At 70.2% G+C, this 56321-nt stretch carries 53 protein-coding genes (2 of these 53 only partly in view); 31 read left to right on the top strand and 22 right to left on the bottom strand.

The window, feature by feature from the left end:
- The 3 genes in view from ACGFNP_RS28595 to ACGFNP_RS28585 are tightly spaced (at most 51 nt apart) and all read right to left on the bottom strand, a layout consistent with a single transcriptional unit that may run on beyond the window.
- Positions 1-2654: the 5' portion of a helix-turn-helix transcriptional regulator gene (locus ACGFNP_RS28595; protein WP_393324131.1), read on the bottom strand. It extends 355 nt beyond the left edge of the window; the window shows 2654 of its 3009 coding nt (coding positions 1-2654); it begins with the start codon at positions 2652-2654; the stop codon falls past the left edge of the window.
- 51 nt (positions 2655-2705) lie between these two features.
- A complete protein-coding gene (locus ACGFNP_RS28590) occupies positions 2706-3140 on the bottom strand; it encodes a GNAT family N-acetyltransferase (protein ID WP_358313014.1) in 435 nt (144 codons plus the stop codon).
- A 43-nt stretch (positions 3141-3183) separates the two neighbouring features.
- The gene (locus tag ACGFNP_RS28585; RefSeq protein WP_393324127.1) at positions 3184-4101 is read right to left on the bottom strand and encodes a hypothetical protein; all 918 of its coding nucleotides are present in this window, start codon (positions 4099-4101) and stop codon (positions 3184-3186) included.
- Positions 4102-4190: 89 nt separating this feature from the next.
- Between ACGFNP_RS28585 and ACGFNP_RS28580 the strand changes: the two genes are divergently transcribed.
- Genes ACGFNP_RS28580 through ACGFNP_RS28570 form a run of 3 tightly spaced genes read left to right on the top strand, consistent with a single transcriptional unit; the run spans position 4191 to position 8969 of the window.
- Positions 4191-5777: a protein kinase gene (locus ACGFNP_RS28580; RefSeq protein ID WP_393325077.1), complete on the top strand. Its 1587-nt coding sequence runs from the start codon at positions 4191-4193 to the stop codon at positions 5775-5777.
- A gap of 4 nt (positions 5778-5781) precedes the next feature.
- Positions 5782-7383: a serine/threonine-protein kinase gene (locus ACGFNP_RS28575; RefSeq protein WP_393324124.1), complete on the top strand. Its 1602-nt coding sequence runs from the start codon at positions 5782-5784 to the stop codon at positions 7381-7383.
- A 2-nt stretch (positions 7384-7385) separates the two neighbouring features.
- Complete coding sequence (locus ACGFNP_RS28570; RefSeq protein ID WP_393324122.1) at positions 7386-8969, top strand: protein kinase; 1584 nt, start codon at positions 7386-7388, stop codon at positions 8967-8969.
- Here the strand turns inward: ACGFNP_RS28570 and ACGFNP_RS28565 are convergent.
- Entirely contained in the window at positions 8952-10181 is a 1230-nt protein-coding gene (locus tag ACGFNP_RS28565) for an RNA-guided endonuclease InsQ/TnpB family protein (RefSeq protein WP_393324119.1), read from the bottom strand. The two genes, ACGFNP_RS28570 and ACGFNP_RS28565, sit on opposite strands and share 18 nt — an antisense overlap.
- An 86-nt stretch (positions 10182-10267) precedes the next feature.
- On the opposite strand from ACGFNP_RS28565, the gene ACGFNP_RS28560 reads away from it, so the two are divergent.
- Together ACGFNP_RS28560 and ACGFNP_RS28555 are read left to right on the top strand one after the other, a co-directional pair.
- A complete protein-coding gene (locus ACGFNP_RS28560) occupies positions 10268-11086 on the top strand; it encodes a hypothetical protein (protein WP_393324117.1) in 819 nt (272 codons plus the stop codon).
- 79 nt (positions 11087-11165) lie between these two features.
- The gene (locus ACGFNP_RS28555; protein ID WP_358313032.1) at positions 11166-11663 is read left to right on the top strand and encodes an RICIN domain-containing protein; all 498 of its coding nucleotides are present in this window, start codon (positions 11166-11168) and stop codon (positions 11661-11663) included.
- Here ACGFNP_RS28555 and ACGFNP_RS28550 read toward each other — a convergent pair.
- Genes ACGFNP_RS28550 through ACGFNP_RS28535 form a run of 4 tightly spaced genes read right to left on the bottom strand, consistent with a single transcriptional unit; the run spans position 11660 to position 17273 of the window.
- Complete coding sequence (locus tag ACGFNP_RS28550) at positions 11660-12796, bottom strand: acyl-CoA dehydrogenase family protein (RefSeq protein ID WP_358313035.1); 1137 nt, start codon at positions 12794-12796, stop codon at positions 11660-11662. The two genes, ACGFNP_RS28555 and ACGFNP_RS28550, sit on opposite strands and share 4 nt — an antisense overlap.
- A 6-nt stretch (positions 12797-12802) precedes the next feature.
- The gene (locus ACGFNP_RS28545) at positions 12803-13717 is read right to left on the bottom strand and encodes a hydroxymethylglutaryl-CoA lyase (protein WP_393324112.1); all 915 of its coding nucleotides are present in this window, start codon (positions 13715-13717) and stop codon (positions 12803-12805) included.
- Complete coding sequence (locus ACGFNP_RS28540) at positions 13714-15669, bottom strand: acetyl/propionyl/methylcrotonyl-CoA carboxylase subunit alpha (RefSeq protein WP_393324109.1); 1956 nt, start codon at positions 15667-15669, stop codon at positions 13714-13716. Before ACGFNP_RS28540 ends, ACGFNP_RS28545 begins: the two co-directional genes overlap by 4 nt.
- 35 nt (positions 15670-15704) lie before the next feature.
- Positions 15705-17273 carry a carboxyl transferase domain-containing protein gene (locus ACGFNP_RS28535; protein WP_393324106.1) on the bottom strand — a complete coding sequence of 523 codons (1569 nt, stop codon included), beginning with the start codon at positions 17271-17273 and terminating at the stop codon, positions 15705-15707.
- Positions 17274-17337: 64 nt separating this feature from the next.
- On the opposite strand from ACGFNP_RS28535, the gene ACGFNP_RS28530 reads away from it, so the two are divergent.
- The 5 genes from ACGFNP_RS28530 (at position 17338) to ACGFNP_RS28510 (ending at position 21045) form a co-directional block, all read left to right on the top strand.
- The gene (locus tag ACGFNP_RS28530) at positions 17338-17922 is read left to right on the top strand and encodes a TetR/AcrR family transcriptional regulator (RefSeq protein WP_393324103.1); all 585 of its coding nucleotides are present in this window, start codon (positions 17338-17340) and stop codon (positions 17920-17922) included.
- 84 nt (positions 17923-18006) lie between these two features.
- Positions 18007-18651 carry a PadR family transcriptional regulator gene (locus tag ACGFNP_RS28525; RefSeq protein WP_393324100.1) on the top strand — a complete coding sequence of 215 codons (645 nt, stop codon included), beginning with the start codon at positions 18007-18009 and terminating at the stop codon, positions 18649-18651.
- Positions 18652-18653: 2 nt separating this feature from the next.
- Entirely contained in the window at positions 18654-19634 is a 981-nt protein-coding gene (locus ACGFNP_RS28520) for an ATP-binding cassette domain-containing protein (protein WP_393324097.1), read from the top strand.
- 2 nt (positions 19635-19636) lie between these two features.
- Positions 19637-20491 carry an ABC transporter permease gene (locus ACGFNP_RS28515; protein ID WP_358313079.1) on the top strand — a complete coding sequence of 285 codons (855 nt, stop codon included), beginning with the start codon at positions 19637-19639 and terminating at the stop codon, positions 20489-20491.
- 113 nt (positions 20492-20604) lie between these two features.
- On the top strand, positions 20605-21045 hold the full coding sequence (locus tag ACGFNP_RS28510; RefSeq protein ID WP_358313081.1) for a hypothetical protein: 441 nt from the start codon (positions 20605-20607) through the stop codon (positions 21043-21045).
- A gap of 61 nt (positions 21046-21106) precedes the next feature.
- On the opposite strand, the gene ACGFNP_RS28505 is transcribed toward ACGFNP_RS28510, so the two are convergent.
- Entirely contained in the window at positions 21107-22459 is a 1353-nt protein-coding gene (locus ACGFNP_RS28505) for a hypothetical protein (protein ID WP_393324093.1), read from the bottom strand.
- Positions 22460-22655: 196 nt separating this feature from the next.
- Between ACGFNP_RS28505 and ACGFNP_RS28500 the strand changes: the two genes are divergently transcribed.
- The gene (locus tag ACGFNP_RS28500; RefSeq protein WP_358313086.1) at positions 22656-24875 is read left to right on the top strand and encodes a thiamine pyrophosphate-dependent enzyme; all 2220 of its coding nucleotides are present in this window, start codon (positions 22656-22658) and stop codon (positions 24873-24875) included.
- 443 nt (positions 24876-25318) lie between these two features.
- On the opposite strand, the gene ACGFNP_RS28495 is transcribed toward ACGFNP_RS28500, so the two are convergent.
- Positions 25319-26980, bottom strand: a complete 1662-nt coding sequence (locus tag ACGFNP_RS28495; RefSeq protein WP_393324089.1) for an LLM class flavin-dependent oxidoreductase — start codon at positions 26978-26980, stop codon at positions 25319-25321.
- Positions 26981-27121: 141 nt separating this feature from the next.
- Here ACGFNP_RS28495 and ACGFNP_RS28490 point away from each other — a divergent pair, with 141 nt between their 5' ends.
- Positions 27122-27871 carry a GNAT family N-acetyltransferase gene (locus tag ACGFNP_RS28490; protein WP_393324086.1) on the top strand — a complete coding sequence of 250 codons (750 nt, stop codon included), beginning with the start codon at positions 27122-27124 and terminating at the stop codon, positions 27869-27871.
- 27 nt (positions 27872-27898) lie between these two features.
- Here ACGFNP_RS28490 and ACGFNP_RS28485 read toward each other — a convergent pair whose 3' ends face one another.
- Positions 27899-29116, bottom strand: a complete 1218-nt coding sequence (locus ACGFNP_RS28485; protein WP_393324083.1) for an MFS transporter — start codon at positions 29114-29116, stop codon at positions 27899-27901.
- Positions 29117-29268: 152 nt separating this feature from the next.
- Between ACGFNP_RS28485 and ACGFNP_RS28480 the strand changes: the two genes are divergently transcribed.
- The 4 genes from ACGFNP_RS28480 (at position 29269) to ACGFNP_RS28465 (ending at position 33561) form a co-directional block, all read left to right on the top strand.
- Complete coding sequence (locus ACGFNP_RS28480) at positions 29269-30198, top strand: ArsR/SmtB family transcription factor (protein WP_393324081.1); 930 nt, start codon at positions 29269-29271, stop codon at positions 30196-30198.
- Positions 30199-30250: 52 nt separating this feature from the next.
- Positions 30251-30868: an RNA polymerase sigma factor gene (locus tag ACGFNP_RS28475; RefSeq protein WP_358313100.1), complete on the top strand. Its 618-nt coding sequence runs from the start codon at positions 30251-30253 to the stop codon at positions 30866-30868.
- Positions 30861-31742 (top strand): CU044_5270 family protein, encoded by an 882-nt coding sequence (locus ACGFNP_RS28470; protein WP_393324078.1) that lies wholly within the window; start codon positions 30861-30863, stop codon positions 31740-31742. The genes ACGFNP_RS28475 and ACGFNP_RS28470 overlap by 8 nt, the downstream gene beginning before the upstream one ends.
- A 244-nt stretch (positions 31743-31986) precedes the next feature.
- Entirely contained in the window at positions 31987-33561 is a 1575-nt protein-coding gene (locus ACGFNP_RS28465; RefSeq protein WP_393324075.1) for a heparinase II/III family protein, read from the top strand.
- Here the strand turns inward: ACGFNP_RS28465 and ACGFNP_RS28460 are convergent.
- A complete protein-coding gene (locus ACGFNP_RS28460) occupies positions 33539-34186 on the bottom strand; it encodes a TetR/AcrR family transcriptional regulator (protein WP_393324072.1) in 648 nt (215 codons plus the stop codon). The genes ACGFNP_RS28465 and ACGFNP_RS28460 overlap by 23 nt on opposite strands.
- A gap of 78 nt (positions 34187-34264) precedes the next feature.
- On the opposite strand from ACGFNP_RS28460, the gene ACGFNP_RS28455 reads away from it, so the two are divergent.
- From ACGFNP_RS28455 to ACGFNP_RS28445, 3 genes are read left to right on the top strand one after another with little or no spacing between them, the layout of a single operon-like run.
- Entirely contained in the window at positions 34265-35650 is a 1386-nt protein-coding gene (locus tag ACGFNP_RS28455) for a DHA2 family efflux MFS transporter permease subunit (RefSeq protein ID WP_393324069.1), read from the top strand.
- Positions 35651-35658: 8 nt separating this feature from the next.
- On the top strand, positions 35659-36426 hold the full coding sequence (locus ACGFNP_RS28450) for an SDR family NAD(P)-dependent oxidoreductase (protein ID WP_393324067.1): 768 nt from the start codon (positions 35659-35661) through the stop codon (positions 36424-36426).
- A gap of 4 nt (positions 36427-36430) precedes the next feature.
- Positions 36431-37630 (top strand): GDSL-type esterase/lipase family protein, encoded by a 1200-nt coding sequence (locus ACGFNP_RS28445; protein ID WP_393324064.1) that lies wholly within the window; start codon positions 36431-36433, stop codon positions 37628-37630.
- Here ACGFNP_RS28445 and ACGFNP_RS28440 read toward each other — a convergent pair.
- From ACGFNP_RS28440 to ACGFNP_RS28430, 3 genes are read right to left on the bottom strand one after another with little or no spacing between them, the layout of a single operon-like run.
- Positions 37572-38261 (bottom strand): maleylpyruvate isomerase family mycothiol-dependent enzyme, encoded by a 690-nt coding sequence (locus ACGFNP_RS28440; RefSeq protein WP_393324061.1) that lies wholly within the window; start codon positions 38259-38261, stop codon positions 37572-37574. The two genes, ACGFNP_RS28445 and ACGFNP_RS28440, sit on opposite strands and share 59 nt — an antisense overlap.
- Complete coding sequence (locus ACGFNP_RS28435) at positions 38254-39075, bottom strand: fumarylacetoacetate hydrolase family protein (RefSeq protein ID WP_358313123.1); 822 nt, start codon at positions 39073-39075, stop codon at positions 38254-38256. Before ACGFNP_RS28435 ends, ACGFNP_RS28440 begins: the two co-directional genes overlap by 8 nt.
- A gap of 28 nt (positions 39076-39103) precedes the next feature.
- Entirely contained in the window at positions 39104-40186 is a 1083-nt protein-coding gene (locus ACGFNP_RS28430; RefSeq protein ID WP_393324057.1) for a cupin domain-containing protein, read from the bottom strand.
- 6 nt (positions 40187-40192) lie between these two features.
- On the opposite strand from ACGFNP_RS28430, the gene ACGFNP_RS28425 reads away from it, so the two are divergent.
- Positions 40193-40942, top strand: a complete 750-nt coding sequence (locus ACGFNP_RS28425; RefSeq protein ID WP_393324054.1) for an IclR family transcriptional regulator — start codon at positions 40193-40195, stop codon at positions 40940-40942.
- A 54-nt stretch (positions 40943-40996) separates the two neighbouring features.
- Entirely contained in the window at positions 40997-41962 is a 966-nt protein-coding gene (locus ACGFNP_RS28420; protein WP_358313132.1) for an endonuclease/exonuclease/phosphatase family protein, read from the top strand.
- A gap of 5 nt (positions 41963-41967) precedes the next feature.
- On the opposite strand, the gene ACGFNP_RS28415 is transcribed toward ACGFNP_RS28420, so the two are convergent.
- The gene (locus tag ACGFNP_RS28415) at positions 41968-42792 is read right to left on the bottom strand and encodes an oxidoreductase (RefSeq protein WP_393324050.1); all 825 of its coding nucleotides are present in this window, start codon (positions 42790-42792) and stop codon (positions 41968-41970) included.
- 94 nt (positions 42793-42886) lie between these two features.
- Between ACGFNP_RS28415 and ACGFNP_RS28410 the strand changes: the two genes are divergently transcribed.
- Together ACGFNP_RS28410 and ACGFNP_RS28405 are read left to right on the top strand one after the other, a co-directional pair.
- On the top strand, positions 42887-43393 hold the full coding sequence (locus tag ACGFNP_RS28410) for a MerR family transcriptional regulator (protein WP_393324047.1): 507 nt from the start codon (positions 42887-42889) through the stop codon (positions 43391-43393).
- A gap of 6 nt (positions 43394-43399) precedes the next feature.
- Positions 43400-44479, top strand: a complete 1080-nt coding sequence (locus tag ACGFNP_RS28405) for an ABC transporter substrate-binding protein (protein WP_393324044.1) — start codon at positions 43400-43402, stop codon at positions 44477-44479.
- Between the two features lie 24 nt (positions 44480-44503).
- On the opposite strand, the gene ACGFNP_RS28400 is transcribed toward ACGFNP_RS28405, so the two are convergent.
- The gene (locus ACGFNP_RS28400) at positions 44504-45511 is read right to left on the bottom strand and encodes a hypothetical protein (RefSeq protein WP_393324041.1); all 1008 of its coding nucleotides are present in this window, start codon (positions 45509-45511) and stop codon (positions 44504-44506) included.
- Positions 45512-45967: 456 nt separating this feature from the next.
- Between ACGFNP_RS28400 and ACGFNP_RS28395 the strand changes: the two genes are divergently transcribed.
- On the top strand, positions 45968-46351 hold the full coding sequence (locus tag ACGFNP_RS28395) for a hypothetical protein (protein ID WP_358313148.1): 384 nt from the start codon (positions 45968-45970) through the stop codon (positions 46349-46351).
- 358 nt (positions 46352-46709) lie between these two features.
- Here the strand turns inward: ACGFNP_RS28395 and ACGFNP_RS28390 are convergent, their stop codons facing one another.
- Positions 46710-47138 carry a TetR-like C-terminal domain-containing protein gene (locus tag ACGFNP_RS28390; protein WP_358313151.1) on the bottom strand — a complete coding sequence of 143 codons (429 nt, stop codon included), beginning with the start codon at positions 47136-47138 and terminating at the stop codon, positions 46710-46712.
- Positions 47139-47323: 185 nt separating this feature from the next.
- Between ACGFNP_RS28390 and ACGFNP_RS28385 the strand changes: the two genes are divergently transcribed.
- The 5 genes from ACGFNP_RS28385 (at position 47324) to ACGFNP_RS28365 (ending at position 50819) form a co-directional block, all read left to right on the top strand.
- Positions 47324-47683: a CatB-related O-acetyltransferase gene (locus ACGFNP_RS28385; RefSeq protein ID WP_393324036.1), complete on the top strand. Its 360-nt coding sequence runs from the start codon at positions 47324-47326 to the stop codon at positions 47681-47683.
- A 51-nt stretch (positions 47684-47734) separates the two neighbouring features.
- Positions 47735-48202 carry an erythromycin esterase family protein gene (locus tag ACGFNP_RS28380; RefSeq protein WP_393324033.1) on the top strand — a complete coding sequence of 156 codons (468 nt, stop codon included), beginning with the start codon at positions 47735-47737 and terminating at the stop codon, positions 48200-48202.
- 46 nt (positions 48203-48248) lie between these two features.
- Entirely contained in the window at positions 48249-49208 is a 960-nt protein-coding gene (locus tag ACGFNP_RS28375; protein WP_393324030.1) for an FAD-dependent monooxygenase, read from the top strand.
- Between the two features lie 177 nt (positions 49209-49385).
- On the top strand, positions 49386-49781 hold the full coding sequence (locus ACGFNP_RS28370; RefSeq protein ID WP_358313163.1) for a hypothetical protein: 396 nt from the start codon (positions 49386-49388) through the stop codon (positions 49779-49781).
- A 216-nt stretch (positions 49782-49997) separates the two neighbouring features.
- Positions 49998-50819 (top strand): serine hydrolase domain-containing protein, encoded by an 822-nt coding sequence (locus ACGFNP_RS28365; RefSeq protein WP_393324026.1) that lies wholly within the window; start codon positions 49998-50000, stop codon positions 50817-50819.
- A gap of 37 nt (positions 50820-50856) precedes the next feature.
- On the opposite strand, the gene corA is transcribed toward ACGFNP_RS28365, so the two are convergent.
- From corA to ACGFNP_RS28350, 3 genes are read right to left on the bottom strand one after another with little or no spacing between them, the layout of a single operon-like run.
- On the bottom strand, positions 50857-51981 hold the full coding sequence (gene corA, locus ACGFNP_RS28360) for a magnesium/cobalt transporter CorA (protein WP_358313168.1): 1125 nt from the start codon (positions 51979-51981) through the stop codon (positions 50857-50859).
- Positions 51982-51990: 9 nt separating this feature from the next.
- The gene (locus ACGFNP_RS28355) at positions 51991-52470 is read right to left on the bottom strand and encodes a nuclear transport factor 2 family protein (RefSeq protein WP_358313171.1); all 480 of its coding nucleotides are present in this window, start codon (positions 52468-52470) and stop codon (positions 51991-51993) included.
- Positions 52471-52478: 8 nt separating this feature from the next.
- On the bottom strand, positions 52479-53363 hold the full coding sequence (locus tag ACGFNP_RS28350; RefSeq protein ID WP_393324022.1) for an amidohydrolase family protein: 885 nt from the start codon (positions 53361-53363) through the stop codon (positions 52479-52481).
- Positions 53364-53397: 34 nt separating this feature from the next.
- On the opposite strand from ACGFNP_RS28350, the gene ACGFNP_RS28345 reads away from it, so the two are divergent.
- Positions 53398-54096: a M50 family metallopeptidase gene (locus tag ACGFNP_RS28345; RefSeq protein ID WP_358313232.1), complete on the top strand. Its 699-nt coding sequence runs from the start codon at positions 53398-53400 to the stop codon at positions 54094-54096.
- Between the two features lie 60 nt (positions 54097-54156).
- Positions 54157-56259 carry a protein kinase gene (locus tag ACGFNP_RS28340; protein ID WP_393324019.1) on the top strand — a complete coding sequence of 701 codons (2103 nt, stop codon included), beginning with the start codon at positions 54157-54159 and terminating at the stop codon, positions 56257-56259.
- Here ACGFNP_RS28340 and ACGFNP_RS28335 read toward each other — a convergent pair.
- Positions 56256-56321, bottom strand: partial view of a hypothetical protein gene (locus tag ACGFNP_RS28335; RefSeq protein WP_393324016.1) — the 3' end only. The gene runs 66 nt beyond the window's last position; the window shows 66 of its 132 coding nt (coding positions 67-132); its start codon lies beyond the right edge, outside the window; it ends in the stop codon at positions 56256-56258. The two genes, ACGFNP_RS28340 and ACGFNP_RS28335, sit on opposite strands and share 4 nt — an antisense overlap.

The following is a 56321-nucleotide window of genomic DNA, read 5'->3' as shown; positions in this document are numbered from 1 at the left end:
TCCAGCGCCGCACGGGCGGCGCCCTCCAGCGTCTGAGCCTCGGAGTACGGCTGCCGCAGCCCCGCCCAGGCCTCCGCAGCCGCGTCCCACGCCTTGACCCGCGCGCCATCGAGACCGGCCCCAGAATCCGCCGCGGATCCGCCGCCGAAGCCGTCACCACTCCCAGGACCGGAACCCGCGCCGGGCCCAGCCCCCGAGCCAGGACTCGACCCCGCGCCGAGCCCTGCACCTGAGCTGGCGCCGGTCTCCAGGTCAGCCTCGGACAGGCCCGCCAAAGCCAGGTAGGTGAGACGCAGAGCCCGCTGGTAGTCGCCCGCGGCCTCCAGCCACCCCGCGACCGACCGCAGCTCCGCCCCGATCTCCCCGCCCAGCCGCGCGAACGTCACCAGCACCGGCCACGCGTATCGCGGACTGGCCAGCAGATCCTGCTCGCGCAGTGTCCGAGCCGCCGCCTCCCGCGCCTCGTCCAGGCGCCCCCGCGCCAGCAGCAGCTCGACCTCTCTGCAGGCGTGCGGCAGCACGTTCTGGTCACGGAACCGCCCGCGCATCAGCACGCTGCGCGAGGCCGCGAACAGCTCCTCGGCCTGATCGATCCGCCCGCGCGCGAGCGCGATGTCGGAGGCGATCCCCTGCAGGCTGGCCCGGTAGGGCGGCGGCGGCGTGAGCTCCAGGGCGTGCTCGATCACCTCCAGCGCCTCGTCCCAGCGCCCGAGCGACATCAGGGGCTCCGCCAGGTTGATCGAAAGGAACGTGCCCGAGGTGCGCGCCAAACCGTAGCGTTCGGCCTCGGCGACGCCGTCGCGGGCGACCTGGGCGGCCCGTTCGTGCCTCCCCGCGCCCTCCAGCACGTCGGACTCGGAGATGGCGCCGCGCAGCATCGCGTTGTAGGCCTCGGCCGAGGCCGCGATGCGGCGCGCTTCGGCGAACCCGCCCAGGTTGGCCTCGATGTCGGAGAACTGGCAGCGCGCCCAGGTCATGGTGATCAGCGCGTGCGCCTCGGTGTTGGCGTCGCCCACCTCGTGGCCGATCTCCATGGCCAGCCGGGCCGTGGAGATCTTCTCCTGCCAGCCGTCGTAGAGCATGCGCGCCAGGGTCTCCAGCACCTGGGCCCGCAGACCGGGCTGGTCGTCGGGCACCAGCGACGCCGCCCGGCGCAGATCGTCGACGTGTCCGGGGCGGCTGAGGTCGTAGCCGGTGAGACCGCGTTGCCGCAGCAGCCTGGCGGCCGTGGCGGGCTCGGCCGCCTCGTCGATCTCGGCGAGCCCGGCGCTGGCCAGGCCCATCGCGCGTTCGTACTCGCCCGTCAGGTGGGCGACCGTGGCCGTCTGCCGGAGCACGTTGACGCGGTCGATGCCGATGCGCTCCGCGGCGTCGGGCACCTGATCCCACAGCTCCAGCACCCGGGACAGCATCCTGTGCTGCTCGTCGTAGGCGGTGGAGCGGCGGGCGGCGGCGGCCGCGTGCCAGGCGCTGACCAGCGCCCAGGTGGTGTCGTGGGCGGCGTGCCAGTGGTGGGCCAGCTCGATCGCGCCGCGCGGGGCGGGCAGGATCGACAGGTCGTGCTCCAGCGCCTCGGCGAAGCGCGTGTGCAGGCGGGTGTGCTCGCCCGGCAGCAGGTCGTCGTGGAGCGCCTCGCGGATCAGTGCGTGCCTGAAGGAGTAGCCTTCGCCGTCCACGACGAGCACGTTGCCGGCCACGGCGGGCCGCAGCGCGTTGGACAGGGCCCCGTCGTCCATCCCGGCGACGGCGGACAGCAGGTCGTGCTCGATGCGCTGGCCGCCCGCGCTGGCCACGCGGAGCAGCTCCTGGGTGTCGTCGGGCAGCCGCTCGACGCTGGCGAGCAGCAGGTCGCGCAGCGACTCCGGCAGCGCCTCGCCGGCGCCGGACTCGTTGAGCAGCGCCTCCACGAACAGCGGGTTGCCCTCGCTGCGCGCGTAGACCAGGTCCAGGTCGAGGTCGGACAGCTCGCGCTCCAGGATGCTCGCCGCCTGCTCGACCACCTCCCTGCGGGTGAGCCTGCGCAGCTCCAGCCTGGCCACCCAGTCGACGCGGCCCAGCTCGGCAAGCAGCGGGCGCAGCGGGTGGGTGCGGTGCAGCTCGTCGGAGCGGTAGGTGACGACGATCAGCAGCCGTACGTCGGAACGCTGGTAGCGGACCAGGAACGAGAGCAGGTCGCGGGTGGAGCGGTCGGCCCAGTGGGCGTCCTCGATGACCAGGACGACCGGCCGGTCCTCCGCCAGCCGCTCCAGCAGGCCGAGCAGTTGCTCGAAGAGCCGGGCGCGGGCCTCGGGGCCGTCGCCGTCGGGCTCACCGAACTCGGGCAGCAGCCGGGCCAGGCCGCGCGTGGTGCCGCCGGGCACCAAGGCCGCCACGCCGTCGCGGCCGAGCTCGCGCACCAGGCCACGCAGCACCGCGGTGAAGGGGGCGAACGGCAGACCCTCGGTGCCCAGCTCCAGGCAGCCGCCGACGAGCACCATCGCCTCGCCGGCCCGATCGGCGAACTCCCTGATGAGGCGCGTCTTGCCGACCCCCGCCTCGCCGCCGACCAGCACGGTGGCCGCCGCGCCGGTCCGGACACCGGCCAGGGCTCCGTCGAGCACGCCCAGCTCCGCGGCGCGGCCGACGAACAGCGGACTCACCGCATGGATGCTCACGCCCCAAGAATGCCATCCGGCGGCGACAGAAAACGACCGCGGGACCTGCAGTTAGCGGAGGACCTTCCTGAACATGGTCGCCGAGGCCTCGTAGCCCAGCGCGTGGTAGAACTCGGGCGCCCGCCGCGTCGCCATGGCCACGTAACCGGCCTCCCTGGAGCGGGCCCAGGCCTCGAACTCCACCAGCAGCGCCCGGCCGATGCCCTGCCGGCGCGACCCGCTCTGCACCATCGCCTCCTCGACCCAGGCGACGGGCCCGTTCGCGAACAGCGTGAGATGCACGAACCCCAGCAGGTAACCCTGGACCCGGCCGCCCACCACGGCCGCGATCAGCATGACGTCGTCGTCGCGCAGCAGCTGCGGCAGCGCCGCGTCGAAGGCCTTGCGCTCGGGCCTGAAGGTCAGCCCGAACTCCCTGGCCAAGGCGAACAGCTCGTCCGCGTCGGCCTCCTCCGCTCTCCTGATGTGGAGATCGTCTGACGTCATGTCGTACGACCTTAAGTCGTCGCGTGGCCGCCGTCCAATCACCTCAGCGTGTCAGCGCCTTGACAGTCTGTTCGGCGACCTCCTGGGCGCCCTTCATGAGCACGTCTTCGGCGACCGGCTTGGTGTTCGCGCCCTGGGCGGTGATCTGGCCGTCCTTGTTGTCGGTGCCGAAGTAGCGGACGTTGATCGTCGTGTTGCCCATCACGATGTACGCCCAGACGTTCGTGGTGCCCTTGAGGTTCTGGGTGTACATGGCGTGGGTCTCGTCGCCGATGCCGTCGAGGTCCTTCATCTCGCCGTACGTGCTCAGGAAGCGCAGGGCGGGGTTGTCCTCCTTGGTGCCGGCCATGTCCTTCATCGAGTCGAAGTTGAAGTCGGCGTCCTCCCGCGCGTCCTCGACGCTGGGCCAGACGTTGACGGCCAGGAAGATGGTCCGCGATTCCAGGATGCCGTTCCTGATGTTCTTGGCCTTCTGCGTCCACTCGCAGCCCTTGCGCAGGGCGCCATACCCGTCCTTCTGGACGCCAGGCTCGGACTGCGACTTGGGCGCGAGCCGCGTGGTCAGGCTCGCGGGCAGCAGGTCGCACACCTCGGGCACCGCCTTCAGCGGCGGGAAGGTGGAGGTGGCCGCGGGCGTCTCCGCCGCGTCCGACGAGGGCGCCGCCGAGGGCAACCTGGACGACGAGGGGAGCGACGACGGCAGCGTGGAAGGCAACGTGGAAGGCAGGTCGGAGGGCAGGTCGAACGAGGGGGTCGGCAGCGCGACAGGAGCGGCCTCCTGACCGACGTTCCGTACCGCGATGAGCCCTCCGCCCAGCACCGCCACCGTCGCGGCCCCCGCCAGCACGGCCTTGGCCCAGCCTGGCGCCTTCGACGTGACGGGCCGCTCGCCGCCCCCATCCGGCCAGTACGAGGCCGGAGGTACGGGTGGCGCCTGCGGTGCCTGCGGGCCCTGGATCATGGCCACCCCTAAACTCGACGATCATTACAAATGGGCTGCTGTTACCGCGTACGGGACGGAAATATAGCGAACCGAAAGTGCTGAACACTATGGTCTCCAGCGTGCCTGGTCTGGGGGATTCCAAAATCGCAGGCCGCTATCGGGTGCTACGGGCGCTCGGTCAGGGTGGCATGGGCACGATCTGGCTCGCTCACGACGAGCTGCTCGATCGCCAGGTCGCCATCAAGGAAGTGCTGCTCCCGCAGTCCCTCGCACCGGCCGAGCGGGCCGAGGCACTCCAGCGGTCCATGCGCGAGGCGATGGCGGCTGCCCAGGTGCGGCATCCGGGCATCATCACCATTCACGACGTGCTGTCCGAGGACGGGCGGCCGTGGATCGTCATGGAGCTGCTCAGGGGCCGCGATCTGAAGGACGCGGTGGCCGCCGATGGGCCGTGGTCGCCGGAGCGCACCGCGGCGCTCGGGCTGCGGGTGCTGGAGGCGCTGTCCGTCGCCCACGCGCACGGCATTCAACATCGCGACGTCAAGCCCGCCAACGTGTACCTGACCGACGATGGCCGGGTGGTGCTGACCGACTTCGGCATCGCCAAGCTGGAGGACCAGGCGACGATCACCGAGTCGGGGCTGCTGATCGGGTCGCCCGGGTTCATCGCCCCGGAGCGGTTACGCGGCGAGCGCGGCGGCCCCGAGTCGGACCTGTGGTCGCTGGCCGCCACGCTCTACGCGACCGTGGAGGGCCAGGCTCCCTATGTCGGCACCTCTCCTATGTCGGTGCTGCGTGACGCACTGACCCTGCCGCCCCGGCCACCCCAGCGCGCCGGGAACCTCGGGCCGGTGCTGATGCTGATGCTGGCCCGCGAGCCGTACCAGAGACCCGTCCCGCAGGCGGCGGAGCAGTTGCTGCGGCGGGTCGCGGAGGGCGGGCCGGCGCTGGCGGCCACGCAGCCGATGGCCAGGCGCGCCGGCCGGCTGCCGATGGTCGTCGGCGGCGTGGTCGTCGCGGCGGCGGTGGCGGCGGTCGCGTTCGTGGCCCTGCGGCCCGCGGACACGCCCGCGAAACCCGTGTCGGAGCCCGTGAAGCAGCAGGCGCCGACCACGACGGCCGCCTCCACCCCCGCTCCCACCCCCACCAGGGAACCGGAGCCGGAGAAGACGCCCAAGTTCACCGCCGCCGTGAACCTGTGCACCCTGCTCACCCCCGCCCAGGTCGCCAAGCTCGCGCCCGGCGTGGGCAAGGGCAGGCGCGACGGCGACTCGTGCGAGTGGACCACCCGCGGCACGGGGCTGTCCGCCGCGGTACTGACCGGCTCCAGCGGGACCGACAGGTGGAGCGCGGTTCCGGAGGACGCCGAGGAGAACTACGTCAACCTGCGCAACCTCCGCGGCCAGGACGCGGAGATCACGTGGTCCTGGCCGGAGATCGGCCTCGCCAAGCCGATCAAACAGCAGCGCCGGAACGTCCAGGACATCAAGGGCATCGGCGACGAGGCGTTCGGCTACGAACTGGTCAGCCCCAAGGGCAACGCCGAGAACGTCACCGTGATCTTCCGGCTCAGCAACGTGAACGTCGAGATCGGTTATGTCAACGTCAACAAGATCGGCAACAACGCCGCCCTGCGCAAGGGAGCGCGCGACGCCGCGCGCCGGCTGGCCGAGGCATTGAACCGCCAGGAGTGAGGCAATGAACCAACCGCGACTCGTGGGCGGCCGCTACCAGCTGCTCGAACAGCTCGGCCGCGGCGGCATGGGCATCGTCTGGCGCGCGCACGACACGATGATCGGCCGCGAGGTGGCGGTGAAGCAGGTGCTGATCCCGCCGAACCTCTCCCCCGCCGACCAGGCCGCGCTGCGCCACCGTACGTTGCACGAGGCCCGCGCGGCGGCCGGGATCCGGCACCCCGCGGTGGTCGGCATCCACGACGTGATCGACGACGGCGGCCAGCCGTGGATCGTCATGGAGCTGGTCCGCGGGCGCTCCCTCGACCAGGCCGTCAAGACCGGCGGGCCGATGTCGGCGGCCTGGGCGGCCTCCGTCGGCCTGTTCGTGCTGTCGGCGCTGGCCTCCGCGCACACGCGCGGCCTGCTCCACCGCGACGTCAAACCGGGCAACGTGCTGCTCGCCGATGACGGCCGCATCCTGCTGTCCGACTTCGGCATCGCCGCTCCGACGGGTGCGGCCGCCCAACAGGGTGGCGTACCGGTGGGCACGGCCGGCTTCACCGCGCCCGAATGCCTGACCGAGGGCGTCGCGCCGGGGCCACCGTCCGACCTCTTCTCGCTCGGCGCGACGATCTACACGGCGGTGGAGGGCGTACAGCCGTTCCAGCGCAACACCGCGATGGCCACGCTCGGCGCGGTGATGACCGAGCCGCCGAGGCCGCCGCAGCGCGCGGGCGAACTCGCCCCGCTCCTGCTCGGCCTGCTGGCCAAGGACCCCGTCCACCGGCCCGACGTGCGGACGCTGCGCCGGGGGCTGGAGCGGGTCGCGGGCCACGCGGCGGCCACCGTCAGAACGCCCGCGCCCGCGTGGGTGGTCTCGCGCGCGGCCGCGTACGGCTCGGCGGCGGCCGTGGTCGTGGCGTTCGTCGTCGCGGTCACGCTCATCCTCACCACGGGGTCCTCCGCCACGCCGTCGCCGCAGCCCACCCCGGCGGCGGCGCGTACCACGAAACCGGCGCCCAGCAAGGCCCCGACCAGCGCGGCGCCGACCGCGTCAGCTTCGGCGTCGGCGTCGGCCAGTTCCTCCCCCGCGGCCACGCTGCCGGCCGGGAAGTTCTCCAAGATGCCCCGGCCCTGCCAGCTGCTCACCAAGGAGCAGGCGACCCGGCTCGTCGGCACGTTCCTCACCTCGTCGACCGACCCGACCTTCAGATGTACGTGGGCGACAGCGGGCTTCCCGCCGGCGGGCAAGCAGCTGAGCGTCTTCCTGACGCTCTGGCTGTACCCGCCGCAGGGCGACGGCTACGAGACCACGCTCGCGCAGGAGCACGTCGCCGGGGCGAAGAAGGAGGCCGAGGACAAGGCGGGCCGAGGCGGCACGGGTGAGAAGCAGGGCGAGGTCTTCGAGATCCCCGGCGCGGGCGAGGAGGCCATCGCGTACGAGATCTCCAGGGTGAAGTTCAGCAACAAGCACGAGGTCGAGGTGCACGTGCTCTTCCGCACCGGCAACATGGTGGGCGAGTTCCGCTTCGTGCACGACGTGGCCAAGGACGCCGCCCTGCGGGACAAGGCCGCGCAGGCCGCCAAGTTCCTCGCCGCGAACCTCGACGCCAAGGCCTCCTGACCATGCGCGTGATCGCCGGACGCTACCAGCTGCTCGCCCCGCTCGGGGCGGGTGGCGCGGGCACGGTGTGGCGGGCGCGTGACGAGCTGCTGCACCGCGAGGTCGCGGTCAAGGAGGTACGGCTGCCGCCCGGCCAGGACCAGCAGCGGGCCCTGGTCGACACGCTGCGCGAGGCCAGGGCGGCGGCGGCGCTGAACCACCCGTCGATCATCACCGTGCACGACGTGATCTCCGAGGGCGGCCAGCCCTGGATCATCATGGACCTGCTCGCGGGCAGGTCCCTGGGCGATCTGGTCAAGGAACGCGGACCGCTGCCGCCCGGCCACGTCGCCACGATCGGCCTGCGCGTGCTCGACGCGCTGGAGGCCGCCCACCGCCGCGGCATCCTGCACCGGGACGTGAAGCCGGGCAACGTGATGATCACCGACCTCGGCGAGGTCGTCCTGACCGACTTCGGCATCGCCGCGCACACGGGTGACGTCCCCGGCGCGGGTACGGCCGCCGCCGCGGCGCACGCCGGCGGCGTCGCGGGCTCCCCCGGCTACATCGCGCCCGAGCACCTGCGCGGCGAGCCGTCGGGCCCGATGGCCGACCTGTGGTCGCTCGGCGCCACCCTGTACCTGGCCGCCGAGGGCCGGGCACCGTTCGAGCGCGACTCGGCGATGGCGATCGTCGCGGCCGTGCTCACGATGCCCCCGCCGCCGCCCGTCAACGCGGGCCCGCTCGGCGGCCTGCTCCTGGCGATGCTCGACCGGAACCCGGCCGCCCGGCCGCACCCGCAGGGAATCAGGGCGCACCTGGAGTCGTTGGCGGTCCCGCTGCCCGTCCGGCCGCGTGAGACCGCGCCCGCCACGGTCCCGGTGCGGGCGCGCCCACGCCGCCGCACACCATACGTGCTGGGCGGACTGGCGGCGGGTACGGCCATCGTGGTCACGGCGGTCGTGCTCCTCAACGGCTCCGGCGGCTCTGGCGGCTCGCCCGCCGTCACGACGCCGGCCACCCACGTCGCCCAGCCCGCCTCGACCGCGGCGCCCGCTCCGACGACGAGCACGGCGCCGCCGACCAATCCGGCCAGGGGCGACGGCGCCTTCGGCCGCCCGCCGAAGGCGTGCTCGCTCCTGACCGACGAGCAGGCGCGGCGCGTCCTGCCCGGCTCTCGCTCCCGGCAGCCCCGCCTCTACGACGAGAGCGAGTGCTACTGGTCGGTCGGGCTCGGCGGGCTCCTCGAGACCACGTCCATCAACCTCAAGGTCAAGCACTCCAGCGAGGTCAAGGCCGCCGAACGCGCCTTCACGCAGGCCGTACGGGCTCGCGACGGGGCGGCCGGCAGCGAGCAGACGGTGACGACCTCGCACATCAGGAAGGTGAGCGCGGGCGACGAGGCGGCCGCCCAGGACAAGGAAGCCGGCATCACCCACACCTCGACCACCACCATATGGATGCGGATCAGCAACGTGATCATCCAGGTGGAGGTCAGCCATCCGAAGCGAACGAAGGTGACCCCGCAACTCCGGGACACCGCTCTCAAGACCGCCCGCGCGGTGGCCGACACCCTCCAGAAGGCGCGATCAACTGCCACCGGCTGAAGCTGGTGGTTTGCTCTCACGGTCCCGTCTGGGTGAAGGGAGGCCGGTAGCGTGTGGCTGGTTGATGGCAGCCCAGCCCGCAATGCCGCGTTGGGCGATGTTGCGGGCCGCGATGTGGTCGGCGTGCCCAGCGAGGCCGCACCCGGTGCAGACGAACCGGCCCCGCGCCGGCCGATTCGCCCTGCTGACATTCCCGCACTCCGGACACGCCTGCGAGGTGTAGGCGGGGTCGACCAGCAGGAAGGCGAGCCCGGCGCGGGCGGCCTTGTAGCGGGTGAACGTGATCTGCTGGGCGAAGGCCCAGCTGTGCAGGGTGCGTCGCTGGAGCCGGTGAGCCCTGACCCGACCGCGGATACCCTGCAGATCCTCCAGGGCGACACCACGGCCGGTGCGTTCGGCTTCACGCACCACGAACGTCGAGATTTGGTGGTTGAGGTCGGTCATCATCCGGTGCTCACGCCCGGACAGGCGGCGCAGCACCCGCCGCGCCGCAGAAGTGCCCTTCTTCTGCAACCGGCGACGCTGGCGATGCCGCCGCTCCCGCAGCGTGCGGACATGACCGTTGCCGCCGATCGGCCCGGCCAACGCCGGGCCAGGCAGCACCGCGCCATCGGAGGTGATCGCCAGATTCGCCACCCCTTGATCCACCCCCACAAAACCGCCGACCGGCTCACGCGCCACCGGCTTGGGCAGGGCGAGGGAGACCTGCAGCAGCCACACCCCGCGCCGGCAGACCAGATCGGCCTCACCGAGCGGCAGCGTCTCCACGGCTTTGAGGTCTTCTGGTCGGCCGGTGTAGGGGACGGTGACGCGGCCGGTGGGGGTCCACAGCGACACGGTGCGGGCGTCACGGTTGAAGCTCATCAACCGGGCGTCATAAGGAACGGCGCCCTGCGGGCGGAAGATGTGAGCGCGTTTCTTGCTGGCGCGCCGGTTGGCATACGCGCCGGCGACCCGGGCGATCGCCCGCACCGCCGCCTGCGCACCCAGCCCGGCCACCTGCGCCCGCACCTCGTAATAGGCCAGCCGATGCAACTCCACCACAGCGAAGATCCGGTGCTGCCACGCCAGCCGGGACACGACGGTGGCCGCCTGATTGCACAACAGCACCGCCGCCGCCAGCGCCTCGGCCTGATCCGGGGCGGGTGTGAGCCGCAGTTGCACGACCGTGGGCAGGCCGTGCCGTTTGGTGGCGGAGCGACGAATCGCCATCATGCACCTCCTGTCACAACACCCTCACCCACCGCACATATTACCGAACGTGACCGAGACTTTCCATACTGTTTTCGAAAGGAGGGATGGCGCTTCCTTCCGGCCCTGACGGACCGGGTCTCCGCGCCACCATTCAGATGAACGACTACCAGCAGCAGGACTTCCCGACCGCGGCCGTGCGGCACACCGCTCCCACCCAGCAGTCCCGCCCCGGGCTGCGGGTGACGCCGGCGATCCTGAGCGGGGCGTCGGCCGTGGTCGTGCTCATGCTGTTCACGGTCCTGTTCCTGCTCACCCGCCAGCCGGACAAGACGGCCGTACCCGTGGCCGTCGCGACCACGCGGACGGCCGAGCCCGCACCCACCGAGGCTTCGCCCACCGAGCAGGCCACCACGAGCGAGCCCGCGCCGACCGGGACCGCCACATTCACCAAGACCGTCGACCCCTGCGCGGTCACCGACGAGGACCTGGTCAAGAAGCTGACGCTGTTCCCGGACAAGTCGCAGATCAAGGCCGAGGAGTGCGAGTGGTCGACGCTCGCGCCCGGCGCGGGCATGCCGGGCAACATGCAGTTCCGACTCCAGGTGTACGTGAAGGTCTTCCCGGGGGATCTGACGGCGGCGCACGAGCAGTTCCTGGGACTGCGGCAGGAGGCCGTCCTGCTCGCCAGAACCTCCGCCCCCGCCGAACCGCCCATCGGCGACGCCTCCTGGACCACCCTGTACACGCTGCCCGGCGACACGGGCAAGGGACCGACCACCGCGACCGTCGGCGTCCGGGTCAGCAACGCGGTGATCCAGGTCGCCTACCAGCGGCACGTCACCGAGGACCCGGCGGGCAGGCTGGCCAAGGGCGCCCTGGACGTGGCCAGATCGGTCGCCGAGAAGATCGGCACGTCGAACTAATTGTTGGACGGCTGAAAGCACATTGCAGGCGGACCGGCCTATCACTGGGGAGGAAAAGTCCATCACCCAAGGAGCCCCAGTGAATCGCACCTTCCGCCTTCTCGGAGTCGGCACCGCCGTCGGCGTCCTCGCCCTGGGCATTTCGGCCACGAGCGCCACGGCTACGCCGACTTCCACCACCGAATCCTCGGCCTACGCCCCGTACGTGCGCGTCATCAAAAGCAACGCGACCGGCAGATGTCTCGACGACAGCTCCGGCTACGGCCTGCGGATCTTCCCGTGCAACAACCTCATTTATCAGAAATTCGACGTCTACAATAACCCAAACGGTACTCATTTCCTGGTGAACCGGTCCACCGGCCGATGCGTCGAGGACGCCGCCAAAGGCATCCGGGCCAACCGCTGCACCGGCGCCGCAAATCAGATGTGGTACTTCAGCAACTGGAAGGGTGGCGGCTGGGGCATTTCCAACAGGAGCACGAACAGATGCGTCTACGCTTACGTCAACGGCGTCTCCATACTGGGCACCGAGTCCTGTAACTGGTCGTCACGGTTACAGAGTTTCGCGCTCCTTTAGAGGTCACCCAGCCCCAGCTGGCGGGCGATCAGCATCCGCTGGACCTCGCTGGTGCCCTCGCCGATCTCCAGGATCTTGGCGTCGCGGTAGAAGCGGCCCACCGGGAACTCGTTCATGAACCCGTACCCGCCGAAGATCTGCGTCGCGTCGCGGGAGTTGTCCATGGCGGCGTTGGAGGAGACGAGCTTCGCGATCGCCGCCTCCTTCTTGAACGGCACGCCGGCCAGCATCTTCTCGGCCGCGTGGTAGTAGGCCAGGCGGGCGGTGTGGACGCGGGCCTCCATGTCGGCGATCTTGAACTGGATGGCCTGGTAGTGGCCGATCGCGTGGCCGAACGCGTGCCGGTCCCTGACGTAGCGCAGGCATTCGTCCACGCAGCCCTGGGCCAGGCCGACGCCGACGGCGGCGATGGCGATGCGGCCCTCGTCGAGCGTCTGCAGGAACTGGGCGTAGCCGCGGCCGCGCTCGCCGAGCAGGTTCGCGGCGGGGACGCGGCAGTCGGAGAAGGACAGCTCCCTGGTGTCGGAGGCGTTCCAGCCGACCTTGGAGTACTTCTTCGAGACCGTGAAGCCGGGCGTCCCCGACGGCACGAGGATGGTGGAGATCTGCCGCTCGCCGGTGAGCGCGGCGACGCCGACCACGCCGGTGATGTCGGTGCCCGAATTGGTGATGAACGCCTTGGTCCCGTTGATCACCCATTCGGCGCCGTCGAGCGTGGCCGTGGTGCGCATGCCGCCGGGCACGTCGGAGCCGCCGCCGGGCTCGGTCAGGCCGAACGCGCCGAGGGTCTCGCCCGCCGCCATCGCCGGCAGCCAGGTCGCCCGCTGCTCGGGCGTACCGAATCGGTAGATCGGCATGGCGCCGAGCGACACCGCGGCCTCCAGCGTGATCGCCACGCTGGAGTCGGCGCGGGCCAGCTCCTCCAGGGCCAGGCAGAGCGCGAAGTAGTCGCCGCCCATGCCGCCGTACTCCTCGGGGAACGGCAGGCCGAACAGGCCCATGGCGCCCATCCGGCGCACGATGTCGTACGGGAACTCCTCCCGCTCGTAGAAGTCGCCGATCACCGGCGCCACCACGTCGCGGGCGAACGCCTCGACGGTCTTGCGCAGCTCTTCGTATTCGTCGGTGAGCATGGTGGGTCAGCCTTTCGCAAGAGCCTGGACGACGCGGGACGGGCTGGGACGGCCGAGCCGTTCGGCCAGCCAGATGCTCGTGGCCACGAGCTTGTCGAGGTCGAGGCCGGTGTCGATGCCGAGCCCGTGCAGCATCCACACGAGGTCCTCGGTGGCGAGGTTGCCGGTGGCGGACTCGGCGTAGGGGCAGCCCCCGATGCCGCCGGTCGAGGCGTCGACGACGTGCACGCCCGACCGGAGCGCGGCCAGCGTGTTGGCCAGAGCCTGGCCGTAGGTGTCGTGGAAGTGCACGGCCAGCCGGTCGGGATCGCGGAACGACTCGATCAGCGCGGTCACGTGTCCGGGGGTGCCGACGCCGATCGTGTCGCCGAGCGACAGTTCGTGGCAGCCCAGGCCGAGCAGCCGCTCACCGACCGCGACGACCTGCGCGATCGGCGTCAGGCCCTCCCACGGGTCGCCGAAGCACATCGACACGTACGCGCGTACCTTGACGCCGTTGTCGAGCGCCCTGGCCACGACCGGCTCGAACATGTCGAACTGGCTCTCCAGGCCGCGGTTCAGGTTCTTGGCGGCGAACGTCTCGGTGGCGCTGGCGAAGATGGCGATCTCCTCGACGCCGTTCGCCAGCGCCCGGTCCAGCCCGCGCTCGTTCGGGACGAGCACCGGGTAGCGGACGCCCGGCCGCCGGTCGAGCCTGGTGAGCAGGTCCTGCGCGTCGGCGAGCTGCGGCACCCACTTGGGGTGGACGAAGCTGGTGGCCTCGATCACCCGGTGGCCGGCGTCGGCGAGCCGGTCGATGAACTCGGCCTTGACCTCGACCGGGACGATCGCGGACTCGTTCTGCAGGCCGTCGCGCGGGCCCACCTCGTAGACGGTGACCTGGTGCGGAAGACCTTCCATCGGGTACGGCCCGCGCATCATGACTCCCCCGCCGAGACTGCCGTGACGACGGCCAGGACGGCGTCCATGTCGACCGGCCGGCCCGCCTGTACGGGCAGCTCGGTGACCTGTCCGTCGCAGGGGGCGGTGACGGTGTGTTCCATCTTCATGGCCTCCACGATGAGGAGCGGCTGGCCCGCGCTCACCCGGTCGCCCGGCTGGACCTTGACGACCAGGACGGTGCCGGGCATGGGGCTTCTGACCACGCCGTCGCCGGCGTGCGCGGCGCCGGGGCGGTCGCCGGGGTCGCCGATGCGGTGGCGGGTCAGGGCCCAGGACTGGCCGTCCCTGCCCAGCCAGAGGGTGTCGTCGTGGCGGGCGTGGGTGTAGTGGGAGGTACGGCCGTCGAGGGTGACGGTCAGCTCGGCGTCACTGATCAGGAGCCTGGCTGGGACGGCCACACCGCCACCGCCTGGCTCATTTATGCGGATTTCTGCGGATATTTCCGGTAGGCCGCGTACCTGGACCGTGTGGACGCCGTCCCGTGACTCCAGCCGCCAGGACGTCCACGCGCGCTCGCCGACCCGCCAGCCGTCCGCGACCTCCCAGGGATCCGAACCCACCGGCGCGGCGTGGAAGGCCAGCGCGGCGGCGGCCAGCACCTCGTCGGGCGGGCCGGCGTCGGGGATCAGAGTGGGCAGGACCCGCTCGACCAGCCCGGTGTCGAGCTCGCCCGCCCGCACGGCCGGGTGCGCCGCGAGCGCCCGCAGGAACGGCACGTTCGTGATCACGCCGAGCACGGCGGTCTCGGCCAGCGCCTTGTCGAGCCGGCCGAAGGCCGCCTCCCGCGTGGGGGCCCAGGCGATGATCTTGGCCAGCATCGGGTCGAACTCGCTGCCCACGACACCACCCTCGACCAGCCCGGAGTCGATCCGGGCGCGGTCGGGCTCGGCCAGGCGCAGCACCCGGCCGCCGGTGGGCAGGAAGCCGCGCGACGGGTCCTCGGCGTAGACGCGGGCCTCGACGGCGTGGCCGCGCAGCCGTACCCCGTCCTGGGCGATGGGCAGCGTCTCGCCCGCCGCCACCCGGAGCTGGAGCTCCACCAGGTCGAGGTCGGTCACCAGCTCGGTGACCGGGTGCTCCACCTGGAGGCGGGTGTTCATCTCCATGAAGTGGTACGCGCCGGTCGTGCCGTCGACGATGAACTCGACCGTGCCCGCGCTCACATAACCCACCGCGCGGGCGGCCTCCACCGCCGCGGCGCCCATCCGCTCGCGCATCGCCGCGTCGACGAAGGGCGACGGGGCCTCTTCGATGATCTTCTGGTGGCGGCGCTGCAGGCTGCACTCGCGTTCGCCCAGGTGGACGATGTTGCCGTGGGTGTCGGCCAGGACCTGGATCTCGATGTGGCGGGGGTTCGCGACGTAGCGCTCGATCAGCAGGGTCTCGTCGCCGAACGCGGCGCGGGCCGTACGGCGGGCCGACTCCAGCGCGTCGGGCAGCTCGGCGGCCGAGCGGACCAGCACCATGCCCTTGCCGCCCCCGCCCGCCGACGGCTTGATCAGGGCGGGGAAGTCCGTCCAGGACAGCAGCGAGTCGCCGGGCTCGGCGCCGCCCGGCACCACCGGGACCCCGGCGGCCGAGACGGTGGCCTTGGCGCGGATCTTGTCGCCCATGGCGTCGATGGCCTCGGGCGGCGGGCCGATGAAGACCAGCCCGGCCGCGGCGCAGCGGCGGGCGAACTCGGCGTTCTCCGCGAGGAACCCGTATCCGGGATGGACGGCCTGCGCACCGGACGCCTCGGCCGCCGCCACAATCGCCACCATGTCCAGATATTTCGGGACCTGGAGGGCCATGTCTGCCTCGCGGACATGGCGGGCGTCCGCGTCCGAGGCGGTGTGGACGGCCACCGACATGATGCCGAGCGCACGCAGCGTACGGATGACGCGGACCGCGATCTCACCCCGGTTGGCGATGAGCACGCGACGGAACATCGCCTGCGAAGGTAGCGATGGGGCCATGAGCACAGTCACATCCGGAAGACGCCGTAGCCGACGGGGTCGAGCGGGGCGTTGGCCGCCGCGGAGAGTGCCAGGCCGAGGACCGTACGGGTGTCGAGCGGGTCGATCACGCCGTCGTCCCACAGCCGGGCCGTGGAGTAGTAGGGGTTGCCCTGGTGCTCGTACTGGGCCCTGATGGCGTCCGCGTCGGCGTTGCCGACGGTGGTGAGCACGTTCGCGGCCTGCTCGCCGCCCATGACCGAGATGCGGGCGTTCGGCCACATCCATAGGAACCTGGGCGAGTACGCCCGCCCGGCCATGGCGTAGTTGCCCGCGCCGAACGAGCCGCCGATCACCACCGTGAACTTCGGCACCCTGGCACAGGAGACCGCGGTGACCATCTTGGCGCCGTGCTTGGCGATGCCGCCCGCCTCGTAGGCCTTGCCGACCATGAAGCCGCTGATGTTCTGCAGGAAGACCAGCGGGATGCGCCTGCGGTCGCACAGCTCGATGAAGTGCGCGCCCTTCAGCGCGGACTCGCTGAACAGGATGCCGTTGTTCGCGATGATCCCGACCGGGTGCCCGTGCAGGTGGGCGAAGCCGGTGACCAGCGTCGAGCCGTACTCGGCCTTGAACTCCAGGAACCGCGAGCCGTCGACGAGCCGGGCGATGACCTCCCGCACCTCGTACGGCCGGCGGGTGTCGGCGGGCACGATGCCGTAGAGGTCGCGGGGATCGTGCCGGGGCTCCTCGGGCTCGGCCCGGTCCCAGGGCCGCTCGGCTCTCGGGGCCAGCGTGGAGACGATGTCGCGGACGATGGCCAGCGCGTGCGCGTCGTCGTCGGCCAGGTGGTCGGTGACGCCGCTGACCCGGGCGTGCAGGTCGCCGCCGCCCAGTTCCTCGGCCGTGACCTCCTCGCCGGTGGCCGCCTTCACCAGCGGCGGGCCGCCGAGGAAGATGGTGCCCTGGTCGCGCACGATGACGGCCTCGTCGCTCATGGCCGGGACGTACGCGCCGCCCGCCGTACAGGAGCCGAGGACGGCGGCGATCTGCGGGATGCCACGCGCGGACATGGTGGCCTGGTTGTAGAAGATGCGACCGAAGTGATCCCGGTCGGGGAAGACCTCGTCCTGTTTGGGGAGGAACGCGCCGCCGGAGTCGACCAGGTACACGCACGGCAGGTGGTTGTGCAGCGCCACCTCCTGCGCGCGCAGGTGCTTCTTGACGGTGATCGGGTAGTACGTGCCGCCCTTCACCGTGGCGTCGTTGGCCACGACCACGCACTCGCGCCCGGCGATCCTGCCGACGCCGGTGATGATCCCGGCGGCCGGCGCCTGGTCGTCGTAGAGGCCGTTGGCGGCCAGCGGCGACAGCTCCAGGAAGCGGGAGCCGGGGTCGAGCAGGCCGTCGACGCGGTCGCGCGGCAGCAGCTTGCCGCGTTCCACGTGACGCTGCCGCGACCGCTCGGGACCGCCCGCGGCGGCCACGGCGAGGCGCTCCAGCAGGTCGGCGGCGAGCCGCTCGTTGAGCGCGGCGTTCTGCTTGAACGCCTCGCTGCCGGGGTCCGCGGCCGAGTTCAGCACCGGCCAGTCGCTCATGTGCCCCCTTCCGTTATGAGGCAGATGTTAGTCATCATTAACGTAACCGTCTACCATGTGAGACGTGACGACGACGCGGAGCCGTGGCAGCCGGCGCCTGGAGATCCTCGGCGCGGCCGCGAACCTGTTCGCCGCGCGCGGCTTCCACGGCGTCTCGATCGAGGACATCGGCGGCGCGGTCGGCGTCTCGGGCCCGGCGCTCTACCGCCACTTCAGCGGCAAGGAGGCGCTGCTCGCCGAGATGCTCCTGGGCATCAGCTCGCGGCTGCGCGAGTCGGCCGCAGCGGCGGTCACCTCGCCCGGCGGGCCGGAGGAGACCCTCAACGCGCTGCTGAACGTGCAGATCACCTTCGCACTCGAACAGCCCGCACTGATCACCGTGCACGACAGGGAACTGGGCAACGTGCCCGAGCCGGAGCGGCGGCAGATCAGGCGGCTGCAGCGGCTGTACGTCGAGGAATGGGTGACCGTGCTGGCCGAGCTGCACCCGTCGTGCCCGCCCCCGCGGCTGCGGGCCGCCACGCACGCCGTCTTCGGGCTGCTCAACTCCACCCCGCACAGCGCCGGCGAACTGCCCGCGCAGGCCATGCGCCCCCTCCTGCACGCGATGGCCAGGGCGGCCATCGCGGCCTCGGTTAACGCTCACTAACAGAGTGCCACAACCGCAAAACATGGGCTTTTCATGCCAACTATCTAGATATATCGTCAAGGTATCTCGATAGTTGGAGGCATCATGCGTGATCCCCACCTGTGGGATGACATCCCGCAAGCGGCTCCAGAACCCCCACACCCCCACTTCCCGCCGGATCCACCGTTCCCGCCCGGCGCACCACCACCGCCCGGGATGGGCCTCAGAATGCCGCCCATCCCGGGCGGCGGGCCGGGGATGGGCGGCCTGCCCGGCGCGCCGCCGATGGGCTGGGAGGGCGGTGCTCCGCGCGTACGGCGGGGCGACGTCAGGGCCGCGCTGCTGAGCCTGCTCAGCGAAGGGCCGAAGAACGGCTACCAGATGATCCAGGACATCGAGGAGCGCAGCCGCGGAGTGTGGCGGCCCAGCCCCGGCTCGGTCTATCCGTCCCTCCAGCAACTGGAGGACGAGGCCTTGGTCGCCAGCGACGAGAGCGGCGGCTCCCGGATCTACAGCCTGACCGAGCAGGGCCGCGAGCAGGCCGAACGGCACCTCGACGGCGAGCCGCCCTGGGACGAGGTGGCGCGCTCGGTGCCCGAGGACCGGCACGAGCTGCGGCTGCTGTGGGCCCAGCTCAACGAGGCGTTCAGCCACCTGGCGCGGACGGCCAACGACCAACAGGTCTCCCAGGCCAAGAAGCTGCTCAGGCAGACACGTAAGTCCGTTTTCCAGATCCTCGCGGAGGACTGACGATGACAGCGGCGGCGGTGGCCGTACACGGCCTGAAGAAGAACTACGGCAAGGTCGAGGCCGTCAAGGGCGTCGACTTAGAGGTGGCACCCGGCGAGGTCTTCGGCTTCCTCGGCCCGAACGGCGCGGGGAAGACCACCACGATCAGCATGCTCTGCACGCTCGTCAACCCGACCGGCGGCAGCGCCACGGTCGCCGGGTACGACGTGGTGCGGGAGCGCGACGAGGTGCGCAGGAACATCGGGCTGGTCTTCCAGGACCCGACGCTCGACGGCTACCTGAGCGCCGAGCAGAACCTGCGCTTCCACGCCGAGCTGTACGGCGTGCCGAAGAGCATCGTCGGCGACCGGATCAAGCAGGTCATGGAGATGGTCGCACTCTGGGACCGCAAGGACGCCAAGGTCATGACGTTCTCCGGCGGCATGAAGCGGCGGCTGGAGATCGCCCGCGGGCTCCTGCACTCGCCCCGGGTGCTGTTCCTGGACGAGCCCACGGTCGGCCTCGACCCGCAGACCCGCTCGGCCATCTGGGGCTACATCAACCAGCTGCGGCACCTGGAGGACATCACCATCTTCATGACCACCCACTACATGGACGAGGCCGAGTACTGCGACCGGATCGCGATCATCGACCACGGCGAGCTCGTCGTCATCGACTCGCCGGAGGCGCTCAAGGCCAGCATCGGCAAGGACCGGGTGCAGATCCAGACGGGCGACGACGAGGCCGCGATCAAGGCGCTCCGCGAGAAGTTCGACCTGGACGCGGCCGTGCGCGAGGGCGCGGTGACGTTCGCCGTCGCGTCGGGCGAGGAGTTCGTGCCCCGGCTGTTCGCCGAGCTCGGCATGCCGATCAGGTCGGTGAGCGTCTCACGGCCCTCACTCGACGACGTGTTCATGAACTACACCGGTTCCACGATCCGCGACGCCGAGGAAGGCGCCGAGTCGGGCGGCAGGGCGTGGATGAGAGCGATGGCGAGGCGATAGTCATGGCGACAGAGGCGATCAGCGTCCGGGTGCCGGTGCACAGCACCGGGCACGACCTCCGGGCGATCAAGGTGGTCCTGCACCGGGAGCTGCTGCGGTTCGTCAACGACCGCACCCGCATGCTGTCGATGCTGCTGCAGCCGGTGCTGTGGCTGTTCGTGATGGGCACCGGGCTGGGCTCGCTGGTGCGCGGCACCATCCCGGGCATCGACTACCGCACCTTCATGTATCCCGGCATGATCTCGATGACCGTGATCATGACCGGTATGTTCTCGGCCGGGTCCATCGTGTGGGACCGCGAGTTCGGCTTCCTGCGCGAAATGCTCGTCGCCCCGGTCTCACGCGGGGCGATCGTGGTCGGCAAGTGCCTGGGCGGGGCCCTCGTGGCCACCGGGCAGGGCGTCGTCATCCTGGCGATGGCCGGGTTGGTCGGCGTACCGTACTCACCGGCTCTGATCGTCACGCTGCTGGCGGAGATGTTCCTCGCGGCGTTCACGATCACGGCGTTCGGGGTGATGCTGGCGGCGCGGATGCGCAACATGCAGACCTTCTTCGGGCTGATGCAGATGGCGATCATGCCGATGATGTTCCTGTCGGGGGCGATGTTCCCGCTGGCGAACCTGCCGTCGTGGCTGCACCTGCTGACGGTGGTCAACCCGATGACGTACGCGGTGGATCCGATGCGGCAGGCGGTGTTCTCCCATCTCGACGTTCCGGCGCAGGTGAACGCGGTGCTCAACCCGGGGGTTCGGTGGTTCGACTTCCAGGTGCCGGTGGGGCTGGAGCTGGGGGTGGTGGCTCTTCTGGGGGCGGTTCTGCTGGGGGTGGGGATCGCGCAGTTCAGGCGGGCGGAGTAGCTCGCACAGGTTTTCGTATCTGACTGCGACGGACTCGTTACGGAGGGTAGCTTTCCCGATGGGTTCTCAACCCATCCCCCTTCCCCAAAGGAGAACCAGCCTTGGATTTGCACTTGGCAGTCATCGACCTGCAAGAGAAGGTCTCTGCCCTCCAGACCGATACGGTGAGTGGCGTGCCTGGTACCTCGATCGAACAACGGTTCACTAGCCTGCACGACCGCGTGGACATCGTCGGGAAGAACGTCCTCGACAGGATCGACAAGCGGACAAAAGATCTCGACAAGAAGATCGAGACACGAGCGGATCAACTCGAAAAGAGGATCGACGCACGAACCGACTTTCTCTACGAGAAGGTCTTCATGCTCAGCAAGGACACGGAGAATGGCTTCGACCGGGTAAATCGGGATATAGCCAGCGTCGACCTGCGCATCGGCAAGGTCGAGGCAAGGATCGACAAGGTCGACAAGGACATAGCCGAGCTCAAGGCCGGGTTCGGTGAGCTCAAGTTGATGCTCATCAGCATCGGTGCGAAGTCTCCCGAGCCCGAGTCGTAGCACCGACGCTTGAGGCCCGGAGCGTGCAGCCCCGGGCCTCAATCGTGCCGTTCCGGCCTGGTTACCGCGTCACGCGGACATAGTCCCTACGGCTGCTGTCGCCGTAGAAATCGTCATCCCCGCCGAACACGAACTTCCACGAGCCCGACTTCCACGCCTTGACCCTGGCATACAGCTTGCCGCTGTCACCGGATGACGTGGTCTTCACGTACTGCCACTTGTGCGCGCCGACCGGCTTGAAGTACAGCGCGACCTTGCCCGCGTACCCCTCCCAGGATCCGCTGTCGTCGATCTGCAGCTTGCCCCTGAACTTCAGGTACTTACCGCGCTTGACCGGCTCCGGGTAGGCGTTGAACTTGATCACGCGGCTGACCGACTTCTCCGCCGTCGGCGGCGGGGTGGGCTCGACGACCGTGACCTGGTCGGCGTCGCTGACCGAGCCCCTGACGCCCTCGGTGCCGGCGAACGCGGCCCGCCACCAGCCCGACGACTCAGCGGTCGCACTGGCCCAGAAGCGGCCGTCGCGGTTCGTCACGTCGCTGGTGACGTACTCCCACCGGCGCGACCCATCGGCCCTGAAGAAGATCGAGACCCGCTGGCCGGGCAGCGCGCGCCAGCCTTCGGCCTGCAGGGTGCCGGTGAAGTTCAGCCGGGCGCCCTTGTCGACGGGCTCGGGTGAGGCGTCGAAGCCGGCGATCCTGCTGTCGCGATCGTGCCTGACCCGGACGTCGACCCGGTCGCTGTCGCTGACCGACGCCCTGGCTTCCTTGTTCCCGCCGAACTCGGCCCGCCAGTAGCCGGTGGCCCTGGCCCGTACCTTGGTGGCGAACCAGCCGTCGCGGCCGGTGGTGACCGTGGTGACACCGCGGTAGGCGTCGGCGCCCTTCTCACGGAAAGTGATCGCCACGGACTGCCCGGCGTATCCCTTGCCGTCGGCCAGGAGCCGGCCGGAGACCCTGATCAGGTCACCGCGGTCCACCTCGCCGGGGCTGGCGCCGAAGTCGACGATCTTGGTGACGAGGGCCTTCTGGATGTCGAAGGTGCCGCTGACGGACTTCTCGCCGTCACCGTGGGCGATGGCGAGGAAGCTCCACTTGCCGGCGTCCTTCGCCTCGAAGCTCTTCGTACCGGTCCACTTGGTCCGGAGGCCGAACGGGGCCGGCTTGAGCTCGACGGGCGTGCCGACGCTCAGGCCGGGCGGCTTGAGCTGGAGTTCGGCCGTCTTGGCGTCCGCGGTGGTGAACGTGAACGTCACCGCGACCGGCTTGTCGAAGACCACGACCGGGGAGCCCGGGCTGAGGTCCACGTCGGAGATGGAGGGGGCCTTGGCCGCGGCCGACGCCGACGGTGCCAGGGCGAGAACCCCGGCGGCCGTCGCGAGCGCGACGGCGGCGACACGGATGCGTTGTAACATGCGGGTTCCTTTCTGGATCCCTGTGTTCAACGCGGCATTGAGGGTGCCACGCATATCGTTCCCAGTAAACATTCAGGTTGGCCACAAAGTCGCTCAATCTGACAATCTGTTATAGATCGGGGTCAATCGGACCGGTCCACAACATGTCCCTCCCGACAGGCAGACGAACCCGGTATCGGGACGACATAATCGCCTTGTGGCGCGCGACACTGTTGAGACCCATTTCACCCAAGCGGTTACGACGCTGAGGACGGGCGCGGCCCGTGATCCCGGCCTGCCTGTACGCGAGGGCACGTCGCTGACCGGCGAGCAGTGCCGTACCCTCTTCCAGCGCCAGCTCGACAGCCGCCTGCTCGACATCGCGGCCCGCTGGCTGCGCGAGCAGAACGAGAGTTTCTACACGATCGGCTCGGCCGGCCACGAAGGCAACGCGGCGGTCGCCACGGCGCTGCGGGCGGACGACCCCGCGCTGCTGCACTACCGCTCCGGCGCCTTCTACCTGACCAGGTCCGAGCAGGCCGGGCGGCTGCCCGAGCAAGGCATCCGCGACGTGCTCATGGGGCTGACCGCCTCGGCGGAGGAGCCGATCGCGGGCGGCCGGCACAAGGTGTTCGGCCATCCCGACCTGGCGATCATCCCGCAGACCTCGACGATCGCCAGCCACCTGCCACGCGCGGTGGGCGTCGCCTTCGCGATCGAGCGGGCCCGCGCGCTGGACGTCCCCTCGCCGTGGCCGCGTGACGCGATCACCGTGTGCAGCTTCGGCGACGCGTCCGTCAACCACGCCACGGCGCTGACGGGGTTCAACACCGCCGCCTATGCCACGCATCAGGGGCAGGCGCTGCCGATCCTGTTCGTGTGCGAGGACAACGGCATCGGCATCAGCGTCCGCACGCCCAAGGGCTGGGTGGCGGCGAGCGCGCGGCGTCCCGGCATCGAATACTTCGCCGCCGACGGCTGTGACCTGGCCGACGCCTACGACGCGGCCACGCGGGCGGTCCAGCACGTACGGGCCAACCGCTCCCCCGCGTTCCTGCACCTCAGCACGGTCCGGCTTATGGGCCACGCCGGGTCGGACGTCGAGTCCGCGTACCGCACCCAGCGGGAGATCCGCGCCGACATGGAGCGCGACCCGCTCCTCACCACCGCCCGGCTGCTGGTCGAGGCGGGGCTGATGACGCCCGAGGAGCTGCTCACGCACTACGAGTCGTCCCGCGAGCACGTGCTGCGGATCGCCCTGGAGACCAGCCGCGGCCCGCGCCTCGGCTCGGCCAAGGAGATCATGGAGCCGCTCGCACCGCGCCGCGCCGAGATGATCGCCAGGATCAGCCCGGTGGCGGCCGAGGCCTCGGTCAGGGAACGCGCGTTCGCCGGCTCGCTGCCCGAGGCCGAGAAGCCACTGACGCTCTCCCAGGCCATCAACCGCACGCTGACCGACGCGCTGGCCGTCCACCCGGAGATGATGGTCTTCGGCGAGGACGTCGCCAAGAAGGGCGGCGTCTACGGCGTCACCCGGGGGCTGCAGAAGCGGTTCGGCGCCGGGCGGGTGTTCGACACGCACCTCGACGAGCAGTCCATCCTGGGGCTCGCGCTCGGGTCGGGGGTGTCGAAGCTGCTGCCCGTCCCCGAGATCCAGTATCTGGCGTACCTGCACAACGCGCTCGACCAGCTCAGGGGCGAGGCGTCCACGCTGTCGTTCTTCTCGCGGGGCGCCTACCTCAACCCGATGGTGGTGCGGGTGGCGGGTTACGCGTACCAGAAGGGGTTCGGCGGCCACTTCCACAACGACAACGCGGTCGGCGCGCTGCGCGACATCCCCGGCCTGGTCATCGCCTCGCCGTCGCGTCCCGACGACGCGGCGGCCATGCTGCGCACCTGCCTCGCGGCCGCGCGCACGGAGGGGTCCGTGTGCGTGTTCCTGGAGCCGATCGCGCTCTATCACACGCGCGACCTGTTCGAGGAGGGTGACGGCGGCTGGCTGGCGTCGTACGCGCCGCCGTCGCGCTGGCCCGAGACGCACGTCCCGATCGGGCGGGCGCGATCCTATGGGGACGGGCGCGATCTCACGATCGTCACGTTCGGCAACGGGCTGCGGATGAGCCTGCGGGCCGCCGTCCGTCTCACGCAGGAGGGCTTCGGCTGCCGGGTGCTGGACCTGCGGTGGCTGGCGCCGCTGCCGGTGGAGGACCTGGTACGGGCGGCTGAGCTGACGGGCAAGGTACTGATCGCCGACGAGACCCGGCACACGGGCGGGGTGTCCGAGGGGATCGTGGCCGAGCTGATGGACGCGGGATTCTCCGGGCAGGTGGCGCGGGTGACGTCGGCGGACAGCTTCATTCCGCTGGGAGACGCGGCCGGCCATGTGCTGATGTCCGAGGAGGAGATCGAACAGGCGGCGCGGAAGCTCCTAGGATGATTTTTCGTGCGGCTGCGCGGTGAGCCTGCTTTTTTCGGTCTTTTGTACGGCTAAGCACGGTGAGCCCCAAGCGCCGACCGGGGCTGGGGGCTGTCCAGGGGCACGCTCCTCTGGTGGAGGTGGCTTGGCGCCGTGACGTGCGCATGATTGGCCGTGTTCTTCGGCATTGAGCTGGGCGGCGTTGACAGGCGCCGGGTTCCGCCGTACCCGCTCTCGCCGACGCGGCGCTCGGATGGGCTCGCGGACTTCTGGAGCCCAGCCCCCGGACTCCGCCGCTCACGGACATCTCGGCTCACGGACTCCCCGAACCCCCTGCCTCCCGGTCCCCGCACCTCCTGCCTCCCGGACCTGCGGCTCCTCAGATCCCGGCCCCCGGTCTCTCGGACGCCCGGTCTCTCGGACGGCTGGGCGCTCGGGCGGCTGGGCGCTCCCCCGGGCCCCGGCTAGTACGGCGAAGGGCCGCCGAACATTTCCGCTACCCGGGAAGCCAGTGCCACGTCGCCCGTTATCTCCAGGCGGCCGGACACCAGCAGGGCGGCCGGGTTGGCCGTGCCCGCGAGGATGCGGAGGAGGTCTGCGGCCGGGAGGGTGAGCGTGAGGGACGGGGCGCGGGCCGGGCCCGGGAAGGCGCGGGCTCGGGGGCCTCGGATGGCGATGGTCCAGGTGGAGCGGGGTTGCAGGCGGAATTCGAGGGTGCCGTGGAAGCCGAACGCCTTGTCCGGCTGGAAGGAGCGGGCCATGAGGGTGAACAGGAGGCGCTGCCGGCCAGGGGTGAGCCAGCGGGCCAGGTTCTCGTCCGAGCGGCCCGCGACCAAGCGGGACAGGAGGTGCCGGGCCGTCAGGCGGGCTCGTTTGCGGGCCGTGGCGAGGAGGTCCGCCGGGGTGGGGGCCGGGCGGTGGGTGAGGCGGGACAGTTCCGCGTCCTCGTCGATCACGTACGGCTGGGACAGTGTCCTGGCCGGGGAGCGTCTGGAGAGGGCGGCTTCAATGGCGGGGGCGAGGCGCGAGAACTTGTCACGCTCGCGGTCTTCGCGGCCTTCGGTGAATGCGGGAAGGACCTTTTTCCCGAACAATTCCAGACTTTCGCAAATATGGTCGTGACGGTTCGGCCCGGCCTGGAGTACGAAGATCATTTGATCGACGCCGGCCGCCTCGTACCGGGCAATGAGGTCGATGAGTTGCTGCGGACTACCCAATGCGCCCGCGAGCGGATCCGTCCCTTGCGGCCCCACCTTAGGGCCATCTTTCGTGAAATTTCCCCAAATGCTGCTGTGGCCGGGAGTGTGTTTCGACGGCCCGTAATAGTGCGCCAGAGCGTAGGCGAAGAACCCGGCCCCGAGAGCGCCCCGGCGCCGGGCCTCGGCGGGATCCTCGTGGCACATCATCGGCAACACGATCGCCAGGTTGGCGTTGACCGCGAACCCCGCCGGCACACACTCCTCCGACTCCAGCAACCGGTAGTAGTCCCGCGACCACTTCTCCGCGTCCTCCGGATGCACGAACGCGAACGACAGCGCCCCGATCCCGTTCCGCGCCGCCAGGTGGATCGTCTCCCGCCGCGAACAGGCCACCCACAGCGGCGGGTGCGGCTTCTGCACAGTCTTCGGGATCACGTTGCGCGGCGGCATCCGCAGGTACGGCGAATGCCACCCGGCGAACGGCTCCTCGACGAACATCCGGGTGATCGCGTCGAGCGAGTCCTGCCACATGGCCCGCTTGCGCTCCCGGTCCACGCCGAACCCGCCCAGCTCGGCCGCCGAACTCGCCTCCCCGGTGCCGAAGTCGACCCGGCCACCTGAGACGAGGTCGAGCGTGGCGACCCGCTCGGCGACCCTGGCAGGGTGGTTGACCGGCGGCGGCACCTGCACGATGCCGTGACCGAGCCGGATGTTCCTGGTGCGCTGCGAGGCGGCGGCGAGGAACACCTCGGGCGCCGCTGAGTGCGAGTACTCCTCCAGGAAGTGGTGCTCGACCTCCCACACGTAGTCGAACCCCACCCGGTCGGCGATCTCGACCTGCTCCAGCGCGTCGGCGTACAGGCGCTGCTCGCTGTCCGGCTCCCAGGGGCGGGGCAGCTGATGCTCGTAGAAGATTCCGAACCGCACCTCAAGCCTCCGGTCTACCTGGCCTTATAAATGACCGTCTCCCGAACTGGACGTAACGTCAACAGCGCCCCAAATCAGTTGTCTGGGCACCCGCCGGGACCTAATTTGTAGTGATCATCGTTCTGCGGAGAGGACCCTTACGTGCTGGATTCCGCCGTACACGCTTATCTCAGGTCGGTGGCGGGGGCTCGGGCGCATCGGGCCGGGCCGTTCGTGATCCGGTTCGATGAGCATGACGACGCGCTCCCGTTCAACTACGCCGTACCCGACGACCACAGCGCCCCCACGGCGGACGAGGTCGCCGCGCTGGTCGCGGTGTTCCGTGAGCGGGCGCGGACACCACGGTTGGAGTACCTGCCGCAGGCGGCGCCGAAGGTGGAGGACGCGCTGCTCGTGGCCGGGTTCACCGAGGAAGGCCGCTACCCGGTCCTGGTGTGCTCGCCGGACGAGGCGGTGGACGCGCCCGTCGACTCAGCCGTCCGGGTCGTGCTCGTGACGGATGAAGCCGGCCTCTGGCGCGTCGCGCGGGTGATGAACGAGACGTTCGAGGCGCCGGAGGCCAACGAGCACGACGTCGCGCGGCTTCGGCGGGTCCTGAACGGCGGTGGGCTCGTGGCCGCCGCCGTGGACACCATCACCGGCGAGGTGCTCGGCGCCGGGCAGATCGGCAGCCCGCATCAGGGGGTCGCCGAGGTCGCGGGTATCGCGGTGCGTGCCTCACACCGGCGGCGGGGCATCGCGGGAGCGGTCACGGCGCTGCTGACCCGCGCGGGCGCGGACGCCGGGATCACGATGCCGTTCCTCACCCCCGCCGACGACGGCGCCGCGCGGGTCTACGCCCGCGTCGGCTACCGGAAGGTGGGCGAGGCGCTGCACATCTCGCTCCGCTAGAACACCAGCCCACCGGCACATCTCGCTTCAGGTTTCGCGGCGGAGTGGGCTGAGCCAGATCGGGATCCAGCTGAGCGCCATGATCGACGCGCCCGCCCACATGGCGGCCCCGGAGCCCCAGATCTCGCCGAGGAGCCCCGCCAGCAGGCCGCCGACGCCGACCGCGCCCATCAGGATCAGGCGCATGGTGGCGTTCATCCGGCCGAGCATCGGGTCGGGCGTGACCTGCTGCCTGAAGCTGACGAGCAGCACGTTGTTCATCCCTGTCCGGAAGCACAGGAGGCTCCACGCGGCCGCCGAGATCCAGACGCTCCAGCCGACCAACGGCACCAGGAACGCGAACGGCGCGGTAGCCAGGCCGACGACGCACACGCCACGCCCGCGACCGAGCCGACGACCGATCAGGTGCGCCGTCGAGGAACCGGCCAGCGTGCCCAGCCCACCGACGGCGAGGTAGGCCCCGAGCACCCAGGCGGGCTGCCCGAGGTCATTCACGAGGAGCACGGGCAGCAGCGTCGAGCAGAGCGGGAACCCGAGGTTCGACAGACCGCCCTGTACCGCGACGGCGACGAGGATCCGGTTGCCGAACAGGTACCGGACCCCCTCGCCGATCTGCCGTCCGAGCCGCTCGCCGGGGACGGGGGCCGGTGGAGGTTCGGGTGTGCTGATCCGCCGCAGCCACAGGGCCGACCACAGGTAGGTGAGCGCGTCGAGCAGGATCGCCACCGGCGCGCCCGCGAAGGTCACCAGCACTCCGGCGGCGCTTCTGCCGCTCACGTCCATCGCCGCGTTCGTGCCCACGAGCACCGAGTTGGCGGCGGTGAGCCGGTCGCGGCCGACCAGGTACGGGACCGTGCTCTGGGAGGCGACGTCGAAGAAGAGCGTGCCGACTCCCGACGCGATCGCGACGCCGTACAACTGGGCCATGGTGAGCGCGCCCAGCCACCATGCGACCGGCACCGACACCAGGAGCACAGCGCGGACGAGGTCCGTCGCGATCATCACGGGGCGACGCCTGACCCGGTCCACCCAGGCCCCGGCGGGCAGGCCCAGCACGAGCACGGTGATCGTGGTGAGCGCGCTGAGCAGGCCCACTTCGCCGGGTCCCGCGTTGAGGGCGGTCACCGCGAGCAGGGGCATCGCCACGTAGCCGACCTGGGTGCCGAACTGGCTGACCGCCGACGCCAAGTAGAGGTTTCTGAAGGAGGGTTCACGCAGGAGCGGGGTCTCGGCAACAGCTGTCATGCCCCTAGATGATGCGATAGTGGATCTGGCGGCCATTGATTAAGCAGAGGGTTAATGGAATGAGCCTTGAACTGACATTCACCGCGCAGGATGCAGCTAATGTCCGCTTCGCCGTTTCTCCTCTGTGGGAGGTCGTCGCCAGCGTCCGAGTGGTGAAGAACCCGGCCGCGCATGCCGCACTCAAACCCTGGGTGGAGCGGGTACGACGGCCGCTCGCCGATGTCGACTGGCGGTTGCTGTCCGACCTGGTGCCCGTGCCGACGACCTCGATCGTCTGCTTCGTCTGCCCGCCGCCCTCGACCTCCGTGCCCGATCTGGAGGTGGAGCTTGCCACGATGGCGGCGATGGCGCCCCGGGTCCAGGAGGATCTCGATGTCTGGGACGGTCCGCGCACCAGAGCGCTCCAGGCGCTGCATGACGACCCCGTGGGCGGCCTCGAGCGGCTGGCCGGGGAGATCCGCGGCTACTGGGAAGCGGCCATCGCGCCGTTCTGGCCCCGGATCGGCACCCTGCTCGAAGGCGACGTGCTCTACCGGGCCAGGTCACTGGCCGAGGGTGGGCTGCGGCGCATGCTCAGCGACCTCGACGCGGCCGTGACCTGGGAGGGAGAGACGCTCCGCCTGCCGAAGACGGTCTGCGAAGGAGTGCGCCCGCTGCGCGGGCTGGGGCTGTTGCTCGTGCCGTCGGTGTTCACCTGGCCGCGGGTCTTCTCCGTCACGACCCCGCCCTGGCAGCCCACGATCCGCTACCCGCCGCGCGGCGTCGCGACGCTCTGGGAGCGCCGCGAGAGCGATCCGCCAGAAGCGCTGGCCGCCGTGCTCGGCCGGACCCGCGCCCGGCTGCTGGCCGAACTCGACCAGCCCGCCTCGACCAGGGAGCTGGCCACCCGCCTCGACCTGTCAGATCCAGGCGCGAACCAGCATCTCACCGCGCTCCGCAAAGCCGGACTGGCCAGTGCGCACCGTACGGGAAGATACGTGCTCTATGCCCGTACGGCCGTCGCCGAGGCGCTTCTTGCCGGAGACACGACGTCTGCCCGTGAAAGCGATCGGGCGGATCGGGGGATAAGAGGTATCCGCTGATCGTTCGAAGGGTGGCACATGACGGGGCAAGCATCGTGAAAGGGCGGCCGTGGTGACGGCGCTGCCCTGGATCTCCGGCCGCGCCGCCCGGGGGCCGGTCGACCGGGGCGAGGCCATTCCGGGGTCACTGGTCGACGCCGAGGTGTTCGGGGAGGTGTTCGACGCCTATTTCGGCGACATTCACGGCTATGTCGCCCAGCGGCTCGGCGTGGACCATGCCGAGGACGTCGTCTCCGACACCTTCCTGATCGCGTTCAGGAAGCGCGCGCAGTACGACCCGGCGCGCGCGACCGTGCGGTCCTGGCTGTTCGGCATCGCGACCAAGCTCATCGGCAAGCATCGCCGCCTGGAGGCGCGGACGCTGCGCGCGCTGGGACGGTACGGTCCCGACGGCGACGCGCCTGGTCACGAGGACCGGGTGTCCGCGCGGGTCAGCGCCCAGAGCCTGCAGCCGAGTCTGGCGTCCGCGCTGGCGGGGCTGGAGCAGCGGGATCGCGACGTCATCCTGCTCGTCGCGCTGGCCGGGCTGAGCCATGAGGAGATCGCCACGGCGCTCGGCATCCCGTACGGCACGGTCGGCTCCCGGCTGAGCCGGGCCAGGAAGAAGCTGCGTGGCTCCCTGGGCGGCGCCAATCCGATGCTCGTCCTCGAGGAGGCCGACCATGGATGAGCTGTCGTCGATCCGCGAACTGTACGGCGAGCAGCCGGCCGACCCGGCGCTCAAGGCCAGGGTCCGCGAGCGGCTGGAGACCGAGTCGCGATCCTCCTCGCGTACCTCGTGGTTGTTCTCCTGGCGGGCGGCCGTGAGCGGTCTCGCGGCGGCGGCGGTCGCTGTGGCGGCCGTGGTGGCGCTCGCTTCGCCTCGTACGGCGGGCGAAACCGTCTCCGGACGGTCGATCCTGCTGGCCGCCGCGACCACGGCGGCGTCGGGCCCGGCGGGCAAGGGGACGTACTGGCACATCGAGAAGCTCCACGACGGCACGAAGGTCACCGACCTCTGGGCCACCCGCGACGGGAAGGCGTGGACGGGCGAGCGGATGGCGGGCCGGTCCGGGAAGGTCGTCGTGTTCTCGGGCAAGAGGGCGCCGTTCAGCATGGCCGGGAAGGATCTGACGTACGAGCAGATCCAGCGGCTGCCGACCGATCCGGCCGCGCTGAAGGAATGGGTGGTCGGGATGCTGCCCGCCGGGTCCGGCGACGGTGTCCTGGCGGATGCGGTCAGCGGGCTGCTGTGGAGCAAGCCGTCGCCGCCGGGCGTCCGGGCGGCGGCCTATCGGCTGCTCGGCGACCTGCCGAACGTCCACTACCTGGGGCGGAGCACGGACCAGCGGGGCCGGACCGGGGACGCCTTCGCGTTCGAGCTGGACGGCGACCCGGCTGTCGAGCGGACGCTGATCATCGACGTGGCCAGCTCGCAGGTGCTGTCCTGCATCGACAGCGCGGGGGTGTACGGCGGGGGTACGCAGCGCTCCGAGGTGGTGCTGGGTGCCGGTTGGACCGACAAGGGCCCGGCCGTATCCGAAACCGCGAGCACACGGCCGTAACCCCATAAGTCAGGGCACGTCCGTGCCCTGACCTCCTGGCCTCGGCGCTCCCACCTGCGGGGATCCACCCGCACCCCACCGACCACCGCGCACTCCCCCGCGCCACACACCGTCCCGCGCGGACCCCCGCGCCACGCACTGTGCCGCGCGTGGACCTCGCGCGCCTTCCATCGCACGTGAACCTCGCGCTTCGCCGACTGCGCCGCGCGTTGGGTTTCGCGCGCCCGAAATCAGGAGCCATCACATGTTCTGGCGTGCCCGTAAGGCGCTCGGCCCGGCGATCTGCCTGGCCGACCAGTTCCCCACGATCAAGGTGCCGGAGGTGATGGCCGGGCGGGTGACCTTCGTCAGCCTGCCCCCGGTGGACCTCGGCCAGGACATCGACTGGCGGCTGAACCCGCACGGCAACCGCTCCTGGGCCCTGAACCTGCACACCCTGCGCTGGATGGGCCGCCTGGTCGCCGAGTACGAGCGTTCGGGCGACCGGGCCTGCCTCGACCAGGCCGAAATCGTGGCCGACGACTGGATGCGCAAGAACCCGCGCGGCGGCGCCGACGTCAGCCCCTGGGCCTGGGCCGAGCACGCCGTGGCGCTGCGCGCCCCCGCGCTGGTGTGCCTCAGCGCCCACGTGGACAGCCCCCGCCTGCTGGACAGCCTCGCCGAGCACGGCGGGATCCTGTCCGACCCGGCGCTCTACCGTCAGGGCCACAACCACGGCCTCGACCAGGACATCGCGCTGCTGGTGGTGGGCTGCCGCCTGGGCCGGGACGGCTGGCGTGACCTGGCGATCCGCCGGATGCTCGCCTCGGCCGAGCTCGCCATCGACGAGCAGGGTGTGCTGCACGAGCAGGCACCGAGGTACGGGCTGTACGTGCACCGGCGGCTGGGGGTGGCCTTACGGGCGATCGAGGAGAGCGGGGCCGGGATCCCGGAACGGCTGGCAGGGCGCCGGAGCGCCCTCGAAGCGTACATTGCCCATGCCACGCAGCCCGACGGCTTCCTGGCACCTCTCGGGGACAGTCCGGCTGACACGCGGGCGGCCGGGTTCGCGCACGACGGGGTGGCGGTGCGGGTCTTCGACGGCGGGTACGTCTTCGGCAGGACCGCGTGGGGCGACCCGGAGTCGGCGTTCTACTCGATCAGGTTCGGGCCGGGGCGGCGGCTGCACGGGCATGAGGACCACCTCGGCGTCACCTATCACGCGCAGGGTCGTCCGGTGCTGGTCGAGGCCGGTTTCCACTCATACGAGAAGACGGACTACGTGGCGTGGACCAGCTCGCCCGACGCGCACAACGTACCCGCCGTGGTTGGCGCCGGCTTCCGAGCGGGTACGGCGACGCGCCTGGACGCCGCTGACATCGGCGCGTCGCGGCAGTCGTTCCGGCTCAGCGACGACGCCTATGGCGTGCGCCGTACGCGCGAGGTCCTGGTCAGCCATGGATCAGACCTGATGGCGGTGCTGGACTCGGTTCCGGAGGGGTACGCGGTGCGCGGTTTGTGGCACTTCGACCCGTCGCTCCGGCTGGTCGATCAACGTGACGGCGTCGTGGTGCTGGGTGACGATGCCCGCCGCGTGACGCTCCTGCAGCTCACGACCGGCGGCAGGCCGGTGGGCGGTCAGACGGTACAGCGAGGCACGGTCTCACCGGGCTACCTCCGGACGGCGGAGACCGTGACGGTGTCGTCGCCGGAGGCTTCCCGGCTGCTCACCGTGATCGTGCCGGGCGGCGCGGACCCGGCGGTCTCGGCGGAGGGCGACCTGATCACGGTGCGTACGCCCGGCGGACCGGTCACGTTCAGGGGGTCACGACTGCAGTGATCCGGTCGGCGGCGCCGTAGACCTGGAGGAATGTGTCGACGGCGGCACGGGTCACCTCCCACAGCTCATCGTCGTCGATGGGGCGGGTGCCCATACGAGAGCGGGCCTCCAAGGGGCCGACGAGCAGGGCGAGTAGCTGCTCGGCTGCCCGCTCGGGGTCGGTGGCGCGCAGGCGGCCGGAGAGGGTGAGGCGGGCCAGCCGATCGGCCAGCGCCTGGGTGAGCCGGTGCGGACCGGACTCGAGGACGACGTCGAGGATGTCAGGGAAACGGGTGATCTCCGAGTAGAGGAGTCGTCGCAGCGCGCAGGAGTGCTCGTCGCAGTGGAGGCGCAGCAGTTCGTGGCCGACGCCCTCGATCGTGGCGCGCAGGTCGTCACCGGGCGCGGCGAGCGGCTCCAGCGCGGCCAGTCGCTGTTGGAGAGCGAGCTGCGCCGCCTCCTGGACGGCGTGCTTGAACAGGGTGGCTTTGTCGGTGAGGTGGTTGTAGACCGTCGGCTTGGCCACTCCCGCCTCGTCGGCGATCTCCTGGACGCAGGCCTGGGCGTAGCCCTGCCGGGCGAACACCGCGAACGCGCCCCGCAAGATCGCCTGCCGCTTGTCGATCCGCCCGTGCGATGTGGTCATGCGTGGACTATACCAGCGGGTTCAACAGCATGAACTGTCTAGTTGCGAATAAACGCGCTGGATAACTATGTTGAACCAATGAGTTCAAAATTATTGGCGAGGATCGCCGTGATCCTGCTCGGCGGGCTGCTGGGCATTCTCAACAGCACGATGGCGGCCGTGGCCACCGGCACGCTGGCCACCGCGTTCGGCACCTCGCTGAGCACCGTCGGCTGGGCCTCGACCGGCTTCCTGCTGGCCGTCACCGCCACCATCCCGTTCACCACCTGGGCGGTCGACCGGTTCGGCGGCAAACGGCTCTGGCTGGCGGGCCTGACGGTGTTCGTGGCGGGCTCGCTGGCCGCCGGGCTGGCCTGGAACGTCGGCAGCCTGATCGTCTTCCGCGCCGCCCAGGGGGTCGGCGCCGGGATCCTCGACCCACTGGTGCTGATCCTGCTGGCCCGCGCCGCGGGACCGCGCCACGCGGGACGGGTGATGGGGTTGATGGGAGTGGTGCTGTCGCTCGGGCCCGTCCTGGGGCCGGTCGCGGGCGGCGCGGTGCTCGACGCCCTGGGCTGGCGCTGGATGTTCCTGCTCAGCGTGCCCGTCGGCGTGCTCGCCTACCTGCTCGCGCGGCGCGTGGTGCCCGCCGACCAGTCGGCGGACCGGACACGGACCCGGCTCGACGTCCTGGGCCTGGCCCTGCTCGCGCCCGGTTTCGCGGCTCTGGTGCTCGCGTTGTCACAGTCGGCCGAGCAGGGCGGGCGCATCGTGCTGCCGCTGGTCTCAGGCGCGGCGCTGCTCGCCGGCTATGCCGTGCACGCGTTGCGGGCCCGCGACACGCCGGCCCTGATCGAACTCAGGCTGTTCGCCAGTCGCGGCTTCGTCGCCAGTGTCACCATCATGGGGCTCGGCGGCCTGGCCAACTTCGCGACGCTGTTCGCCCTGCCGCTGTACTACCAGCAGGCGCACGGGCACGACGTGCTCACCGCCGGACTGCTGATGGCTCCCGCGGGGCTGGGTGGGGCGATCGCCATGCCGCTGGCCGGACGGCTGTCGGACCGGTTCGGCGCCCGCGGCCTGGCGGTGGCGGGCGCGGTCGTCGCCGGGCTCAGCGCGCTGGCCTTCACCCGGATCGGCGCCGGCACCGCCGAGGTCTGGCCGGTGCTGGCCGCGTTGGCGATCGGGCTCGGCATGGGCTGCTTCAGCGCCCCGACCATGGGCTCGCTCTATCGCAGCCTGCCCGGCCCGCTGGTGGCGCAGGGCAGCTCCGTGCTCTACATGCTCAACCAGCTCGGCGCCGCGCTGGGCGTCGCCCTGGTCACGCTCGTCCTGCAGACCGCCGGTGACCCGATCACCGGCTTCCACGGCGTCTTCTGGTTCGCCCTCGCCATGATCGCGATCGTCCTGGCCGTCATCCCGCTCCTGCCCGGCCGTCCGTCGACCGCTCCTGAACCCGTTCTGACCGGAAAGGCCTCCCTTTGAAGACCTTGGTGATCACAGGTGGCACCGACGGGATGGGCAAAGAGCTCGCCCGCACCTACCTCCGCCGCGGCGACACCGTCGTCATCGTCGGCCGCGACAAGGACAAGGCCCTTCCCGGCGCCCGTCTCATCGCCGCCGACCTGAGCCTGGTCAGCGAGAACAGGCGGGTCATCGACGAGATCAACACCGCCTTCCCGGCCGTCGACGCGCTCGTGCTGTGCGCCAGGTACTTCCGCTCCACCCGGTTCGTCACCGCCGAGGGATTGGAGGCCACCTTCGCGCTGGAGTACCTGAGCCGCTACCTCCTCAGCCATGGCCTGACCGATCCCGGCGTCATCGTCAACGTGTCCGGCCCGGGCGTCCCCATGGGCCGCGTCCACTGGGACGACCTGATGCTGGAGCGCGGATATGACGGGGTGGCCGCCCAGATGCAGGCCGGGCGGGCCAATGACCTGCTCGGCACCGCCTTCGCCGCCGGGCGGCCGAGCGCCCTTACCCGATATGTCCTGATCAATCCCGGGCCCGTGTCCACCGCCTTCCGCGGCGAGTACGACGCCGCGACCGCCGCCCACGTCGAGTCGCTCAAGAGGTACGGCGCGCCGGTCGCCGAAGGCGTCAAACCCCTCATCGCCCGCGTCGACGACCCGCCTGCCGCCCCGCTCAGCGCCTTCATGCGGAACGAGCCGATCAGTCTGGACCACCCGTCGTTCTCGTCCGAGGCCGCCGCGCGGCTCGGCGACATCACCCGCCACCTGCTGCGCTCTCTGGAGGGCTGAACATATGACCACCTGGACGGCGGCCTTCAGGTCAGCCCCGGTCAGCGCGTACGAGTCGATGACGCTCATCCACCCCTCGCGTGCCTTCAACGACCAGACGCTGCGTCAGGTCGTGCGCGTCCGCGGGGCCGGTGATCGGCTGCGGATACGCCTCAGCAACCAGTACGGCAAGCAACCCCTCACCATCACCCGGACCAGCGTGGCCACGCACGACACCCGATCCTCGATCAGGGCGGGCACCGACACCGCGGTCACCTTCGAGGGGACAGGGCAGGTGACGATCGACGCCGGGGCCGAAGCCGTGAGCGATCCCGTCGACTTCGCCATAGCGGGCGAGAGCGACCTGGCGGTCAGCACCTATCACGCCTCAGCTGCCGGGCCGGCCACCTACCATCCCTTCGCCCTGCAGACCGGTTACGTGGTAGCGGGTGACGCCGTCTCCCGGACGCACCTGACGGGTGCCGAAGAGGTGGAATCCCGGTTTCACCTGGGCGGCATCGACATCGGGGCGCCCGAGGGCCGCCGGGTGGTCGCGGCCTTCGGCGACTCACTCACCGACGGAGTGGGCACCAGCCACGGTACCCACCATCGATATCCCGACCTGCTGGCCGGCAGACTCGCCGACACCTCCGTGATCAACCTCGGCATCGCCGGCAACAGGCTGCTCAGTGACGTCTTCGGCGAACGCGGCATCGCCCGGTTCGAGCGCGACGTGCTCGCCGCGCCGGGGATGACGCACGTCGTCGTGGAGCTGGGGCTCAACGACATCGGCCTGCCGGGCATGCTGGGTCTGCCCGCCGTACCGGCGGACGAGCTCATCGACGGGCTCGGCTCGCTCGCCCGGCAAGCCGCGCGAGCGGGGCTGACGGCGGTCGTCGCGACCCTGACGCCCTTCGGCGGAGCGGACGGTGTCAGCCCCGGATTCGACACCCCCGAGGGGGAACGGACCCGGCAGCGCGTCAACCAGTGGATCCGCGCCCACGTCGACGCCGTCGCGGACCTGGATCGCGCGCTGCGCGACCCGGCCGCGCCGGCTGTCCTGCGGTCCGACTACGACAGCGGCGATCACATCCATCCCAACGACGCGGGAGCCGAGGCCATGGCCGACATCGTCGCCAGAGCCGTACTTGAAAGCGAGGGCCTTCCTAGAGCCAGCGGCCGAGCGCGGGCGCCGCAGGGTCGGGGGCCGGGCCTCGGCCGGTGATCCAGGCGGCCAGCTCGGCGGCCGTCCCGCTCACCCGGTCCGCGTCCGGCGCGTCCGCCGGCTCGGTGGTCACTCGCCAGACCCGTTGCCTGTCGGTCGGTGCGAGCACCACGGCGGGGCCCTGCCCCCGCCGTGCCCACAGCTCGGTGACGTCCGTGAGCAGCGCGTCCACGAACCCGGGCGGGAAGTCCTCGAACCGCCCGCCCGTCCCCAGGTCCACCGCGTGGATCCACATCTCGCGGGCCCGCATCCAGGGGATCTCCGAGGCGGGCACCATGCGGCCCTGCGCGGTGCGTACCCGCGTCTCCCACTGCTGAGCCGACAGGTCCTCCAGCGCCGCCCGCAGCCGTGCGGCGCTCTCTTCGGCCAGGACGAGGAGTTCGGCGGGCGAGAGCCGCGCCCGCTCCTCGATCTCGGCCTCCCGCGCCTCCGCGCTCGCGTACATCGGCGTCTCCTCGCCGGTCCGTGCCCAATGGGCGAGCCGCCCGAGCGCCGACGCGTTGCAGGCGACGTGGGCCACCAGGTGCCGCCCGGTCCAGCCAGGGAGGCGGCTGGGCCGGTCGAGGTCGGCTCCGTCGAGGCGGGCGGCGAAGTACGCGGTGCCGGAGTCGAGCCAGGCCAGGTCAGCCATCGCGGCGCGCCACGTTGACCAGCTCGCCGACGCCCGCGATCCGGGTCACGACCTTGTCGCCGTCGGCGAGGTAGCGCGGCGGCTTGCGGGCGTGCCCCACCCCGCCCGGAGTGCCGGTCGCGATCACGTCGCCGGGGCGCAGGGTGAGGATCTCCGACAGGTACGCGATCAGCTCGGCCGGCGGGAACACCAGGTCGGCCGTGTCCGCCTCCTGCACCACCTCCCCGTTGATCTCGCACCGCATGGTCAGCGCGCCGTCGAGTTCGTCGGGCGTGACGAGGTAGGGGCCGAACGGGGTGGTGGACTCGAACGTCTTGCCCTGGAGCCACTGCAGCGTGCGGTTCTGGTAGTCGCGGGCCGTCACGTCGTTGAGCACCGAGTAGCCTGCGATGGCGGCCTGGGCCTGTTCGGGCGAGGCGTGCCGTACCTCCGTGCCGATGACGACGGCGAGCTCGGCCTCCCAGTCCACGGCCTCCGAGACGGCGGGGAGCACGATGTCGTCGTACGGGCCGATCAGGGCGTCGGCGAACTTGGCGAACAGCGTGGGATACGCGGGCAACTCGCGGCCCATCTCCAGGATGTGGTTGCGGTAGTTGAGCCCGACACAAATGATCTTTCCAGGACGCGGCACCACGGGGGCGAGGTCCGCGCCGGCGAGCGGGTGCCTCGGGCCGTCCGCGGCGGCGGCCAGCTCGGGCCAGCCGGGCTGGGCGAGCAGCGCCCCGACGTCGGGTGCCCCGATCTCCACGGCGTACTCGCCGTCGACACGGGCGGCGGTGGTGCCGCGGGGCAGTCGCAGGGTCGCGAGCTTCACGCGTTTTCCTCTCGGTGGAACGGGAGCTTCACAGAAGCTCCTCTCGATACTGGTGCAGGCCCTCGAAGACGGGCGTGTCGGCGAAGCGGAACAGGTCGAAGCGGCTGCCGGCCCGGAACGACCACGCGCACCAGGACGGCACCACGACGAGATCGCCCCTGGTCAGGGTACGCTCCACGCCGTCGAGGGTGACCGTGCCCTCACCGTCGAACACCTGGTAGACCGACGACCCCACCTCCCTGCGCGGGGCGGTGACGGCACCGGGACGCAGCCGGTGGAACTCGGCCCTGATCGTCGGCATGACATCGCCGCCGGTGGTCGGGTTGGTGTAACGGACAGCGGCGTGGCCCGGCTCGACCGGCCCGGGATGACCCTCGTCCTCCAGCGCCAGCTGCTCGTCGAGCGCGCGGTCGGTGTGCTCCCAGCGGTAGGCGGCGATCGGCGAGCTGGGCGTGGCGCCCAGAGCCGAGAGCGGCCGCAGCCCCGGGTGCGCCCACAGCCGCTCCGAACGGGACACGTGCGGGGTCGTGGTGTCGGTGACCTGGTCGGGGCCGAACTCGAAGAACGAGGTGTCGGTGTGGTGGACGAACGGGATGTCCAGCCCGTCGATCCACGCCATCGGCGCGTCCGTGGTGTTGTGGTGGCCGTGGAAGTGCCAGCCGGGGGTGAGGAGGAAGTCGCCGCGCCGCATCGCCACCGGGTCGCCGTTGACCACGGTCCACACGCCTTCGCCCTCGACGACGAAGCGGAAGGCGTTCTGGGTGTGCCGGTGCTCGGGGGCGATCTCGCGCGGGCCCAGGTACTGGATGGCCGCCCACAAGGTCGGCGTCGCGTACGGCAGGCCGTTCAGCCCGGGGTTGGCCAGCGCGATCGCGCGGCGCTCGCCGCCCCGGCCGACGGGCACCAGATCGCCGGCCCGCTCGGCCAGCGGGTGCAGCGTCTTCCAGGCCCACACGTGTGGCCTGGCCTTCGGCTTGGGGTGGGCCGGCATCAGATCGCCGACCTGGGTCCAGAGCGGGATCAGGTGCTCTGCCGTGAAGTCGGCATAAAGCCGCTCTTCTGGGGTCATGGCGACCACGTTAGGACGAGATTCTGCATACTGCACTAGCATTCTGCTGTGAAGAATCGTCCTCCGTACGCGCTCGGGTCGGTCGACAACGTGCTCCTCCTCCTGCACATGCTGCGTGACCAGGGACGGCTCAAGGTCGCCGACGTGGCGCGCGAGCTCGGCATCGCCCGCTCGACCGCGCACCGGCTGCTGGCGATGCTGGTCTATCGGGACTTCGCCGTACAGGACGAGCATCACACGTACCTGCCGGGCCCCTTCCTCGCCTCCGCGCCGGGCGCCGCGAGCGGCTCCGCGCTGCGCGAGTTGCGGGCCAGGGCCAGGCCGGCGATGGAGGCGCTGTGCGCGCGGGTGCGGGAGACCGTCAACCTCATGGTGCGGGTCGGCACGGAAGTGCGTTTCCTGCACAGCGCGGAGTCCGCGCAGATCCTGCACGTGGGCGACCGCCGGGGCACGATCCTGCCCGCCGATCGCGCGTCTGGCGGCAAGGTGCTGCTGGCCGCGCTGCCCCGCGAGCGGCTGCGGGAGCTCTATCCCGATCTGCCGGACGCGGAGCGGGCCGCGTTGACGCGCGAGCTCGACGAGATCCGGGTACGCGGCTACGCGCTCAACATCGACGGCACCGAGCAGGGCGTCTCGGCCATCGGCTGCGCCGTGCACGACGGCCGGGGGTCGGCCGTGGCCGCGCTGTCGATCGCGGTGCCCTCCGCCCGGTTCGGCGGGGATCGGGTGGGGGTGCTCGCGGCGGAGCTGAGACGCGCGGTCGCCGAGGTCGAGCAGGCTCTGAACGACTTCATCTGATTTTAAGGATGGCCACCTAAGTTCGTGGTTGTGCTAGTGGACAAGGTCTCCAGCGTGACAGTGCCGGCTCGGCCACGACGACGCTGGAGAGCGTGGCCGGCCGTCGGGGTCGCGGTGCTGTTCGCGCTGGGAACGACGGTGCGGCTGGGCGGCCTGGAGGCCGGAGCCCTGCTGGTGCCGCTGGTCTCCCTCACGCCCTATTTCGCGCTCGCGGCGCTGGTCGTGCTGGGACTGGTGATCATCGCGCGGAACCGGGTCGCGATCGTGATCATGCTGGCGGTGTGCGTCTGTCTTGCCTGGTGCGTGGTCCCGCGGGCGGTCAGCGGTACGGCCGCGGCCACGGGGCGGCCGTTTCGGGTGCTGACCGCGAACCTCGCCGGCGGACGCGGAGACGCGGGGACGATCGTCGACCTGGCGCGCCGGCTGAACGTGGACGTGCTCAGCCTGCAGGAGCTGACCTGGTTGGAACGTGACAGGCTGGAAGCGGCCGGGCTGGCGAAGCTGCTGCCGTACCAGGTGGTCCAACCGGAGAACTGGGGGGCGGACGGCAGCGGCGTGTACGCCCGCCTCCCCCTGCGGGAGCGGACCGGAGTGTTCCAACCGGTCGGGCACCACATGCCCGTGGTGGAGGTGGCGCTGCCGGGCGGGTCGGCGGTGCAGGTCGTGGTCGTGCATCCGGTGGCGCCGGTGCCCTCCACGGTGGCGGAGTGGGAGGCCGGGGTCGCCACGCTGCCGCCCGCTGCTCCGGCCACCGGCCTGCCACGGATCCTGGCGGGCGACTTCAACGCCTCGTTGGACCATGCCGTGTTCCGGCGCTTGCTGGCCACCGGCTACACCGACGCAGCGGCGTCCACCGGGCAGGGCCTGGCGCCCACCTGGGGGCCGCGCAGGTTGCCGCCGCTGCTGACTCTCGACCATGTGCTGACCGACAGCCGTGCGGGGGCGGCCGGCGTACATGTGTACGACATTCCCGGATCGGACCATCGGGCGGTCTTCGCCGACCTGCGGGTCCAGCCGTAGGGCGTTCAGCTGGTCGAGTGGGCGATGGGCCGCCATTGGTCCAGCTCGCGGCGGACGAGATCAAGCTTGGCCTCCACACGCGCGACCGCGTCCGCGCCGAGTTGCAGGCGCAGCGGAGGCTCGCCGGCCTCCACGACGTCCACGATCGCGGAGGCGGCCTTCGCCGGATCGCCTGGCTGACGGCCGTCGTTGGCGGCCAGGGCCGCGCGAGTCGGGCCCGCACCGGCGTCATAATCCGAAATGGATGCGGGCTGGACTTGAAGGCTTGCGCCATTGAGGAAGTCTGTGCGGAAGCCGCCCGGCTCGACGATGATGACCCGCACACCGAGTGGTGCCAGTTCGCCGTACAGCGCTTCGGAAATGCCCTCAAGGGCGAACTTCGTCGCGCCGTACAGGCCCGTGCCCGGAAGCGTCGCGAACCCGGCCACCGAACCGATGTTCAGGACGCACCCGGATCGCTGGGCACGCAGCGTGGGCAGCGTCGCGCGCAAGGTGTTCAGCACGCCGAAGACGTTGACGTCGAACACGTCGCGTGCCGCCTTGTCGGACACCTCCTCGACCGCGCCCACGAGCCCATACCCGGCGTTGTTGACCACAACGTCGATCCGGCCGAACTCAGCCAGTCCCGCATCGACCGCGGCTCGCAGGTGCTCCTGAGAAGTGACATCCGCGGTCACGGCCAGCAGTCCGGCAGGCTTGTCCGGGTATGCCGTGAGCACCGCCTCCGCATCCCGAGCCATGGCAATGACACGGTGCCCCCGAGACAGTGCTTCGCGCACGATTTCCGCCCCGAGTCCCCGCGACGCTCCGGTGACGAACCAAACACTCATGATCTTTCCCCATCCGTTCGATCGGTTACGTCTCGACGCTATTAGCTAGAGTCGGCTCTAGATCAAGCGGTGTCGGGTGTGACGGGAGTCGCTCGTGGATCTGAGCATCGGTGAGGTGTCCAAGCAGAGTGGGCTGAGCGTCCACACGCTGCGCTTCTACGAGAAGGAGGGGCTGTTCGCCAACCCCGTACGCCGCACGCACAACGGGCGACGGATCTACCACGAGGAAGACCTCGAATGGCTGGCGAGCTGCACCAAACTGCGTTCATCGGGGATGTCGCTGGCGGCGATACGGCGATACGTCGAGCTGACCCGGCAGGGGCCCGGCAACGAGCACGAGCGTCTGGCGTTGCTGCGCGATCATGAGAAGCAGGTCGAGGCGCACATGCGTGAGCTGCAGGAATGCTTGGACGTGATCCGATACAAGGCCAGGATTTACGCGGAGTATGTCGCCCGCGGCCAAGCCGATGAGCTCTGGAATCCATCCCATCCAGACGCCGCAGCGACTGTCACCGATCCATGCCGTGATGCGCCTCGCGTGACAGCTGAGATCGCCGCCACCGATTGCCTGCCGCCCCTGCGGGAGCAGAGGCAGGCTTGAGGGCTCGTGGACTTCCTTTCAGCCGTCCAGATCGGCGCTCTCGTTCCGCTGACTCGGCCTGGCTGGGTCGAGGCGGGCCGGCACCTGCTCGCCGGACTCGAACTGGCCGTTCGCGAAGTCAATGACGCCGGCGGGATCGCCGGAAGACCGCTCGAGCTGGTGGTCCGCGACACCGCGGCTGATCCGCAGAGGGCCGCGGCGGCCGTGGACGAACTGGCTCGCCTGGGCGTGGCCGCCTTGGCGGGTGAGTATCACAGCGTCGTCGCCCGTGCCGCCGCCGCCCGGGCCGACGCCCTCGGCCTGCCGTTCCTCTGCTCGTCAGCGGTTCTCGACGCGCTCACCGAACAGCCGACGGAATGGGTCGCGCGCCTCGCCCCGGCGCAGTCCCACGGCTGGCGGATCTACGCGGACTTCCTCCTCAGCGCGGGCCACAGGCGAATCGCCCTAGCAGCCCAGTCGAGTGTCTACTGGGCCTCTGGGGCCCGCATTCTGCGGGACTACCTCGCCCCACGCGGCGGCACCGTCATCGACCTCGACATGAGCGCGCTCGCCCCCACGGCGGTGTGCGACGAACTCGTCGGCGATCGCGCGACAGCCCTCCTGCTTCTGGTCGGCCACCCGGAACCGGCCGTGTCGATCGTCAAGTCCGTCCGCCACGACCAGCGCCTCGCCGAGATCATGATCGGTGCTCCGGCCGGGCAACCGGAGTTCGCCGAATGGGCCACGTTGCTGGGCGACGACGGCGCCGCGATCCCGTTCTTGCGGTACCTGCCCGAGCGCCTCAGCCCACTCGGTGCCCGAGTCGAGTCAGCCCTCCGCGAGCGGCTGGCCGAAGCGCCCTCCTTCGTCGCCTTCGAGGGCTACGACACGGTCGCCGTCCTCGCCGACGTGCTGCGTTCTCACGGCGCGGACCGGGCGCGCACCGCCGAATCCTGGCCGCGCGTCGCGGTCGAAGGCACCCGCGGGCAGATCCGGTTCTCCCGTACGCCAGGCATCAGCGTGTGGCAGTGGGCTTGGACACCCATCCAAGTCGTTGATCGAGATCCGGCGGAACCCGATCGCTTTCGGATCCTCCACGCCACCTGAGAGAGCACGTAGGTATCTCTTTGTTCAGTGCGGAGTTGGGCAGTAGCACGAATCCCGGTAGCTCGGCGCCATCAGGTCGAGGCGGTTCGCGTATTCGGGTCGGCCGAGATCTCGGTACGCGCGCGCCCACAACGGCTTGAGATCAGCGAAGTAGCAGCTCGGTCCGCTGACGAAAGTGTCTTTGAGCGCGAGCAACGCTGTCGCCGGGTATCCGGCATCGAGCCAGCATGTGGCGGCGAGCAGCTCTGGTTCGAGCAGTGGGCGGTCCGCGACCACCGGCCTCCGATCGGCGTACGCGTCGGCTGGCGCGAGCACGCCGATGCCGTCCGCGCCGGGCTCGTGCCGCCACCCCTCCGGTACGTCAAACACGATGTCGCACTCGGTGTCCTCCCGGACGGTCGTGCCTTCCCACCATGAACCGGGAAAGGTCCGGTCCGGGGCTGGGTCTATGCGGAGTTCGGCGGCCAATCGGTCAACAAGCCTCTGGTCCTTGGCGCGCGCGTCGATGCGGTACTGGTTTTGGGCGAGCCACACGTCTGGGTCGCGCCCCGCCGGAGGCTCCGGGACCGGGTTCTCGCGCCACTGCCGCAGGGTCCACGACAGCATGAACTCCAGGCCGGTACGGGTGTCCGCGCCGATCAGGGTCACGCCGTGGTCATGACCGTTGGCCAGGACAACCGGATGGTCCAGCCGGCCAAGTTCCGGAGCGGGTACCAGCCAGCCGACGTCGCCGCCGTCGCCAAGGGAGCCGAAGGGCACGAACTCCGGCGTGGCGAAGTGCGGTACCGATAGCTGCCGATCCAGGTTCTCGAACTCCGGGTAGGCGTCGCAGCCATCGGGCGGGCGGGGAATCGTGGCCAGGTCGAACATGAAGTCGTAGTGAGACATCAGCAGGGTGTAATCGTAGGTTTCGTTCTCTTTGCAGAAGTCGTACGCGGCCTGCCAGGCGATGTCGATCAGCATGCGGAGCGCGGGCGGAGTGGGAAACGAGAAGAGGTCGTCAACCCATGGCGGCGCTGTCGAATCGGTCACGGCACCAGAGGATACTGATCGACATCAATCGCCGGGCGGGCAGCGAACCTGCCTATGCGCGTGAGCTCTAAGGCCGGATGAGTGTGCCTCCGCATCGGCCAGGAAGGATCTCGGACGGCATTCCGGCCCGGGAGGGCCTGCTTGACCATGGCAGTCAGGAGTGCGTCCAAGTCGATGATCTCCGCCGTCTCGTCCTGCCAGTGCTCGGCTTGAATCGATCGCTTGACATCGATCGGAGCATCCCTTCATGCACTCAGGAGCGGCGGCCCCTAATTCTTTCAATCGCATCGCCGTAAACTTTTATGCGTGCCCCATTTGTTTTATCAGCGCAAAATCATCTCTTAAAGATCATGAATTCTTTATTCTAGCCAAAGCGTCCCTTGGCAGGTACGGTAATCAGGCGGGAGAGGCAGTTACGGGGCATCCCAGGCCCACGGGGACACGGAGGGGAAATCGATGAATCTGACCCAGCAATCTACGCCGGCGCCGGCGCAGACCCTGCCTGCGGGAGACAACGAGGTCATCACCGGAGCCATGGGAGACTGCGTCTCCGTAATCGTGCTCTGGAACCAGGTCGGGCCCAACTACCAGAATGTCCGTGGCTACCACGGCTCCGGCGGATTCCAGGCCATCGACTTTCCTTCGCTGTTCAACGCGGTTCCGAACGCAGCGGGCACTCGCATCATCGGCTGCTTCAGTCCCCAGTCACTCTCATCGAACGATCTTCAGCGGTATACCGACTACTGCACCACGAACTTCCCCAACGCCCAGTCGGTCGTCGCGCAAGGGGGCGGCAACTATCGCGTGGTCAGAACGGGCGCCTGGCAACTCTGGCAGTAATCATCGTTAATCGCGTACCGCTTGACAATAATCGCCACCCGCCAACACGTTGGCGGGTGGCGATTATTGGTCGAGGTGCTGGATTTCGCGCCGAGCCGTCCGAGCCGCCCTCAGGTCCGATGAAGCGCAACACTCGCGGGTCGATTAACTCGAGCCAAGCGCATAGTCCGTGACCGACGCCTGGCACGATGAGGCTTCGCACTCGATAGCACCTTAATTGCCGGAGTCGTGTCGGGAATTGTGCCCGGTTGTAAACAGGTTGAATGTGCCGCACTGCGCGAGTCGCGGCTGTGTGCCGGATGGATCCACGCCGCGGCCCGTATCGGCCGGCTGCGTACTGTGCTCGACTACTCGTGTCTCAGGGTTGTGGTCGAGGCCCCATGCCGGCGAAGACCGCTTGGAGCACACGGTCGAGATAGTCAGGCGTCAGCGGCTCGTGTGTGATCAGTAGCCTGTAGTACAGCGGTCCTGACAGGACGTCGAAGGCCAGGTCCAGGTCGAAATCGGGGGCGAGTTGCCCCTGCTCTTTCGCGGCCTTGAGGCGGGCCAGGGTGTCGGCGGTCTGTGGCCGGATGAAGCGCTCGTTGAGGGCGGCGGCGACCTCGGGATTGTGCTGCGCCTCCCCTATCAGGTCCCGGTACAGCGGTCCCCACGGCGGCCGACCCAGTAGGTCAGCGGCCCGGGTCATAACCACACGCAGATCGGCCACGATGTCGCCGGTGTAGGGATGCTCCAGGCCCGCGGTTCGCGAGCTGAGATGGACGGCGGATTGGCGGCGGGCGTTCATGACACCACCTCCTATTACGACGATCCCGATGATCCGACCGCCTTCGAGACACGCAACGTGCTGTACCACTACGGGCCGGAAAAGCTGGTCATCGGGAAGTGCTGCGCGTTGGGCGAGGGGGTGCGGTTCATCATGAACGGCGCCAACCATCGCATGGACGGCCCTCGACGTTCCCTTTCCCAATCATGGGCGGTTCCTGGGCCGAGCACTTCGACCTCGTCACCGGCCTGCCCGGACGGGGTGACACCGTGGTGGGACATGACGTCTGGCTCGGCTACCGGTCCATGGTGATGCCCGGCGTCCGCATCGGCCACGGAGCGATCATCGCCTCCGGCTCCGTCGTCGTCGACGACGTGCCCGACTACGGCATCGTCGGGGGCAACCCGGCCAGGCTCATCCGCCGCCGCTACAGCGACGCCGACATCGATCGGCTCCTGGCCTTGGCGTGGTGGGACTGGCCGCTCCAGCACATCACCGAGCACATCCGTACGATCATGTCCGGCAGCATCGACGACCTGCAGAGGGCCGCGGCTGCGCAGGTGTAGGGGTACGTCGGGCCCGCCGCGCCGGTGGGGGTCGACGAGCCACTGCGCTGGATGCGCCGGCGCAACGCCACAGCCGCGGTGCCGGTGCGTTTCGCCGGGATCGACATCCCGGCGGCCGGTGGGTCCCTACTTCCCGCTCTGGCCCCCGTCGCCGACCACCTGCGCCGGGTCGACCCCGAAGTCCTACCGGCGATCCAGCAGGCCATGCGGGTCGCCGAATCGTTCGCCGGCGCCTCCGCGGCCTCGGCCGCACCGGCCTGGACCCGTCTGGCCACCGCCGAGCAGGACGCTCTCAGCGCGATCCTGATGCGCCTGCTCATCCGGTTCCGTGCCGTCGAGGTGCTGTACGTCTCCCGCGCCGACCGGCACAGCTATGACATCGCCCGGCATCACCTCGAGGCGGCCTGCCACGCCGACTACGGCTTCCGCGCCATGGCCGGCCTGTACGCCGGAAACGGCCTGACCGCCGACACCTCGGCCCGGGACGTCTACATGGCCGGGTCGCTCCCTGGGCGATGACTACGTCGCCCTCGCGCTGACCAGCATCACCGGGTACACCGCCGACATGCGCCCCGACGAGAGCGCGCGCTTCGGTTTCGCCATCGACAACACCGCGCTGGAGGCGCCCGAGCCGGGCAGCGTCGAAGCCGCCTTCGCCGACGCCGACCTGGGGCTCAGCCTCGCCGATCTCCGCCAGGCACGTACGGAGGCTGCCGGCCTCGGCCCCGACCGCCTCCGGATCCAGAGCGCCTACCTGCACACCCCTGTCCTCGACGCGTTCGACGGCATCCTCAGCACCCCGACCTCCACCGTAACCGACGCATCGCGCAAGGCCCGCCAGGCCGAACGCTACCGGCACGAGCGGATCCTGCTGGCCGGTGACGCGGCGCATCTGTTCCCGGCCACCGGGGTGGCCATCAACGCCGGCATGCTGGACGCGGTCAACCTGGCCTGGAAGCTGGCCGCCGACCTCCACGGCCACGCCCCGGCCGGCCTGCTGGACACCTACCACGACGAACGCCACCTCGCCGGCGCCCGTACGATGCTGCACGCCCGAGCCCAGGTGGCCCTGCGGCGCGGGCACGACGTAGCCGCCGAAGCACTGCGGGAAGTCTTCTCCGAACTGCTCACCGACGAACAGCCGCTGCGCCGCATGGGAGCGCTGGTCGCCGGCACCGACATCCGCTACCCGATGCCCGGCTCCAGCCATCACCGGCTGGCCGGCACCTTCGCCCCCGACCTCACCCTGCACACCGACCAGGGCATGACCAGCGTCGCCGACCTCCTGCACCCCGCCCGGCCCATCCTCCTCGTCCTCGCCGACCGCCCGGACCTGCGCCAGGCCGCCGGAGACTGGCAGCATCGTGTCGACCTTCACACCGCCAAAACCGATGACCGACCGGCCGACGCCCTGCTGATCCGCCCGGACGCCCACATCGCCTGGGCCGCGACCATCGACGAACCCGCCGACACCGCCGCGCCCGCACTGCGAGAAGCACTCACCAGCTGGTTCGGCGCACCCTGACACCTTTGAGACGACGCGGCAGCTGACCTGCCCTCATGTCAGCTGCCGCGTCAGCACGGCAACGGCCCGGTATCAGGCAGAACGGCGATGGTGGACGCCATGAACAGTTCAGCGATCGCGGCCCCAAGGCCGGGCGAGATCCCCTCGGGCGTAACAGATTCGAAGGAGCACACCACCATGTCCATCACCCTGACCGACCAGGACAAGGCCACCCTGCGCACCGCCGCGTACGGCGCCGTCTCGCTGATGGCCGCCGCTGGTGCCGCCGGCTCGCCCCACAAGATCGCCACCGCCGGCTCCATCGCCCTGGCGTCGGCGACCGGCCTGACCGGGCACGTACTCGCCGCGAAGAGCAAGGACATCAACCTGTACGGCAAGTCGGTGGCCGAGTTGGCCGACCATGTGTTGCCGAGCCTGACCGCGGCCATGAGCCTGCTCAACAAGCAGGACCCGGCCGAGGCCGACACCTTCCGCCGCACCGTCATCGTCGCCATCGAAGCAGCCACCGGCAAGCCCAGTCCCACCATGGCCGAGATGGCCCGCAAGATCACCGCGGCCCTCGACGCCGCTTGATCAAATATCGACCCGCGCAGGTGTCACGCCGGGTCTCGCAAGATCGAACACTGTATGCAAGGAGATTGATGATGGAAACTGGCAAGGGCGGCTTCCCCGAGGCGGGGTTGCGCAGGCTTCGTGAGGTGCTGGCCCGGCATGTCGATTCCGGGAAGATTCCCGGGCTTGTCGCCCTGGTCGGCCGGGGCGGTGAGACGCACGTCGAGGCGCTCGGGGATGGACATGACGGCACTGGGCACCCCGATCATGGGCGCGATCTTCGAGCAGGGGCTCACCCCCGACCTGCCGGAGCCGATGCCCGGACCGGATGAGTGGATACGCCGTCTCGGCACGCTGCCGCTGATGTACCAGCCCGGCGAGCGCTGGCAGTACCAGATCAGCCACGACGTGCTCAGCGTGCTGGTGGCCAGGGTCACCGGCCAGCCGTTGGAGACGTTCCTGCGCGAACGCGTCTTCGGCCCGCTAGGCATGGCCGACACCGCCTTCCACGTACCCGCCGACAAGATCGACCGGCTGCCGACCCTGTACGCCCCCGACCCGCAGACCGGCGAGTTCCACGTGTGGGACGAGGCCGAAGACGGACGCTGGAGCCGCCCTCCCGCCTTCCAGGGCAGCGGCGGCGGACTCGTCTCCACCGTCGACGACTACCACGCCTACTTCCAGATGCTGCTCAACGGCGGGACACACGACGGCCGGCGGATCCTGTCCCGGCCCGCCGTCGAACTGATGACCACCAACCGCCTCACCCCCGAACAGAACACCGCCCGCACCGCCATGGCCACCGACAACGTCCACCTCTCCTACGGCCAGGGCCAGCACGGCGGCTGGGGCTTCGGCATGGCGGTACGCACCTACCGCGGCGACTACGCCCCCATCGGCCAGTTCGGCTGGGACGGCGGCAGCGGCACCTCCACCTACGCCGACCCGAGCAACCAGCTCACCGGACTCCTGCTCACCCAGGTCGGCATGTCCGTCCCGAATTCAGCCCGGCTCATCCACGACTTCTGGACCACGCTCTACCAGGCACTCGACGACTGACCCTGCCTTCGAGAAGAAGACATAGGCGTAAAAGGCCTTAGAGCCAGTCGCGGCGCTTGAAGACCGTATAGAGGACCAGGCAGACCACACCCATCAGCAGCATCGCGAACGGGTAGCCGAACGCCCAGTGCGTCTCGGGCATGAAGTCGAAGTTCATCCCGTAGATGGTGCCGACCAGCGTCGGGGCGAAGAGGATGGCCGCCCAGGCGGAGATCTTCTTCACCTCCTCGCCCTGCCGGATGCTGGCCTCGGTCATCCTGGCGATCTCGTCGTTCTGCGCCTGCGTCACCAGCGTCGAGTTGACCAGCAGGATGTCCTGGAGCATCTGCCGGAAGGAGACCACCCGCTCGTTGACCGTGATGGTGTGGTCGGCCACGTCACGCAGGTAGCTCTGCAGTTCGTCGTTGACGCCGTACTTGGCCGCCCCGGCGATGAACCCGTCGATCATCCGCACCAGCGGCACGGTGGCCCGCTGGAACTCGATGACCTCGCCCGACAGCTCGTAGACGCGCCGGGACACGGACGGGTCGCCGCCGAACACCTGGCCCTCGATCTCCTCGATGTCCTTCTGCAGCCCGGCGACCACCGGGGCGTAGCCGTCGACCACGGCGTCGAGGATGGCGTACAGCACCGCCTGCGGGCCCTGGCGGAGCAGCTCGGGGTCCGACTCCATGCGCTTGCGTACGGCCTGCAGGTCGGGCGCCTCCGCATGCCGTACGGTGATCACGAAGTTGGCCCCGACGAAGACGTGCAGCTCGCCGAACGCGACCTCCTCGACGTCGTCGAGGTAGCGGGCGGCGCGCAGGACGACGAACAGCATGTCGCCGTAGCGGTCGGCCTTGGGCCGCTGGGAGCCCACGATGGCGTCCTCGATGGCCAGCGGGTGCAGCTGGAACTCCTCGGCGAGCTTGGCCAGCTCCCAGTCCTTCGGCCGGTAGAGGCCGATCCAGGCGAGGCTGTCGGGCAGCTCCTTGAGGCGTTCGAAGGCGTCGGCCAGCGAGCCGGGGTTGTCGACCCGCTTGCCGTCCTGGTAGATGGCGTTGTCGATGACGGTCGGCTGGTAGGGCGCCTGTTCGCCGGCGCGCGGGTCCATCGAGTGTTCGGGAGCCGCCTCGCGGGCGCCGCCTCCGTTACCTCGTCCGAACCCCTTCAGCCGTGCCATGTGTGCCCCTTACTGGAAATCTGCCGCAAGCTCGTCGAGTGCCCGCGTCGCCCGGTCTCGGATGGACTTGCGCCACATGGGCGTCCAGCCGAACAGCAGCCCATGCGGCCTGCCCAGCGCCATCCGGGACCAACGCCTGAAGTCGAAGTCGTCGTGATGCCTGACGATCACGCCGTCCTCGAACCTGAACAGCGCGTCGATCTCGTTGACCACCTCGCGGCCCGTGCTGGAGAAGGTGTAGCGGGAGGACCAGTGCGCCGTGCCGGTGAACTCGTCGGCCGTCACGCCGCTGAGCTCCGACTTCAGGCCGTCGCGTACACCCAGTTGCAGCCGCCACATCGCCATCACCCTGCGCCGGCCCTCCACCTCCAGGAAGACGGGGTCACCGAAGCTCACCTCGGGGTGATAGCACCTTTCCATCGCCGCGTAGTCGGCGCGGCCGAGTGCCTTGTAGAAAGCGCGGATCAGCGCCACGTGCTGGTCGTTCACCCTGCCTATCAGACCATGTTTATCGCGTTATGCCAGCATACGGCCCTCAACCAGTCTTCTCCCAGGTCGAGCCGGTGAAGAGCACGCAGCTGGTGCGCGTACGAATATGGAATTGTCGGGAAATCGGTGCCAAGCACCACCTTCCCCGCCAGACCAAGATCAAGCAGCGCGGGCCGCAACCTGTCTGGAAAAGGCATCCTGACCTGGGTGAAGTCGGTGAAGGCCATGGTCGTGTCGAGCGCCACCCGCTCGTAGCGGGCAGCCAGCTCGAAGAACGGGTCGTACTCGGGCATGCCCAGGTGCGCGATCACCACCCGCAGCCGGGGATGCCGGCGGAGCACCGCGCCGATCGGCTCAACCCCCAGGAAGCCGCTGTCGACCGGCACCGAGCTGGCGTGCACGATCACCGGCACGCCCGCCTCGGCGAGCAGGCCCCAGATCTCGTCCAGTTCGGGCGCCCTCGGGTCGAACCCGCCCACCTGGAGGTGCACCTTGAAGATCCGCGCGCCGAGCTCCAGCGCCCGCCGGACGTAGCCGGTCGCGCCCGGCTCCGGGTAGAAGGTCGCGGACGGCAGGCAGCCCGGGGTACGACGGGCGAAGTCGAGCGTCCAGTCGTTGAGCTCGGCGGCCATGTCCGGCTTATGGGCATAGGCGAGAGCGGGGAAGGCCCGCACGCCCAGCTCGCGCAGCCGGGCGACCCGCTCCTCCACCGGCCACAGGTACTGGATCTTCCAGCCGTTCCCCATGAGTGGCCCGCCGTGGGTGAAATGGTGCCAGACCCGGCGTTCCATGCGCTCTGGCAGGAAGTGCACATGCAGGTCGATCAGCCCCGGCAATCCCAGTTCTCGCCACCATTCCGGAACCTCGGCATCAGAATCCCGTTCTGTGAGCACGACTGAGACTTTAGCTGGATAGGGTCATACCTCGATGGACAAGCTCTGGGCCCACCTGATCGAGGTTCAGCCTGCCCCCGACCCGTGGGTCGTGGTGGTCTCGGCACTCGTCGCGTTCGCGATCGTCAGCTTCGGCATGTCCTGGCAACTGTCCAGGGGCCTGATCACGATCGCCCACGAAGGCGGCCACGCGCTGATGGCGCTGGCCACCCGCCGCAAGCTCGAAGGCATCCGGCTGCATTCGGACACCTCCGGCGTGACGCTGACCAGGGGCCGGCCCACCGGCCCCGGCATGGTGCTGACCGCGCTCGCGGGCTATCTGGCGCCGTCGCTGCTCGGCCTGGCCGCCGCGTGGCTGACCGAGCAGGGGCGCATCACGCTGCTGATGTGGACCGTGCTGCTGTTCCTGGTCTGCATGCTGCTGCTGATCCGCAACCTGTACGGCGCGCTGATCCTGCTCGCGACGGGCGGCGCGGTGTTCGCCCTGTCGATGTACGCCCCGGACAACGTGCAACAGGTCGTGGCCCTGGTGGCGGTCTGGTTCCTGCTGTTCGGCGGGGTGCGGCCGATCATCGAGTTACAGCGCAAGCGGCGCAGGCGGCAGGCACGTGACTCCGACGCCGACCAGCTCGCCAGGTTGACCTTCCTGCCCGGCGGCTTCTACGTGTTCTTCTTCCTGCTCGTGGCGGGCGCCTCAGTGGTGGGCGGCGCCTATCTCATGAATCCCCTCTAGCGACAATCCCTCCAGGTCCGGCAAATCACATTAAACTCGCCCGTGACAGGGGGGAGTGCTGTGCTGCCAGTCGAGGACGCGCCCGGCTACCGGGTACTCGATCAGGCCGGCCAGGGCGGTTTCGCCATCGTCTACCGCGCCTACCAGGAGCGCCTCGACCGGATCGTGGCGCTGAAAGTCCTGTCCGTGGACCGGGTCGACCAGCGGACGATGCGCCGGTTCCAGCGCGAACTCCAGCTCACCGGCCGGCTCACCGGCCATCCGAACGTGGTGACCGTGTTCGACACCGGCGTGACGCGCTCCGGCAAGCCGTACATCGCCATGGACTTCTTCGAGAACGGCTCGCTGCGCGACAAGGTCCGCAACGAGGGCCCGCTGCGGGTGCCCGACGTGCTGCGCGCGGGCGTGAAGCTGGCCGGGGCGCTGGCCGCCGTACACGAGGCGGGGGTCCTGCACGGCGACATCAAACCCCAGAACATCCTCATCTCCCGGTACGGCGAGCCGGCCGTGGCCGACTTCGGCGTGGCCAGGGTCGTCGACTCCTCGGAGATCTCGGCCACGGCGCAGGCGTTCACGCCGTTGCACGCGGCGCCGGAGGTGCTGACCGGGCAGCCGCACTCCGCCTCGTCCGACATCTACTCGCTCGGTTCGACGCTCTATCACTTACTCGCCGGGCAGCCCGCCTTCCACAGCCCGACGGATCCGTCGATCGCGCCGCTGATGTACCGGGTGCTGAGCGCGGAGCCGCCGCCGATCAACCGGGCCGACGTGCCGCCGGTGGTGTTCGAGATGGTGCTGCGGGCGATGGCGAAGCAGCCTGATGTGCGGTACGGGTCGGCGCGCGAGTTCGCGCAACGGCTGCGGGAGGTGCAGGCGGAGCTGGGACTGTCGGTGACGGACCTGGTCGGGCAGGATCCCGGTCCTGGGCCCGCCACGTCGACGGTGCCCCGGCGGCCGGACACCAGCGAGTCTCCCGCGGCCGGTCCCTCGACGGGTGCGCACCTGGCCGGGGCGCCGGTGACCGGGGCGTACGCACCTGGCCCAGTGGCCGCGCCGGGGAGTGGCGGGCCGCAGGCGGCCGGATACAGCCCGTTCGAGCCACAGCCGTCGGGTCCGCAGCAGGCCGGTCGCCAGCCGTCAGGTCCACAGCAGGTGGGTCCTCAGCAGGCCGGTCGTCAGCAGACGGGTCCACAGCAGGCGGGCCCGCAGCAGGCGGGCCCGCAGCCGTCGGGTCCGCAGCAGGTGGGCCCGCAGCAGTTCGGGTACAGCCCCTTCGAGCCGCGACCGTCCGGCGCGCAGCCGCCGGGGTACAGCCCTTTCGAGCCGCCGCCCGCCGGCGCGCAGCAGTCCGGGTACCACCCCGCTGGGCTCCAGCCGTCGGAGCCGCAGTTCGGCGGGCCTCAGCCGACCGGTTCCCAGCTCGGCATGGACGGGTCGGCCACTCCCGCCACGATCCCACCTCCGCATCCGGCGCAGACCGGTGCCTCGTTCGGAGCCGCACACCCATCGCAACCGGCGTATTCCCCCAGCGGCGCCTATCCCTCGCCGGGCGTCCCGTCAGCAGGCGGTCCGTCGGCAGGCGGTCCGTCGGCAGGTGCCCTGTCGGCGGGCGGCCCGTGGGGCGGTCCGTCAGCGGGCGGTCCGGCGCACGCGGCGGCCGGACTCCCGCCGGGGCGTAGGGGAACGCGGGTGGCGGCGATCGGAGCCGCCGCCACGATCGTGGCGCTCGCGGGCGCCGGGTTCGCTGTCTACCTGTCGCGACAGAACGCCACCCCCGTGGCCGACCCACAGGCGTCCCAGCTCCCGTCGACCGTCCCCAAGTCATCCGAGAACACCGGCACCATCGACAAGGACGCCCTGGCCGCGCTGGCCCCGCGCAAGGTACAGGTGGTGGCCGACCGGAGCCGACTCGTGGAGTTACGGTGGGCACTGCCCAAGGAGTCCGCCCGCTACCCGGTCGTGGTCCAGCACTCCCCGGCCAAGCAGGGCGAGCAGGCGATCACCGCCCTCCAGCCCGGCACCACCTCAGCCCGCGTGGCGGGCCTGGACCCGGACACCGGCTACTGCTTCCTGGTCGGCGTCCCCCTGCAGATCTCGAAGACCAGCAAGGTCGCCTGGTCCAAGCCGGTCTGCATCAGGGGCGCGGTCGCCAAGAACGGCTAGATCGGGTGACGGTCCACGCGCGGCACCGCGACCCGCTCGGCGAAATGCCACCACTCGGTGAG

Source organism: Nonomuraea sp. NPDC049269 (genome assembly GCF_043197155.1).
Classification (GTDB): Bacteria; Actinomycetota; Actinomycetes; order Streptosporangiales; family Streptosporangiaceae; genus Nonomuraea.
This window is presented reverse-complemented; position numbering and strand designations above follow the sequence as displayed.

Coding starts and splice junctions, on each gene's coding strand:
- ACGFNP_RS28590 (WP_358313014.1), bottom strand. CDS start 3,140: ATGACGTCAGACGATCTCCACATCAGGAGAGCGGAGGAGGCCGACGCG.
- ACGFNP_RS28585 (WP_393324127.1), bottom strand. CDS start 4,101: ATGATCCAGGGCCCGCAGGCACCGCAGGCGCCACCCGTACCTCCGGCC.
- ACGFNP_RS28580 (WP_393325077.1), top strand. CDS start 4,191: ATGGTCTCCAGCGTGCCTGGTCTGGGGGATTCCAAAATCGCAGGCCGC.
- ACGFNP_RS28575 (WP_393324124.1), top strand. CDS start 5,782: ATGAACCAACCGCGACTCGTGGGCGGCCGCTACCAGCTGCTCGAACAG.
- ACGFNP_RS28570 (WP_393324122.1), top strand. CDS start 7,386: ATGCGCGTGATCGCCGGACGCTACCAGCTGCTCGCCCCGCTCGGGGCG.
- ACGFNP_RS28565 (WP_393324119.1), bottom strand. CDS start 10,181: ATGGCGATTCGTCGCTCCGCCACCAAACGGCACGGCCTGCCCACGGTC.
- ACGFNP_RS28560 (WP_393324117.1), top strand. CDS start 10,268: ATGGCGCTTCCTTCCGGCCCTGACGGACCGGGTCTCCGCGCCACCATT.
- ACGFNP_RS28550 (WP_358313035.1), bottom strand. CDS start 12,796: ATGCTCACCGACGAATACGAAGAGCTGCGCAAGACCGTCGAGGCGTTC.
- ACGFNP_RS28545 (WP_393324112.1), bottom strand. CDS start 13,717: ATGATGCGCGGGCCGTACCCGATGGAAGGTCTTCCGCACCAGGTCACC.
- ACGFNP_RS28540 (WP_393324109.1), bottom strand. CDS start 15,669: ATGTTCCGTCGCGTGCTCATCGCCAACCGGGGTGAGATCGCGGTCCGC.
- ACGFNP_RS28535 (WP_393324106.1), bottom strand. CDS start 17,273: ATGAGCGACTGGCCGGTGCTGAACTCGGCCGCGGACCCCGGCAGCGAG.
- ACGFNP_RS28525 (WP_393324100.1), top strand. CDS start 18,007: ATGCGTGATCCCCACCTGTGGGATGACATCCCGCAAGCGGCTCCAGAA.
- ACGFNP_RS28520 (WP_393324097.1), top strand. CDS start 18,654: ATGACAGCGGCGGCGGTGGCCGTACACGGCCTGAAGAAGAACTACGGC.
- ACGFNP_RS28515 (WP_358313079.1), top strand. CDS start 19,637: ATGGCGACAGAGGCGATCAGCGTCCGGGTGCCGGTGCACAGCACCGGG.
- ACGFNP_RS28505 (WP_393324093.1), bottom strand. CDS start 22,459: ATGTTACAACGCATCCGTGTCGCCGCCGTCGCGCTCGCGACGGCCGCC.
- ACGFNP_RS28485 (WP_393324083.1), bottom strand. CDS start 29,116: ATGACAGCTGTTGCCGAGACCCCGCTCCTGCGTGAACCCTCCTTCAGA.
- ACGFNP_RS28470 (WP_393324078.1), top strand. CDS start 30,861: ATGGATGAGCTGTCGTCGATCCGCGAACTGTACGGCGAGCAGCCGGCC.
- ACGFNP_RS28465 (WP_393324075.1), top strand. CDS start 31,987: ATGTTCTGGCGTGCCCGTAAGGCGCTCGGCCCGGCGATCTGCCTGGCC.
- ACGFNP_RS28460 (WP_393324072.1), bottom strand. CDS start 34,186: ATGACCACATCGCACGGGCGGATCGACAAGCGGCAGGCGATCTTGCGG.
- ACGFNP_RS28455 (WP_393324069.1), top strand. CDS start 34,265: ATGAGTTCAAAATTATTGGCGAGGATCGCCGTGATCCTGCTCGGCGGG.
- ACGFNP_RS28445 (WP_393324064.1), top strand. CDS start 36,431: ATGACCACCTGGACGGCGGCCTTCAGGTCAGCCCCGGTCAGCGCGTAC.
- ACGFNP_RS28440 (WP_393324061.1), bottom strand. CDS start 38,261: ATGGCTGACCTGGCCTGGCTCGACTCCGGCACCGCGTACTTCGCCGCC.
- ACGFNP_RS28430 (WP_393324057.1), bottom strand. CDS start 40,186: ATGCTAGTGCAGTATGCAGAATCTCGTCCTAACGTGGTCGCCATGACC.
- ACGFNP_RS28415 (WP_393324050.1), bottom strand. CDS start 42,792: ATGAGTGTTTGGTTCGTCACCGGAGCGTCGCGGGGACTCGGGGCGGAA.
- ACGFNP_RS28395 (WP_358313148.1), top strand. CDS start 45,968: ATGAATCTGACCCAGCAATCTACGCCGGCGCCGGCGCAGACCCTGCCT.
- ACGFNP_RS28390 (WP_358313151.1), bottom strand. CDS start 47,138: ATGAACGCCCGCCGCCAATCCGCCGTCCATCTCAGCTCGCGAACCGCG.
- ACGFNP_RS28385 (WP_393324036.1), top strand. CDS start 47,324: ATGGGCGGTTCCTGGGCCGAGCACTTCGACCTCGTCACCGGCCTGCCC.
- ACGFNP_RS28380 (WP_393324033.1), top strand. CDS start 47,735: ATGCGCCGGCGCAACGCCACAGCCGCGGTGCCGGTGCGTTTCGCCGGG.
- ACGFNP_RS28375 (WP_393324030.1), top strand. CDS start 48,249: ATGCGCCCCGACGAGAGCGCGCGCTTCGGTTTCGCCATCGACAACACC.
- ACGFNP_RS28370 (WP_358313163.1), top strand. CDS start 49,386: ATGTCCATCACCCTGACCGACCAGGACAAGGCCACCCTGCGCACCGCC.
- ACGFNP_RS28365 (WP_393324026.1), top strand. CDS start 49,998: ATGGACATGACGGCACTGGGCACCCCGATCATGGGCGCGATCTTCGAG.
- corA (WP_358313168.1), bottom strand. CDS start 51,981: ATGGCACGGCTGAAGGGGTTCGGACGAGGTAACGGAGGCGGCGCCCGC.
- ACGFNP_RS28345 (WP_358313232.1), top strand. CDS start 53,398: ATGGACAAGCTCTGGGCCCACCTGATCGAGGTTCAGCCTGCCCCCGAC.